The organism is Streptomyces noursei, assembly GCF_001646665.1.
GTDB classification, from domain to species: domain Bacteria; phylum Actinomycetota; class Actinomycetes; order Streptomycetales; family Streptomycetaceae; genus Streptomyces; species Streptomyces lavendulocolor.
Map to the genome: position 1 here is coordinate 23418 of NZ_LWBU01000062.1, position 55249 is coordinate 78666.

Annotated in this window: 58 protein-coding genes and 1 riboswitch (1 of these 59 running past the window's edge); of the genes, 35 read left to right on the forward strand and 23 right to left on the reverse strand. The window is 72.8% G+C overall.

What is annotated here, in order from left to right; translation table 11 throughout:
- Window positions 1-84: 84 nt before the first annotated feature.
- Entirely contained in the window at window positions 85-1287 is a 1203-nt protein-coding gene (gene rocD / locus A4V12_RS05935; RefSeq protein ID WP_064068154.1) for an ornithine--oxo-acid transaminase, read from the reverse strand.
- A 108-nt stretch (window positions 1288-1395) separates the two neighbouring features.
- A riboswitch (ZMP/ZTP riboswitch) is annotated at window positions 1396-1487 on the forward strand.
- A 37-nt stretch (window positions 1488-1524) separates the two neighbouring features.
- On the opposite strand from rocD, the gene glyA reads away from it, so the two are divergent.
- The 3 genes from glyA (at window position 1525) to A4V12_RS05950 (ending at window position 4848) form a co-directional block, all read left to right on the forward strand.
- On the forward strand, window positions 1525-2802 hold the full coding sequence (glyA, locus tag A4V12_RS05940) for a serine hydroxymethyltransferase (protein WP_064068215.1): 1278 nt from the start codon (window positions 1525-1527) through the stop codon (window positions 2800-2802).
- Between the two features lie 235 nt (window positions 2803-3037).
- Entirely contained in the window at window positions 3038-4051 is a 1014-nt protein-coding gene (gene trpS / locus A4V12_RS05945) for a tryptophan--tRNA ligase (protein ID WP_064068155.1), read from the forward strand.
- A 206-nt stretch (window positions 4052-4257) separates the two neighbouring features.
- On the forward strand, window positions 4258-4848 hold the full coding sequence (locus A4V12_RS05950) for a 2'-5' RNA ligase family protein (protein ID WP_064068156.1): 591 nt from the start codon (window positions 4258-4260) through the stop codon (window positions 4846-4848).
- 28 nt (window positions 4849-4876) lie between these two features.
- Here A4V12_RS05950 and A4V12_RS05955 read toward each other — a convergent pair whose 3' ends face one another.
- Complete coding sequence (locus tag A4V12_RS05955) at window positions 4877-5647, reverse strand: decaprenylphospho-beta-D-erythro-pentofuranosid-2-ulose 2-reductase (RefSeq protein WP_064068157.1); 771 nt, start codon at window positions 5645-5647, stop codon at window positions 4877-4879.
- Window positions 5648-5657: 10 nt separating this feature from the next.
- Window positions 5658-7025 carry an FAD-binding oxidoreductase gene (locus A4V12_RS05960; RefSeq protein ID WP_064068158.1) on the reverse strand — a complete coding sequence of 456 codons (1368 nt, stop codon included), beginning with the start codon at window positions 7023-7025 and terminating at the stop codon, window positions 5658-5660.
- A gap of 163 nt (window positions 7026-7188) precedes the next feature.
- Here A4V12_RS05960 and A4V12_RS39890 point away from each other — a divergent pair, with 163 nt between their 5' ends.
- The 4 genes from A4V12_RS39890 to A4V12_RS05980 are packed head-to-tail and all read left to right on the forward strand — an operon-like array spanning window position 7189 to window position 10442.
- Window positions 7189-8226 carry a phosphatase PAP2 family protein gene (locus A4V12_RS39890; protein ID WP_423563607.1) on the forward strand — a complete coding sequence of 346 codons (1038 nt, stop codon included), beginning with the start codon at window positions 7189-7191 and terminating at the stop codon, window positions 8224-8226.
- Window positions 8219-9130: a decaprenyl-phosphate phosphoribosyltransferase gene (locus A4V12_RS05970; protein ID WP_064068216.1), complete on the forward strand. Its 912-nt coding sequence runs from the start codon at window positions 8219-8221 to the stop codon at window positions 9128-9130. Before A4V12_RS39890 ends, A4V12_RS05970 begins: the two co-directional genes overlap by 8 nt.
- Window positions 9091-9534, forward strand: a complete 444-nt coding sequence (locus A4V12_RS05975) for a GtrA family protein (RefSeq protein ID WP_079136845.1) — start codon at window positions 9091-9093, stop codon at window positions 9532-9534. Before A4V12_RS05970 ends, A4V12_RS05975 begins: the two co-directional genes overlap by 40 nt.
- Complete coding sequence (locus A4V12_RS05980) at window positions 9522-10442, forward strand: YihY/virulence factor BrkB family protein (protein WP_064068160.1); 921 nt, start codon at window positions 9522-9524, stop codon at window positions 10440-10442. Before A4V12_RS05975 ends, A4V12_RS05980 begins: the two co-directional genes overlap by 13 nt.
- On the opposite strand, the gene A4V12_RS05985 is transcribed toward A4V12_RS05980, so the two are convergent.
- A complete protein-coding gene (locus tag A4V12_RS05985) occupies window positions 10357-11655 on the reverse strand; it encodes a D-alanyl-D-alanine carboxypeptidase family protein (RefSeq protein WP_350497998.1) in 1299 nt (432 codons plus the stop codon). The two genes, A4V12_RS05980 and A4V12_RS05985, sit on opposite strands and share 86 nt — an antisense overlap.
- Window positions 11656-11740: 85 nt before the next feature.
- Here A4V12_RS05985 and A4V12_RS05990 point away from each other — a divergent pair, with 85 nt between their 5' ends.
- Together A4V12_RS05990 and A4V12_RS05995 are read left to right on the forward strand one after the other, a co-directional pair.
- On the forward strand, window positions 11741-11992 hold the full coding sequence (locus A4V12_RS05990; RefSeq protein ID WP_064068161.1) for an SCO4848 family membrane protein: 252 nt from the start codon (window positions 11741-11743) through the stop codon (window positions 11990-11992).
- A 13-nt stretch (window positions 11993-12005) separates the two neighbouring features.
- Window positions 12006-13385 (forward strand): metallophosphoesterase, encoded by a 1380-nt coding sequence (locus A4V12_RS05995; protein WP_423563611.1) that lies wholly within the window; start codon window positions 12006-12008, stop codon window positions 13383-13385.
- Here A4V12_RS05995 and A4V12_RS06000 read toward each other — a convergent pair.
- The 8 genes from A4V12_RS06000 to A4V12_RS06035 all read right to left on the reverse strand — a co-directional run bounded on the left by A4V12_RS06000 (window position 13351) and on the right by A4V12_RS06035 (window position 19966).
- Complete coding sequence (locus tag A4V12_RS06000; protein ID WP_064068218.1) at window positions 13351-14097, reverse strand: TetR/AcrR family transcriptional regulator; 747 nt, start codon at window positions 14095-14097, stop codon at window positions 13351-13353. The two genes, A4V12_RS05995 and A4V12_RS06000, sit on opposite strands and share 35 nt — an antisense overlap.
- Window positions 14098-14214: 117 nt before the next feature.
- The gene (locus A4V12_RS06005) at window positions 14215-14406 is read right to left on the reverse strand and encodes a ferredoxin (RefSeq protein ID WP_064068219.1); all 192 of its coding nucleotides are present in this window, start codon (window positions 14404-14406) and stop codon (window positions 14215-14217) included.
- 11 nt (window positions 14407-14417) lie between these two features.
- Window positions 14418-15608, reverse strand: coding sequence for a cytochrome P450 (locus A4V12_RS06010; protein WP_064068163.1), 1191 nt, complete (start codon window positions 15606-15608; stop codon window positions 14418-14420).
- Between the two features lie 165 nt (window positions 15609-15773).
- Entirely contained in the window at window positions 15774-16532 is a 759-nt protein-coding gene (locus A4V12_RS06015; RefSeq protein WP_064068164.1) for a succinate dehydrogenase iron-sulfur subunit, read from the reverse strand.
- Window positions 16532-18286 carry a succinate dehydrogenase flavoprotein subunit gene (sdhA, locus tag A4V12_RS06020; RefSeq protein ID WP_064068165.1) on the reverse strand — a complete coding sequence of 585 codons (1755 nt, stop codon included), beginning with the start codon at window positions 18284-18286 and terminating at the stop codon, window positions 16532-16534. Before sdhA ends, A4V12_RS06015 begins: the two co-directional genes overlap by 1 nt.
- A 22-nt stretch (window positions 18287-18308) precedes the next feature.
- The gene (locus tag A4V12_RS06025; protein WP_064068220.1) at window positions 18309-18788 is read right to left on the reverse strand and encodes a succinate dehydrogenase hydrophobic membrane anchor subunit; all 480 of its coding nucleotides are present in this window, start codon (window positions 18786-18788) and stop codon (window positions 18309-18311) included.
- Between the two features lie 8 nt (window positions 18789-18796).
- Complete coding sequence (gene sdhC, locus A4V12_RS06030) at window positions 18797-19177, reverse strand: succinate dehydrogenase, cytochrome b556 subunit (RefSeq protein WP_079136836.1); 381 nt, start codon at window positions 19175-19177, stop codon at window positions 18797-18799.
- Window positions 19178-19312: 135 nt separating this feature from the next.
- Entirely contained in the window at window positions 19313-19966 is a 654-nt protein-coding gene (locus tag A4V12_RS06035; protein ID WP_079136837.1) for a 2-oxo-4-hydroxy-4-carboxy-5-ureidoimidazoline decarboxylase, read from the reverse strand.
- Window positions 19967-20125: 159 nt separating this feature from the next.
- Here A4V12_RS06035 and A4V12_RS06040 point away from each other — a divergent pair, with 159 nt between their 5' ends.
- From A4V12_RS06040 to A4V12_RS06085, 10 genes are all read left to right on the forward strand, one after another.
- On the forward strand, window positions 20126-21772 hold the full coding sequence (locus A4V12_RS06040; protein ID WP_064068167.1) for a beta-N-acetylhexosaminidase: 1647 nt from the start codon (window positions 20126-20128) through the stop codon (window positions 21770-21772).
- A 133-nt stretch (window positions 21773-21905) separates the two neighbouring features.
- Window positions 21906-22448 carry a hypothetical protein gene (locus A4V12_RS06045; RefSeq protein ID WP_064068168.1) on the forward strand — a complete coding sequence of 181 codons (543 nt, stop codon included), beginning with the start codon at window positions 21906-21908 and terminating at the stop codon, window positions 22446-22448.
- A gap of 258 nt (window positions 22449-22706) precedes the next feature.
- Window positions 22707-23747: a hypothetical protein gene (locus A4V12_RS06050; RefSeq protein WP_064068169.1), complete on the forward strand. Its 1041-nt coding sequence runs from the start codon at window positions 22707-22709 to the stop codon at window positions 23745-23747.
- A 64-nt stretch (window positions 23748-23811) separates the two neighbouring features.
- Window positions 23812-24036: a hypothetical protein gene (locus tag A4V12_RS06055; RefSeq protein ID WP_159028821.1), complete on the forward strand. Its 225-nt coding sequence runs from the start codon at window positions 23812-23814 to the stop codon at window positions 24034-24036.
- A gap of 97 nt (window positions 24037-24133) precedes the next feature.
- On the forward strand, window positions 24134-24415 hold the full coding sequence (locus A4V12_RS06060; RefSeq protein ID WP_064068171.1) for a hypothetical protein: 282 nt from the start codon (window positions 24134-24136) through the stop codon (window positions 24413-24415).
- Window positions 24416-24495: 80 nt separating this feature from the next.
- On the forward strand, window positions 24496-25194 hold the full coding sequence (locus tag A4V12_RS06065; protein WP_107415337.1) for a maleylpyruvate isomerase N-terminal domain-containing protein: 699 nt from the start codon (window positions 24496-24498) through the stop codon (window positions 25192-25194).
- A 208-nt stretch (window positions 25195-25402) separates the two neighbouring features.
- Complete coding sequence (locus A4V12_RS06070; RefSeq protein WP_107415338.1) at window positions 25403-25960, forward strand: RNA polymerase sigma factor; 558 nt, start codon at window positions 25403-25405, stop codon at window positions 25958-25960.
- The gene (locus A4V12_RS06075; protein WP_064068173.1) at window positions 25960-26970 is read left to right on the forward strand and encodes a hypothetical protein; all 1011 of its coding nucleotides are present in this window, start codon (window positions 25960-25962) and stop codon (window positions 26968-26970) included. Before A4V12_RS06070 ends, A4V12_RS06075 begins: the two co-directional genes overlap by 1 nt.
- A 263-nt stretch (window positions 26971-27233) precedes the next feature.
- A complete protein-coding gene (locus A4V12_RS06080) occupies window positions 27234-27914 on the forward strand; it encodes an RNA polymerase sigma factor (protein WP_064068174.1) in 681 nt (226 codons plus the stop codon).
- Window positions 27914-29029, forward strand: coding sequence for a hypothetical protein (locus A4V12_RS06085; RefSeq protein ID WP_064068175.1), 1116 nt, complete (start codon window positions 27914-27916; stop codon window positions 29027-29029). Before A4V12_RS06080 ends, A4V12_RS06085 begins: the two co-directional genes overlap by 1 nt.
- Window positions 29030-29249: 220 nt before the next feature.
- Here the strand turns inward: A4V12_RS06085 and A4V12_RS06090 are convergent, their stop codons facing one another.
- Entirely contained in the window at window positions 29250-30110 is an 861-nt protein-coding gene (locus tag A4V12_RS06090; protein WP_064068176.1) for a L,D-transpeptidase family protein, read from the reverse strand.
- 183 nt (window positions 30111-30293) lie between these two features.
- Between A4V12_RS06090 and A4V12_RS06095 the strand changes: the two genes are divergently transcribed.
- The 12 genes from A4V12_RS06095 to A4V12_RS06150 all read left to right on the forward strand — a co-directional run bounded on the left by A4V12_RS06095 (window position 30294) and on the right by A4V12_RS06150 (window position 43351).
- Entirely contained in the window at window positions 30294-31874 is a 1581-nt protein-coding gene (locus A4V12_RS06095) for an acyl-CoA mutase large subunit family protein (RefSeq protein WP_064068177.1), read from the forward strand.
- Between the two features lie 61 nt (window positions 31875-31935).
- Window positions 31936-32595, forward strand: a complete 660-nt coding sequence (gene leuE / locus A4V12_RS06100; protein ID WP_064068178.1) for a leucine efflux protein LeuE — start codon at window positions 31936-31938, stop codon at window positions 32593-32595.
- 54 nt (window positions 32596-32649) lie between these two features.
- Complete coding sequence (locus tag A4V12_RS06105; RefSeq protein ID WP_064068179.1) at window positions 32650-33474, forward strand: MerR family transcriptional regulator; 825 nt, start codon at window positions 32650-32652, stop codon at window positions 33472-33474.
- Window positions 33475-33830: 356 nt separating this feature from the next.
- Window positions 33831-35051 carry a M20 family metallopeptidase gene (locus A4V12_RS06110; protein WP_064068223.1) on the forward strand — a complete coding sequence of 407 codons (1221 nt, stop codon included), beginning with the start codon at window positions 33831-33833 and terminating at the stop codon, window positions 35049-35051.
- A gap of 234 nt (window positions 35052-35285) precedes the next feature.
- A complete protein-coding gene (locus A4V12_RS06115) occupies window positions 35286-36332 on the forward strand; it encodes a BMP family lipoprotein (protein WP_064068180.1) in 1047 nt (348 codons plus the stop codon).
- Between the two features lie 265 nt (window positions 36333-36597).
- On the forward strand, window positions 36598-38133 hold the full coding sequence (locus A4V12_RS06120) for an ABC transporter ATP-binding protein (protein WP_064068181.1): 1536 nt from the start codon (window positions 36598-36600) through the stop codon (window positions 38131-38133).
- Window positions 38130-39236, forward strand: a complete 1107-nt coding sequence (locus A4V12_RS06125) for an ABC transporter permease (RefSeq protein WP_064068182.1) — start codon at window positions 38130-38132, stop codon at window positions 39234-39236. Before A4V12_RS06120 ends, A4V12_RS06125 begins: the two co-directional genes overlap by 4 nt.
- Window positions 39233-40504 carry an ABC transporter permease gene (locus A4V12_RS06130; protein WP_064068183.1) on the forward strand — a complete coding sequence of 424 codons (1272 nt, stop codon included), beginning with the start codon at window positions 39233-39235 and terminating at the stop codon, window positions 40502-40504. Before A4V12_RS06125 ends, A4V12_RS06130 begins: the two co-directional genes overlap by 4 nt.
- Window positions 40501-40890, forward strand: a complete 390-nt coding sequence (locus tag A4V12_RS06135; protein WP_064068184.1) for a cytidine deaminase — start codon at window positions 40501-40503, stop codon at window positions 40888-40890. Before A4V12_RS06130 ends, A4V12_RS06135 begins: the two co-directional genes overlap by 4 nt.
- Window positions 40891-41010: 120 nt before the next feature.
- On the forward strand, window positions 41011-42288 hold the full coding sequence (locus A4V12_RS06140) for a thymidine phosphorylase (RefSeq protein WP_064068185.1): 1278 nt from the start codon (window positions 41011-41013) through the stop codon (window positions 42286-42288).
- Window positions 42289-42376: 88 nt separating this feature from the next.
- Window positions 42377-42964: a Uma2 family endonuclease gene (locus A4V12_RS06145; RefSeq protein ID WP_064068186.1), complete on the forward strand. Its 588-nt coding sequence runs from the start codon at window positions 42377-42379 to the stop codon at window positions 42962-42964.
- A gap of 60 nt (window positions 42965-43024) precedes the next feature.
- On the forward strand, window positions 43025-43351 hold the full coding sequence (locus A4V12_RS06150) for an STAS domain-containing protein (protein ID WP_064068187.1): 327 nt from the start codon (window positions 43025-43027) through the stop codon (window positions 43349-43351).
- Here the strand turns inward: A4V12_RS06150 and A4V12_RS06155 are convergent.
- The 3 genes from A4V12_RS06155 to A4V12_RS06165 all read right to left on the reverse strand — a co-directional run bounded on the left by A4V12_RS06155 (window position 43302) and on the right by A4V12_RS06165 (window position 46357).
- Complete coding sequence (locus A4V12_RS06155; RefSeq protein WP_064068224.1) at window positions 43302-44270, reverse strand: sigma-70 family RNA polymerase sigma factor; 969 nt, start codon at window positions 44268-44270, stop codon at window positions 43302-43304. The two genes, A4V12_RS06150 and A4V12_RS06155, sit on opposite strands and share 50 nt — an antisense overlap.
- A gap of 68 nt (window positions 44271-44338) precedes the next feature.
- Entirely contained in the window at window positions 44339-45007 is a 669-nt protein-coding gene (locus A4V12_RS06160; RefSeq protein WP_064068188.1) for a L,D-transpeptidase family protein, read from the reverse strand.
- A gap of 60 nt (window positions 45008-45067) precedes the next feature.
- Window positions 45068-46357, reverse strand: a complete 1290-nt coding sequence (locus tag A4V12_RS06165; protein ID WP_064068189.1) for an MFS transporter — start codon at window positions 46355-46357, stop codon at window positions 45068-45070.
- 62 nt (window positions 46358-46419) lie between these two features.
- Here A4V12_RS06165 and A4V12_RS06170 point away from each other — a divergent pair, with 62 nt between their 5' ends.
- Window positions 46420-47379: a LysR family transcriptional regulator gene (locus A4V12_RS06170; RefSeq protein ID WP_064068190.1), complete on the forward strand. Its 960-nt coding sequence runs from the start codon at window positions 46420-46422 to the stop codon at window positions 47377-47379.
- A 14-nt stretch (window positions 47380-47393) separates the two neighbouring features.
- Here A4V12_RS06170 and A4V12_RS06175 read toward each other — a convergent pair whose 3' ends face one another.
- Window positions 47394-48164, reverse strand: a complete 771-nt coding sequence (locus A4V12_RS06175) for an alpha/beta hydrolase (RefSeq protein WP_064068191.1) — start codon at window positions 48162-48164, stop codon at window positions 47394-47396.
- Between the two features lie 100 nt (window positions 48165-48264).
- Here A4V12_RS06175 and A4V12_RS06180 point away from each other — a divergent pair, with 100 nt between their 5' ends.
- Window positions 48265-49419: an adenosine deaminase gene (locus A4V12_RS06180; RefSeq protein ID WP_064068192.1), complete on the forward strand. Its 1155-nt coding sequence runs from the start codon at window positions 48265-48267 to the stop codon at window positions 49417-49419.
- Between the two features lie 130 nt (window positions 49420-49549).
- Window positions 49550-49882, forward strand: a complete 333-nt coding sequence (locus A4V12_RS06185; protein WP_064068193.1) for a hypothetical protein — start codon at window positions 49550-49552, stop codon at window positions 49880-49882.
- An 80-nt stretch (window positions 49883-49962) separates the two neighbouring features.
- Here A4V12_RS06185 and A4V12_RS06190 read toward each other — a convergent pair whose 3' ends face one another.
- The 5 genes from A4V12_RS06190 to afsQ1 all read right to left on the reverse strand — a co-directional run bounded on the left by A4V12_RS06190 (window position 49963) and on the right by afsQ1 (window position 53699).
- Complete coding sequence (locus A4V12_RS06190; RefSeq protein WP_064068194.1) at window positions 49963-50163, reverse strand: PspC domain-containing protein; 201 nt, start codon at window positions 50161-50163, stop codon at window positions 49963-49965.
- A 79-nt stretch (window positions 50164-50242) separates the two neighbouring features.
- Window positions 50243-50836 (reverse strand): VanZ family protein, encoded by a 594-nt coding sequence (locus A4V12_RS06195; RefSeq protein ID WP_064068195.1) that lies wholly within the window; start codon window positions 50834-50836, stop codon window positions 50243-50245.
- 88 nt (window positions 50837-50924) lie between these two features.
- The gene (locus A4V12_RS06200; RefSeq protein WP_064068196.1) at window positions 50925-51551 is read right to left on the reverse strand and encodes a hypothetical protein; all 627 of its coding nucleotides are present in this window, start codon (window positions 51549-51551) and stop codon (window positions 50925-50927) included.
- Window positions 51538-53025, reverse strand: a complete 1488-nt coding sequence (locus tag A4V12_RS06205) for a sensor histidine kinase (protein ID WP_064068197.1) — start codon at window positions 53023-53025, stop codon at window positions 51538-51540. The genes A4V12_RS06200 and A4V12_RS06205 overlap by 14 nt, the downstream gene beginning before the upstream one ends.
- Entirely contained in the window at window positions 53022-53699 is a 678-nt protein-coding gene (gene afsQ1, locus A4V12_RS06210; protein WP_179166385.1) for a two-component system response regulator AfsQ1, read from the reverse strand. Before afsQ1 ends, A4V12_RS06205 begins: the two co-directional genes overlap by 4 nt.
- 149 nt (window positions 53700-53848) lie before the next feature.
- On the opposite strand from afsQ1, the gene A4V12_RS06215 reads away from it, so the two are divergent.
- Complete coding sequence (locus A4V12_RS06215) at window positions 53849-54571, forward strand: SigE family RNA polymerase sigma factor (protein ID WP_064068199.1); 723 nt, start codon at window positions 53849-53851, stop codon at window positions 54569-54571.
- Between the two features lie 173 nt (window positions 54572-54744).
- Here the strand turns inward: A4V12_RS06215 and A4V12_RS06220 are convergent, their stop codons facing one another.
- On the reverse strand, window positions 54745-55249 hold the 3' portion of the coding sequence (locus tag A4V12_RS06220; RefSeq protein WP_079136841.1) for a uridine kinase. The gene runs 233 nt beyond the window's last position; only the last 505 of its 738 coding nucleotides appear in the window; its start codon lies off the right edge, out of view; the stop codon is at window positions 54745-54747.

A 55249-nucleotide genomic window follows, 5' to 3' on the forward strand; every position in this document is an offset into this window, starting at 1 on the left:
GCCCCGCCCCCCACGACCCGCCCGGCGACGACCCGCACCGCCCCGGCCCGCCCGGGGGCGGGCCGGAGGAGCGACGGCGAACGGTCAGCGGAGGACCTGGCGCAGCTGCTCCAGCCCCCAGTCGAGGTCCTCCTTGCTGATCACCAGGGGCGGGGCGATCCGGATCGTCGAGCCGTGGGTGTCCTTGACCAGGACCCCGCGGTCCATCAGCTTCTCCGAGATCTCCCGGCCCGTGCCCAGGGCCGGCACGATGTCGACGCCCGCCCACAGGCCACGGCCGCGCACGGCCTCCACCGCCCCGCCGCCGACCATCAGCCCCAGCTCGTGGTGGAGGTGGTCGCCCAGTTCGGCCGCCCGCTGCTGGTACTCGCCGGTGCGCAGCATCGCCAGCACCTCCAGCGCCACCGCGCACGCCAGCGGGTTGCCGCCGAACGTCGAGCCGTGCTCGCCCGGCCGGTGGACACCCAGCACCGCCGCGCTCGACACGACCGCCGACACCGGGACGACCCCGCCGCCGAGCGCCTTGCCCAGCACGTACATGTCCGGGACCACGCCCTCGTGTTCGCACGCGAACGTGCGGCCCGTGCGGCCCAGGCCCGACTGGATCTCGTCCGCGACGAACAGCACGTCCCGCTGCCGGGTCAGCTCCCGGACCGCCGGCAGGTAGCCGTCCGGGGGCACCAGCACCCCGGCCTCGCCCTGGATCGGCTCCAGCAGCACGGCCACGGTGTTGTCGGTCATGGCGAGGTCCAGCGCGGCGAGGTCGCCGTACGGCACGATCTCGAACCCCGGTGTGTAGGGGCCGTAGTCGGCCCGCGCCTCGGGGTCGGTGGAGAAGCTGACGATCGTGGTCGTACGGCCGTGGAAGTTGTCCGCCGCCACGATGATCTTCGCCATGCCGTCCGGCACGCCCTTGACGCGATACCCCCACTTGCGGGCGGTCTTCACGGCGGTCTCCACCGCCTCCGCCCCGGTGTTCATCGGCAGCACCATCTCCATGCCGCAGAACTCGGCGAGCTGCGCGCAGAAGTCGGCGAACCGGTCGTGGTGGAACGCCCGTGACGTCAGCGTCACCCGGTCCAGCTGCGCCTTCGCGGCCTCGATGAGCCGCCGGTTGCCGTGCCCGAAGTTGAGCGCCGAGTAGCCGGCGAGCATGTCGAGGTAACGGCGGCCCTCGACGTCGGTCATCCAGGCACCGTCCGCCGAGGAGACGACGACGGGCAACGGGTGGTAGTTGTGCGCGCTGTGCGCCTCCGCGGAAGCGATCGCCTCTTGTGTGCTCGACACGGGATCTCCGTTCGTCCTGCGGCGTGGGGCGGTGGTGGCGCCCCTTTCTATCGTCGCTCGCCATGCGGACGGGGAAACCTCGCTGGGGCGGTGGCCGCTAGGGTGACGGGTACGCACGGCGACTGGCGTACGGGGAAGCGACCCCGGGGGAGCCGTGCGCGGCAGACCACACGAGGGTGCCGCCCGCCTGGGCACCCGAAGACCTCGTCCGTGCTGCCGGCCCCCTCGGAGGACGCCATGACCAGCCTTCCCCTGCCCGCCCACCACCCGGCCCTCTCCGCCGCCGATCCCGAACTCGCCGCCCTCGTCGGCGCGGAGGAGCGGCTCCAGGCCGACACCCTGCGGCTGATTCCCAGCGAGAACTACGTCTCCCGGGCCGTCCTGGAGGCGTCCGGGACCGTCCTGCAGAACAAGTACAGCGAGGGCTACGCGGGCCGCCGCTACTACGAGGGCCAGCAGAACATCGACCAGGTGGAGCTGCTCGCGGTCCGCCGGGCCAAGGCCCTCTTCGGCGTCGACCACGCCAACGTGCAGCCCTACTCCGGCTCCCCGGCCAACCTCGCCGTGCACCTCGCCTTCGCCCAGCCCGGCGACACCGTGATGGGCATGGCCCTGCCCATGGGCGGCCACCTCACCCACGGCTGGGGCGTCTCCGCGACCGGCACCTGGTTCCGCGGCGTCCAGTACGGCGTACGCCGGGACACCGGGCTCGTCGACTTCGACGAGGTGCGGGAGCTGGCCCTCAAGGAGCGGCCCAAGATCCTGTTCTGCGGCGGCACCGCCCTGCCCCGGACCATCGACTTCGCCGCCTTCGCGGAGATCGCCCGCGAGGCGGGCGCCGTCCTGGTCGCCGACGTCGCGCACATCGCCGGCCTGATCGCGGGCGGTGCGCACCCGTCGCCCGTGCCGCACGCCGACGTCGTCTCCACCACCACCCACAAGACGCTGCGCGGCCCGCGCGGCGCGATGCTGATGTGCCGCGAGGAGCACGCCAGGGCCGTCGACAAGGCGGTCTTCCCCGGCCTCCAGGGCGGCCCGCACAACCAGACCACCGCCGCGATCGCCGTCGCCCTCCGCGAGGCGGCCCAGCCCTCCTTCCGGGACTACGCGCACCAGGTCGTGGCCAACGCCAGGGCCCTCGCGGAGGAACTCCTCGCCCGCGGCTTCGACCTGGTCTCCGGCGGCACGGACAACCACCTGATCCTGATGGACCTCACGCCCAAGGACGTGCCGGGCAAGGTCGCCGCGAAGGCCCTGGACCGGGCCGGGATCGTCGTGAACTACAACACCGTCCCCTACGACCCCCGCAAGCCCTTCGACCCCTCCGGCATCCGCATCGGCACCCCGTCCCTGACCTCCCGGGGCCTCGGTACACAGGCCATGGCGGCCGTCGCCGACTGGATCGACCGGGGTGTCACCGCGGCCCGCACCGGCGACGAGGCCGCGCTGGCCGTCATCCGCGCCGAGGTCGCCGAGCTGATGTCCGCCCACCCGGCCCCCGGCATCCCCACCTGACCCGCTCCCGGCACCCCCGCCCCCCGTGGGGCGGGGGTGCCAGGTCCTCCCGGGCCCGCCCCCGGCCGCCCGCTCCCCGCGCCCGGAACCGCCCCCGACCCCGGGCCCGCACGGGCCCGGGGCGCCCACGCGCCCCGGCCGCCCGGGCCCGCCGCGGGCGGGCGCGACGGGCCTGTGTCGCTCGTCTCATACGACGGTTCCCGACCTGTCGGCGGTAGCTGAGAGAATGAGGGACATGGCCTCTGATCGTCCTCGCGTGCTCTCCGGGATCCAGCCCACCGCCGGCTCGTTCCACCTCGGCAACTACCTCGGCGCGGTCCGCCAGTGGGTCGCGCTCCAGGAGTCCCACGACGCGTTCTACATGGTCGTCGACCTGCACGCGATCACCGTCCCGCAGGACCCGGCGGAGCTGCGGGCCAACACCCGGCTCGCCGCCGCCCAGCTGCTCGCCGCGGGCCTCGACCCCGAGCGCTGCACGCTCTTCGTGCAGAGCCACGTCCCCGAGCACGCCCAGCTCGGCTGGATCATGAACTGCCTCACCGGGTTCGGCGAGGCCTCCCGCATGACGCAGTTCAAGGACAAGTCCGCCAAGCAGGGCGCGGACCGCGCCACGGTCGGGCTGTTCACGTACCCGATCCTCCAGGTCGCGGACATCCTGCTCTACCAGGCCAACGAGGTCCCCGTCGGCGAGGACCAGCGCCAGCACATCGAGCTGACCCGCGACCTCGCCGAGCGATTCAACGCCCGTTTCGGTGAGACGTTCACGGTCCCGGCTCCGTACATCCTGAAGGAGACGGCGAAGATCTACGACCTCCAGGACCCGGCGGTCAAGATGAGCAAGTCCGCCTCCACCCCGAAGGGCCTGATCAACCTCCTGGACGAGCCGAAGGCGACCGCGAAGAAGGTGAAGAGCGCGGTGACCGACACCGACACCGTGATCCGCTTCGACCCCGTCGACAAGCCGGGCGTCAGCAACCTGCTGACGATCATGTCCACCCTCACCGGCACCTCCGTCCCCGACCTGGTGCGGAGCTACGAGGGCAAGATGTACGGCGCGCTGAAGACCGACCTGGCCGAGATCATGGTCGACTTCGTCACCCCCTTCAGGACCCGCACGCAGGAATATCTGGACGACCCCGAGACGCTGGACTCGATCCTGGCCAAGGGCGCGGAGAAGGCCCGCGCGGTCGCCGGGGAGACGCTCGCGCAGACCTACGAGAAGGTGGGCTTCCTGCCCGCCAAGCACTGAGACCGGCGTGAGCGCCGGACGGGACCCGGCGTCCCACCGGCGCTGCTCCGGAGTCCGGCCCGACGGCTCTGGTCACACGACGGGTCCAGCCGCCACACTGGCGGCTGACGGCACGGCGGACGGCCACCGGGTCACCGGCCACCGGCAGAAGACGACAGACGACGAACCGACCGGCGACGACCGAACCGACACTTGAGGAGAACGACGTGGGGACCGTAACGCTCGGCGTTTCGATCGCGGTCCCGGAGCCCTACGGCAGCCTGCTCCAGGAGCAGCGCGCGGGCTTCGGTGATCCCGCCGCGCACGGCATCCCCACGCACGTCACGCTCCTGCCGCCGACCGAGGTCGAAGCGGCGCGGCTGCCGGCGGTCCGGGCGCACCTCGCCGAGGTGGCGGCGGCCTGCCGGTCGTTCCCGATGCGGCTGTCCGGCACCGGGACGTTCCGGCCGCTGTCGCCGGTCGTCTTCGTCCAGGTCGTGGAGGGCGCGGCGGCCTGCTCCTGGCTCCAGCAGCGGGTGCGGGACGCGTCGGGCCCGCTGGAGCGGGAGCTCCAGTTCCCGTACCACCCGCATGTGACCGTGGCGCACGGCATCGCCGAGGACGCGATGGACCGGGCCTACGAGGAGCTGGCCGACTTCGAGGCGGCGTGGACCGTCGGCTCGTTCGCCCTGTACGAGCAGGGCTCCGACGGGGTGTGGCGGAAGCTGTCCGAGTACGAGTTCGGGGCCGGCCGCCCGGCGCCGTCCGTGCCCGCGCAGGGCTCACCCGTGGACGAGCCGGCCGCCACGCGCTCCTGACCGCCGGCGCCCCGCGGCGGCGGTCGGCTCACAGCGGCAGGCGGCGGAAGACCGTGCGGGGGACGTGCCGGAGCGCCGACATCACCAGGCGCATCGCGCCCGGCACCCACACCGTCTCCGAGCGGCGCCACAGGCCCTGCTCGATGGCGTGCGCCACCGCCTCCGGGGTCGTCGCCATCGGTGCCTCCGTCAGCCCGGCCGTCATCCTGGTGCGGACGAAGCCGGGCCGGACCACCATCACGTGGACGCCCGAGCCGTGCAGCGCGTCGCCCAGGCCCTGGGCGAAGGCGTCCAGGCCGGCCTTGCTGGAGCCGTAGATGAAGTTGGCGCGCCGGACGCGTTCACCGGCCACCGACGACAGCACGACCAGCGAGCCGTGGCCCTGGGCGCGCAGCGCGTTGGCGCAGATCAGACCGGCCGAGACGGCGCCGGTGTAGTTGGTCTGGGCGACGCGCACGGCGGCGAGCGGCGCCGCCTCGTCGCGCCCCTGGTCGCCCAGGACGCCGAAGGCGAGCAGCACCATGTCGACGTCGCCCTCCGCGAAGACCTTCCCCAGCGCCTCCTCGTGCGCCGACGGGTCCAGCGCGTCGAAGGGGACCGTGCGGACCGTCACCGCGTCCGTCTCCGGGCGCAGCCCGCGCAGTGCGGCCGCGGCGGCCTCCAGGTCGGGGGAGGGGCGGCCGGCCAGCCAGACGGTCCGGGTGCGCCTCGCGACGAGGCGGCGGGCGGTGGCGAGGCCGATCTCGGACGTGCCGCCGAGGACGAGCAGGGACTGGGGGGCGCCGAAGGCGTCCTTCATGACGTACTCCTTACAGGCCGAGGCGGCGGGCGAGGTCCGAGGTGAACACCGCGCGCGGGTCCAGCTCGGCGCGCAGGTCGAGGAAGTCCGGCAGACGCGGGTACATCACGCGCAGCGCGTCCGGGCGCAGCCGGGAGTCCTTGGCGAGGTAGACGCGCCCGCCCGCGCCCGCCACCTCCTCGTCGAGCTCGTCGAGGAACGCGCCGAGGCCGGTGAGCCCGGCCGGGATGTCCAGCGCCAGCGTCCAGCCGGGCATGGGGAAGGACAGCCAGCCGGGGTCGCCCTCGCCGAACCGCTTCAGGACCGCGAGGAACGACGGGCAGCCCCGGCGCGCGATCCGGCGCACGATGCGGCGCAGGGTGTCCTCCCGCCCGTACCCGACGACGAACTGGTACTGGACGAAGCCGGCGCGCCCGTACACCCGGTTCCAGTGCGGGACCCCGTCCAGGGGGTGGAAGAAGGCGGACAGCCGCTGGAGCTCGCCGGTGCGGTGGCGGGGCGCCCTGCGGTACCAGAGCTCGTTGAACAGGCCGACGGCTGGGCGGCTGAGCAGCCCGTCCGGGACGAACGCCGGGGCGGCCGGCAGCCGGCCGGGGCGGAAGGCGAGGGGGTCGCGCCGGGCCCGCCGGGGGAGCGCGTCGTACGGGGCGTGGTCGCCCCGCGTGAGCACGGCCCGGCCGGTGGCGGCCCCGCGCGCCAGCAGGTCGATCCAGGCGACGGAGTAGCGGTAGCCGTGGTCGTTGGCGGTCAGGCGGGCCATCAGGTCGTCGAGGTCGGTGGCGCGTTCCGTGTCGACCGACATCAGGGACGTCTCGACGGGCAGGAGCTGCACGGTCGCGGAGAGGATCACACCGGTCAGCCCCATGCCGCCGGTGGTCGCGTCGAACAGGTCGGTGCCCGGCAGGACGGTGCGGATGGTGCCGTCGGCGGTGAGCAGGTCGAAGGCGCGTACGTGGCGGCCGAAGGAGCCCGAGACATGGTGGTTCTTGCCGTGGATGTCGGCGCCGATGGCCCCGCCGACGGTGACGTAGCGGGTGCCGGGGGTGACCGGGACGAACCAGCCGAGCGGCAGCAGCACCTCCATCAGGCGGTGCAGGCTGACACCCGCGTCGCACACCACGAGCCCGGCGTCCGCGTCGATGGAGCGGATCCGGGCGAGGCCGGTCATGTCCAGCACGGCACCGCCCGCGTTCTGCGCCGCGTCGCCGTACGCCCGGCCGAGCCCGCGGGCGATGCCCCCGCGCGTGCCGCAGGCGCGGACGGCGGCGGCCGCTTCCTCGTAGCTGCGGGGGCGGACGAGGCGGGCGACGGACGGGGCGGTACGGCCCCAGCCGGTCACCGGCCCGGCCGGTTCGGTGGAGGTCTCGGCGTCGGACATGAACGCGACCGTATCGCCGTACTTGCGTTGTTCGTGCGGTTTGTCGGCTGAGTCGCCCGGCTCGCCGAAATGGGTGATTAAACGAGTGTCATGAAAGATTGCCGCGTCCTGCGGCGTCCGGGGCGCCAGAGTCGTCGGTGGACGACGAAAGGGGTGGCGGAGCATGCGCAAGGCGGGCACCCGGTGGGAGGGCGCCGATCGTCGGCTCCTGGACGTGCTGCACGGCTTCGGCCGCCGCAGGCCGGCGGTGGCGGCGACCGCGCGGACGCTCTCGCTCACGGGCGAGCACGCCGCGCTCTGGCTCGCGGCGGGGCTCGCCGCGGCGGCGGCCGACCGCCCGCGACGCGGCGCGTGGCTGCGCGCCACCGCCCTGACGGCCGCGGCGCACCTGACGGGCTCCGCCCTGAAGCACCTGGTCCGGCGCCCCCGCCCGGTCCCGCCCGCAGCGCCTCCGCACGGCCGGGCCGCCGGGCCGGGGCCCGTGTCCGTGCCCGTGCCTGTGTCCGCCACCGCGCCCGCCGGGCCGGGGTCCCCGGCCGCCGGTTGCTGCGGTGGGCCCGTGCCCGGGGCGTGCGCCGGTGCCGGGCCGAACGCGCGCGGCCGGCGGGCGCCGCTGACGGTGACCGTCACCGGGCCGGTCACGGCGTGCCCGCCCGCTCCCGTTCCCGCATCGGCGGAACCTGCGCCCGACCGCGCGCCCGCAGAGCCCGAGCCCGACCCGGCCCCTGTACCCCTCGCACCCGAGCCCGAGCCCCCGTCCGCCGGACCCGAACCCGGACCCCAGCCCACGCCCCCGTCCGCCACCTCCGGGCACGAGGCCGAGCCTTCCGCCGTCCGGCGCGGGACCGTTGCGCCCCGTCCCGGGTACCCGGCCGCCCCGGGTGGCCGGCCGGGCGGGGCGTTCCGGCCGGTCGTCGGGCGGTACGCGTTTCCCAGCTCGCACGCCGCCTCCGCGGCCGCCGCCGCCGTGGCGTTCGCGGCGGTGCGGCCCGGCGCGCGCTGGGCCGGGGTGCCGGTGGCGGCCGCGATGTGCCTGTCGCGACTGGTGCTGGGCGTCCACCACCCGACCGACGTGCTGGCCGGCGCCCTGCTGGGGGCCGTGACGGCCCGGGTGGGCCACCGGTGGGCGCCGACCCCGGTGCAGGATCGTTTCTCCAGAGGCGGGGCACCCGCCCCGCGGACCGGTGGCCGCCATGGGTGAGCCGACCGTCGCGGGGGCCGTCACGCGCCCGGCGCCCCCCATGGTCCTGCTGCCCCTCGGGCTCGTCCGGGCCGCGCGCCCCCGGCAGTGGGTCAAGAACGTCCTCGTGGCCGCCGCCCCCGCCGCCGCCGGGCAGCTGGTGTCCCGGCACACCGCCCTCCAACTGGGCATCGTCTTCGTGCTGTTCACCGCCGCGGCGGCGGCCGTCTACCTCGTCAACGACGCCCGCGACGCCGAGGCCGACCGCGCCCACCCGGTCAAGTGCCGCCGCCCCGTGGCCGCCGGGGAGGTCCCCGTCCCCGTGGCGTACGGCACCGGCGGCCTCCTCGCGGTCGCCGCGCTCCTCGGCGCCGCCACGCTGTGCAACGCCCTGACGGCCGCGCTGCTGGCCGCGTACCTCGTGATGCAACTCGCCTACTGCCTGCGCCTCAAGCACGTCCTCGTCGTCGACCTCGCCGTCGTCACGACCGGCTTCGTGATGCGCGCCATGATCGGCGGTGTGGCGCTCGGCATCCCGCTCTCGCGCTGGTTCCTCATCACCACCGGCTTCGGCGCCCTCTTCATGGTCGCCGCCAAGCGCTACTCCGAGGCCGTCCAGATGGCCGGGCGGGCGGGGCGGACCCGCGTCCTGCTCACCGAGTACACCACCGGCTACCTCCGCTTCGTCTGGCAGCTCGCCGCCGGTGTCGCCGTGCTCGGCTACTGCCTCTGGGCGCTGGAGCACAGCGGCACCTGGCGCCAGCTGTCCACCGTCGCCTTCATCCTCGGCGTCCTGCGCTACGCGGTCTTCGCCGACCGCGGCACCGCGGGCGCCCCCGAGGACGTCGTCCTGCGCGACCGCCCCCTCGCGGTGATCGGCCTCGCCTGGCTGGCGATGTACGGGATGGCGGTGGCGGACCCGTGAGGCGGGAGGCGCTCGGGTTCCTGCTCGTCGGAGGCGTGGCGTACGCCGCCGACCTGGCGCTCTTCCTCGCGCTCCGGCCGCACTTCGCCCCCCTGCCCGCCAAGGCCCTCGCCTTCCTCGCGGGCTGCACCGTCGCCTACCTCGGCAACGCCCTCGGCACGTACCGCCGCCGCAGCCTCCACCTGCGCCAGTACGGGGCGTTCTTCGGGGTGAACCTCGCCGGCGCCGCCGTGCAGCTCGCGTGCCTCGGCGTGTCGCACTACGGCCTCGGCCTCACCTCACCGCTGGCCGACACCGTCTCCGGGCTGGGCGTGGGCATGGTCCTGGCCACCGGCGTCCGCTTCTGGGGGACCCGCACGCTCGTCTTCGGGCCACGGGGTAGGGACACGTCATGGACTGGCTGACCAAGCTCCCCGTCATCGGCCCGTGGGCCGCGCGTCTGATGCGCACGCACGCCTGGCGCTCGTACGAGACCCTCGACCACGCCCACTGGACCCGCCTGGCCGCCGCCATCACCTTCATCAGCTTCCTGGCGCTCTTCCCGCTGATCACGGTCGCCGCCGCCGTCGGCGCCGCGCTCCTGACCGACGCGCAGCTGCGCGACCTGGAGGAGAGGATCGCCGAACAGGTCCCCGGGATCTCCGACCAGCTGGACCTCGACGCGCTCGTCGCCAACGCCGGCACCGTGGGCCTCGTCGCGGGCGCCCTGCTCCTGTTCACCGGCATCGGCTGGGTGGGCTCCATGCGCGACTGCCTGCGGGCCGTGTGGGGGACCGACGACTGCGACGAGGGCAACCCCGTCGTCCGCAAGGCCAAGGACGCCGTGATCCTGCTCGGCCTGGGCCTGACCGGTCTGGCCTCGTTCGCCGCCTCCGGCCTCGGCTCCACCGCCGTCGGCTGGACCGCCGACCGGCTGGGCATCTCCGGGAGCGGCGCCGGCGGCGTGCTGCTCCAGGCCGCCGCGCTCGCCGCCGCCGTCCTCGCCGACTTCCTGATCCTGCTGTACGTGCTGACGCTGCTGCCCGGCGTCCAGCCGCCGCGCCGCCGTCTGGTGGTGGCGGGGCTGATCGGCGCGGTCGGCTTCGAGGCGCTGAAGCTGCTGCTCGGCGGCTACATGAAGGGCGTGGCGGCGAAGTCGATGTACGGGGCGTTCGGGGTGCCCGTGGCGCTCCTGCTGTGGATCAACTTCACCGCCAAGCTGCTGCTGTTCTGCGCCGCCTGGACCGCTACTCGCTCCCGGACCCGGACCCGGACCCGGACCCGGACTGACGACGACGTCGTACGAGATCGGGAAGCGGCCACCGCCGGTTGACCACGAACCACCCGCCGGCCAGCAGCACCAGCACCCCGCCGGCCACCGTCAGCGCCGTCCCGGCCCCGCTGGCGCCGCCCGCCGCCGCGACCGTCGTCCCGCCGTCACCGTCACCGGCCGCCTGGTCGCCGCCGCCCGGCCCGGTCTGCCCGGCCCCGCCGCTCTCGCCGGTCCCGCTGCCGGTCGCCGCCGACTTCGGCGGCACCAGCTCGCCGACCGGCCGTACCTTGCCGGCCGCCGAGAAGCCCCAGTCCAGCAGGCGGGCCGCCTCCTTGTAGACGGCGTGGCCCTCCTTGGCCGACGGGTTCATGACGGTGACCAGCAGCACCTTGCCGCCCCGCTCGGCCACCCCGGTGAAGGTGGCGCCGGCGTGCGTCGTGCTGCCGTTCTTCACCCCGGCGATGCCCTGGTAGGCGGGGATGCCGAAGTCGCCGGTCAGCAGCCGGTTGGTGTTCTGGATCTCGAAGGTGGAGCGCTTCTTGTTGCCGGGCTTGACCTCGCCGGGGAACTTCGCGCGCGGGGTGGAGCAGTACTCCCGGAAGTCCTTGTTCTGCATGCCGCTGCGCGCGATGAGCGTCAGGTCGTACGCGGACGACACCTGGCCCACCGCGTCGTAGCCGTCCGGCGAGACGACGTGGGTGTCGAGCGCCTGGAGCTCGGCGGCGCGGGCGTTCATGTCCTGGACCGTCCTGGCGATGCCGCCGTTCATCGCCGACAGCACGTGGACGGCGTCGTTGCCGGAGCGGAGGAAGACACCCAGCCACAGGTCGTGGACGGTGTACGCCTGCTTCTCCTTCACGCCGACGAGGCTGGAGCCCGGGCCGACCTTCGCCAGCTCCTCGGGCGCGACCACGTGCGACCGGTTCCGGGGGAGCTTGGGCAGCAGCGTGTCCGCGAACAGCATCTTCAGGGTGGACGCCGGGGGCAGCCGCCAGTGGGCGTTGTGCGAGGCGAGCACGTCACCGCTCTCCGCGTCCGCCACGATCCAGGAGCGGCCCGTGACCTCCTTGGGCAGCACGGGCACCCCGGGGGCGAGGTTCACCTGGGTGCCGGGCCTGCCGAGCTTCGCCCCGCCGACCGTCGACATGACGGCGGGCGGCTTGGGCTGCTCGTCCTTGTCCGGCGCGGGGGCGGCGAGGGCCGGGGCGGCGGCGAGGACGGGCAGCAGCGCGGCGGCGGCGACCGTCGACACGGTCTTCTTCAGAGCTGACACGGTCGAGAACGTACAGGGAGCCCCTGGGGCGGCGGACACCACACCCCGCACGAGCCCCTCGACCGGCGGCGGCGATACTGAACGCATGAAGCTCAGCCGCTCCGCCTCCTGGTTCCTGCTCGCTTTCGGGGTGTGGAGCTGGTTCATCTGGATCACTTTCGTCAAGAATCTCTGGAACGACGGGAGCGGTCTCGCCTTCGACGACGCGGGCGACCCGACTGCCTACTTCTGGGTTCATCTGCTGCTCGCCATCACGTCCTTTGTTCTGGGGACGGTGGTGGGCGTCATCGGGTTGCGTGGTGTCCGCGCTTCGCGCCGCGACACGCGCGTCGAATAGGGGGTAGGGGCTGGTGTTGCTCGTCTCGCTGGTGCTCGTCCTGGTCGTCGGCCTGCTTGGGGTCGTGCACTGGTACGTCTGGCGGCGCCTGGTGCGCGACGTCACCGTCCCGGGAGGGCCGGCACGGCGGCTGGGCACCGTTGCCCTGATTGTGCTGCCGTTGCTGTCGCTCGGCGCGCTGACGGCCGGACGGGCCGGAGTGCCGTTCCCGCTCCAGCAGGCCCTGGCCTGGCCCGGCTTCCTGTGGCTGGCGCTCCTGCTGTACGTGGTGCTCGCGCTGGTGGTGGGCGAGGCGGTCCGGCCCCTGCTCCTGCGGGCCCTCGACCGCCGGGCCGCCGCCACCGCCCCGGGCACGGCCGGCGCGGCGGCGCCCGCGCCCGTGTCGGCCGCGCCCGTGTCGGCCGCGCCCGTGTCGGCCGCGCCCGTGCGGGCGACGGCCGGTGCGCCCGCGCCGTCCGAGGCCAAGGAGGCGCCCGAGGCATCCGGGGCATCCGAGGCCCCGGCGTCCCCCGGGACGGACGGTGCGGACGGGACGGACGGGGCACCCGCCTCGCCCGGGGCGGCCGGACCGTCCCGGCGGCTGTTCGTCTCGCGCGTCGTCGGCGGCGCCGCCGCGGCCGCCGCGCTCGGCACCGTGGGCCACGGGACGTACGGCGTCCTGCGCGGGCCCCGGGTCAAGCGGGTCACCGTGCCGCTCGCGAAGCTGGCCCGCGGCGCGCACGGCTACCGGATAGCCGTGGTCAGCGACATCCACCTCGGCCCCATCCTGGGCCGGGCCCACACCCGGCGCATCGTGGACGCCATCAACGCCACCCAGCCGGATCTCGTCGCCGTCGTCGGCGACATGGTCGACGGCAGTGTCGAGGACCTGGGGCGGGCCGCCGAACCGCTCGCGGAGCTCCGAGCCCGTGACGGCTCCTTCTTCGTGACCGGAAACCACGAGTACTTCTCCGGCGCCGAGGAGTGGGTGGACCACGTCCGCGAGCTGGGCATGCGCCCGCTGCGCAACGAGCGCGTGGAGATCGCCGGCTTCGACCTCGCCGGGGTCAACGACGTCGCGGGCGAGAACTACGGCGACGGCCCGGACTTCGCCGCCGCGCTCGGCGACCGCGACCGGGCGCGCGCCGCGGTGCTCCTCGCCCACCAGCCGGTCGTCATCCACGACGCCGTGGAGCACGGGGTCGACCTGCAGCTGTCCGGCCACACCCACGGCGGTCAGCTCTGGCCCGGCAACTTCCTCGCGGAGCTGGCCAACCCCACCGTCGCCGGGCTCGAACGGTACGGCGACACACAGCTGTACGTGTCGCGCGGCGCGGGCGCCTGGGGGCCGCCGGTCCGCGTCGGCGCCCCGTCCGACATCACGGTCGTGGAGCTGGCGTCGAAGCAGGCGTAGCCGCGCCGGTCACCGTGCGGGGCAGGAACTCCTCCAGCACCTCGTGCAGTTGCCGCACCAGCGGCCGCAGGACCCGGAACCGGGAGAGCGCGATCGTCCGGGCGACGAGGGGAGCGGTGCGGACGACGAGGCGGCGGCTGCGCTCGGTGCCGGGCGACCGGTCGTACACCCAGAACAGCACCAGCCCCATCTGCATCAGCCACATCAGGTGGGGCAGCTGCGCGGCCAGTTCGGGAGCGGTCTTGGTGTCGGAGCCCGACAGCACCCGCTGCTGGATGGCGATGGCCGCCTCGCGGGCGGCGACCGACTCGGGCGAGAAGGGACTGAGCGGACTGTCCGGGTCGGCGGCGTTCTTGAAGAACTGGGTGGCGAACGGGTGGTACGGCTCCGCCACGTCCAGCCACGTCAGCAGCGTGTCGCGGATCCGTACCGCCAGGTCCCGGTCGCCCGCCAGGACGGGCTCGACGGCGGCCGTGTGCTCGGCCTCCAGCCGGTCGTAGAACCCCTGGACCAGGTGTTCCTTGGAGGAGAAGTAGTAGTAGGCGTTGCCGACGGAGACCCCCGCCTCCTGGGCGATGGCCCGCATCGTCGTCCGGTCGTAACCGCGCTCCTGGAACAGCCGGAGCGCGGTCTCGAGGATGAGGGTGCGGGTCTGCTCGGCCTTGGGGGCCTTGGCGGGCCGGGCGGGCTTCGGCGCCGGGGCGTCCGTCACGTCGTTCACGTCCTTCGGGGTGCTCGAGCAGCCTGACTGTAGCCTCCCGGTTTGAACCGGTTCAAGCCGCCCGTGCGCCGAGGTCCGCCACCGCCCGCCGCCCGGGGTGCCCCGCCGTCAGGGCGCCACCTTGATGGCGCTCACCGGGCACGCCCGGGCCGCCTCGCGCACGAGCGGGCTGCCGGCACCGTCCTCCCTCCCGGGCACCAGTTCGCTGAAGCCGTCGTCGTCCTGGGTGAAGACGTCCGGCGCGGTCAGGGCGCACTGCCCCGCACCGATGCAGACGCCCTTGTCGATCAGAATGTCCATGGGGTTCATCCTCACCATGTGACGGGCAGTTCCAGCATCCCCTGGATCGTGTCCCCGGGTTTGAACGGAATCTCCTCCGCCGGCGCGGCCAGCCGCAGCCCCGGCAGCCGCTCGAAGAGCCCGCGCAGCGCGATCTCCATCTCCGCCCGCGCCAGGTTCTGCCCCAGACACTGGTGGATGCCGAAGCCGAACGCGAGGTGGTGGCGGGCGGACCGGTGCCAGTCCAGCGTGTCCGGTTCGGCGTAGGCGGACGTGTCCCGGTTGATGACGGACGTGGAGAAGACGACGCCCTCGTCCGCCCGGATGGTCACGCCCTCGATCTCGATGTCCTCCGTGGCCACCCGGAGCATCCCGTCCGCGATCGACAGGAACCGCAGCAGCTCCTCCACGGCGGCCGGCATCAGCTCCGGGTCCGCCTTCAGCTCCGCCAGCCGTTCCGGGTGCCGGAGCAGGGTGTACGTACCGAGCGAGATCATGTTGGCCGTGGTCTCGTGGCCGGCCACGAGCAGGATGGTGGCGAGCTCGATCAGCTCCTGCTTGTCGAGGCGGCCCCGGGCGAGCTGCTGCTCGACCAGGTCGTCGAGCACGCCCTCCCCGGGCTTGTCGCGCTTGTGCTCGATCAGGTCGCCGAGGTAGCCCTCCAGTCGCAGACGGGCTTCCTCGGTGTCCTGCGCCGACGGGCCGCGCAGCAGCCGGCGCGACTGCTCCTCGAAGAACTCGTGGTCGGCGTAGGGCACTCCCAGCAGGTCGCAGATGACGATGGACGGCACCGGCAGGGCGAAGGCGGACACCAGCTCGGCCGGGGGGCCCTGCTCGACCATGGCGTCGAGCAGCTCGTCCACCGTCCGCCGGATGCGCGGCCGCAGGTCGGCCGTGCGTTTGAGGGTGAACCCGGGGATGAGCATCCGGCGCTGCGCGTTGTGCTCGGGGTCGTCCACGCCCAGCAGGGCGGCGCGGCGCCGGCTGCGTACGGCCGCGAAGCGCTCCGTGGGGATCGGGAAGGCCGCGTTGGTGGAGTCGGTGGACAGCCGCTGGTCGGACAGGAGCCGGCGGGCGGCGGCGTGGCCGGTGACGACCCACACCGAGCGGCCGTCGTAGAGGGTGGCCCGGGTGAGCGGCCGGGCTTCGCGCAGTGGTGCGTAGGCGGCGGGCGGGTGGTAGGGACACGTGCGGTCCTGGGGGAACGCTACGGCTTCCGTCATGGTGGCCTCGCAAGCACGGGATCTCGGACTGCCGATCTCCACTACATGCCTCAGGCATCCATCGGGTCCATACCCAGTTCGGCCAAACCACCGGTACGGGCGACCCACGGCCGAAGGGCCCGCTTCCGTGAGGAAACGGGCCCTTCGGCGCCGGCGCGGGGAAGGTCAGTAGCGGCGCGTGATCAGCGCGCGCTTGACCTCCTGGATCGCCTTGGTGACCTCGATGCCACGCGGGCAGGCGTCCGTGCAGTTGAACGTGGTGCGGCAGCGCCACACGCCGTCCTTGTCGTTGAGGATCTCCAGCCGCTGCTCGCCGGCCTCGTCGCGCGAGTCGAAGATGAAGCGGTGGGCGTTGACGATCGCGGCCGGACCGAAGTACTGGCCGTCGTTCCAGAACACCGGGCAGGACGACGTGCACGCGGCGCACAGGATGCACTTGGTGGTGTCGTCGAACCGCTCGCGGTCCTCGGCGGACTGGAGCCGCTCACGCGTCGGCTCGTTGCCCTTGGTGATGAGGAAGGGCATCACGTCGCGGTACGCCTGGAAGAACGGCTCCATGTCCACGACCAGGTCCTTGAGGACCGTCAGGCCCTTTATGGCCTCGACCGTGATGGGCTTCTCCGGGTTGATGTCCTTGATCAGCGTCTTGCAGGCGAGCCTGTTCTTGCCGTTGATCCGCATCGCGTCGGAGCCGCAGATGCCGTGCGCGCACGACCGCCGGAAGGTGAGCGAGCCGTCGACGTCCCACTTGATCTTGTGGAGACCGTCGAGCACGCGCTCCTTCGGGTCGATCTCGATCTGGAAGTCCTGCCACTGCGCCTCGTCCGAGATCTCCGGGTTGAACCGGCGGATCCGGAAGGTGACCGTGATGTAGGGGGAGGCGGCGGAGTCCGCCTCGACCTTGTCCAGTACGGGGGTAGCCATCAGTACTTACGCTCCATCGGCTGGTAGCGGGTCTGGACGACGGGCTTGTAGTCGAGACGCACGGTCTCGGAGCCGTCGGCGCCGACCTCGCGGTACGCCATGGTGTGGCGCATGAAGTTGACGTCGTCGCGGTTCGGGTAGTCCTCGCGGTAGTGACCGCCGCGGGACTCCTTGCGGGCCAGCGCCGAGACGGCCATGACCTCGGCCAGGTCGAGCAGGTTGCCCAGCTCGATGGCCTCCAGCAGGTCCGTGTTGAACCGCTTGCCCTTGTCCTGGATGGACACGTTCCGGTACCGCTCGCGCAGCTCGGCGATCTTCTCGACCGCCGTCTTGATCGTCTGCTCGGTGCGGAACACCATCACGTTGGCGTCCATCGTCTCCTGGAGCTCCTTGCGCAGCACCGAGACCCGCTCGCTGCCGGTGGAGTTGCGGAGCCGCTCGACCTGCTCCCGCACGAAGGAGGCCGGGTCCTCCGGCAGCTCGACGTAGTCGGCCTTGGCCGAGTACTCGGCGGCGGCGATGCCGGCGCGCTTGCCGAAGACGTTGATGTCGAGCAGCGAGTTGGTGCCCAGGCGGTTGGCGCCGTGCACCGACACGCACGCGACCTCGCCGGCGGCGTACAGGCCCGGCACGACGGTGGTGTTGTCGCTGAGGACCTCGCCCTCGACGTTGGTCGGGATGCCGCCCATGGCGTAGTGCGCGGTCGGCTGGATCGGGATCGGGTCCGTGTAGGGCTCGATGCCGAGGTACGTCCGCGCGAACTCGGTGATGTCGGGCAGCTTGGCGTCCAGCTGCTCCGGCGGCAGGTGGGTGAGGTCCAGGTAGACGTGGTCGCCCTCGGGACCGCAGCCGCGGCCCTCGCGGATCTCCGTGTAGATGGAGCGCGAGACGACGTCACGCGAGGCGAGGTCCTTCATGACGGGCGCGTACTTCTCCATGAAGCGCTCGCCGTCCTTGTTGCGGAGGATGCCGCCCTCACCGCGGGCGCCCTCCGTCAGCAGGATGCCCATGCGCCAGATGCCCGTCGGGTGGAACTGGAAGAACTCCATGTCCTCCAGCGGCAGGCCGCGCCGGTAGCAGGCGGCCTGGCCGTCACCGGTCAGGGTGTGCGCGTTGGACGTCACCTTGAAGAACTTGCCGGTGCCGCCGGACGCGTAGATCACGGCCTTGGCCTGGAAGACGTGGATCTCACCGGTGGCCAGCTCGTAGGCGACCACACCGGCCGACTTCTTGACGCCGTCGACCTCGGTGATCAGCTGGTCCAGGACGTAGAACTCGTTGAAGAACTCCACGCCCTCCTTGACGCAGTTCTGGTACAGCGTCTGGAGGATCATGTGACCGGTGCGGTCCGCGGCGTAGCAGGACCGGCGGACCGGGGCCTCGCCGTGGTTGCGGGAGTGGCCGCCGAAGCGGCGCTGGTCGATGGTGCCGTCCGGGGTCCGGTTGAACGGCAGGCCCATCTTCTCCAGGTCGAGGACGGCGTCGATGGCCTCCTTCGCCAGGATCTCGGCGGCGTCCTGGTCGACCAGGTAGTCACCGCCCTTGACCGTGTCGAAGGTGTGCCACTCCCAGTTGTCCTCCTCCACGTTCGCCAGCGCGGCGGCCATGCCGCCCTGCGCGGCGCCCGTGTGGGAGCGGGTGGGGTAGAGCTTCGTCAGCACGGCGGTACGGCTGCGCTTCGTCGCCTCGATGGCGGCGCGCATGCCCGCGCCGCCGGCGCCGACGATGACGGTGTCGTACTTGTGGATCTTCATGCGGATTTCCTCAGCCCCGTGCCTAGCGGATGTTCGGGTCGAAGGTGAAGATCACCAGCGTGCCCAGAAGGATGGTGAACACCGTGGCGGTGTACAGCAGGCCCTTGAGCCACAGGCGCGTGTTCGGGCGCTCGGCGTAGTCGTTGATCACGGTACGCAGGCCGTTGGCGCCGTGCAGCATCGCCAGCCACAGCATCAGCAGGTCCCAGACCTGCCAGAACGGGGACGCCCAGCGGCCCGCCACGAAGGCGAAGCCGATCTTGGAGACGCCGCCGTCCAGCACGAGCTGGATCAGCAGGTGGCCGATGACGAGGACGACCAGCACGATGCCCGACAGGCGCATGAAGAGCCACGCGGCCATCTCGAAGTTGCCGCGGGTCGACTTCGGGGTCTTGCCCGTCCGCTTGCGGGGCGGCTCGATGTACGGAGCCGGGTTGTCGGTGTCGTACAGGCTCTCGCCCTCGACGGGGCCGACGGCGGACTTGGTGAGGTCAGTGGACATCTCGGACATCAGCTCCCGAACACTTCGCGTACGGCGTGGCCGAGGACGGGGTAGAGAGCGCCCACCATCAGGACGAACCAGATGGCCATCACGGACCAGAGCATCTGCTTCTGGTAGCGCGGGCCCTTGGACCAGAAGTCCACGGCGATCACGCGAAGGCCGTTGAGCGCGTGGAAGAGGATGGCGGCGACGAGGCCGTACTCCAGCAGCGCCACGAGCGGCGTCTTGTAGGTGGCGACGACCTCGTCGTAGGCCTCGGGGGAGACACGGACGAGAGCGGTGTCCAGCACGTGTACGAACAGGAAGAAGAAGATGAGGACGCCGGTGACTCGATGAGCCACCCACGACCACATGCCTTCCCGGCCGCGGTACAGCGTTCCAGCCGGCACGGAAAAACCCTCCGGGAGCGGGGATCAGGGTCGGCCGGCTTCGATGTCGGTCTGACCCGGCCGGGTACGGTCCACCGGCCCCGGTCATCGTAGCGACGACTTGTCGGATCCCTCGCCCGGGGTCCCCAGGTGTGATCAAACAGGCACGGACGGGCTACCCGAGGGGCCGGTTCGTCCGATCAGACGGGACAAACGGGCACGAGCCAGGCGCCGCAGCTCGTCGGCGGCGATCACCCGCTCCTTCTCCGGCGGGTGGCTCATGCGCAGGTGGATGGCCGACAGGGCCTGGTTGAGCTGCTCCTCGGGCCGGTGGCCGTCCAGGCAGATCACGAAGGCGTGGTGGAAGCGGCTCTCGTACCGGGCGTGCGCCGCCTCCCAGGCGGTGTGCGCGGCCGTCGGGGTGCCCGGCGGCAGGCCGGCCGAGGCCTCGTCGGCCAGCGCCTCGTCCAGGTCGGCGCCGGACAGGTCGTAGCTGGCCTCGTCGGCGGCGGCGAGCAGCGCGTCGAGCGTGGGGTACGGGCGGTGGGCGGCGATCAGCCGCGCCCAGCCGCGGCTGCCGCAGCAGGCGAGCAGTGCGGCCTCGGCCGCCGCGGCCGGGGCCGCGTTGAACCGCACCAGCCCTTCGAGGGCGTGCCCGGCGTGGCCCTGGGCAGGTATGGCCCGGGCGCGGGCGGACTCCGACGGGGCGTGTCGCGGGCGGGCGGTGCCGGTGCCCGACCCGGGCGTGGCGGCCCTGGCCGCGAGGGCGGGCGGTCGCTTCGGGGTGCCTGCGGTGGAGTCGCCGGCCATCGTGGGGCTCCTCGAAAAGGGCAGCGGAAGGGACAGCGGGTGATCTGTGAGGAAGGTGTGAGGGAAGGGGCACAACATTACCCAGGGTGAGCGCGGGCGGGAGGGGAGATGCGAGAAGTTCACTCGGAAGGGAGAGTTTCCGTACAGCCATGGACACCCATGGACGGAGGTAGGCGAGTGAACCGGCATTCCACAGGGGGTCTCGTCGCGGCGGTGCTGCTGTCCCTCACCGCCGCGGGCTGCGGGGACGGCGGCGACGGCGACCGGGGGACCGCCGCGCCCGGTACCGCGACCACACCGGCGTCCACCGCGCCGGCCACGGAGGCGGCCCCCGAGGCGTCGCCCACCCCGTCACCCGCACGGACGTATCCGCTCTCCACCGAACCCCGCACCATCCCGTCGGTGCGCGACCACGAACCCGCCCGGGGCCCCGGCTGGCGGCCCGGCGCCGGGAGCGCGGTCGTCGTCGCCAAGGGCAGCGGCGTGCTCGCGGACGAGGCCCGGCTCCTCGCGGGCGAGCTGAGGACGGCCTACCGGGGCGAGGCCCCCGCCCGCCCCGGCGACGTCGAGCTGGCCCTGAACAGCGGGCAGGCCGGCGGCCCCGAGTCGTACACCCTCACCACCCGGGGCGGGCGGGTGCGCATATCCGCGCCCGACCAGGCCGGGGCCTTCTACGGCACCCGCACGGTCAAGCAGGCGCTCCGTTCCGGCGGCGTGGTGCCGGAGGGCGTCGTCCGCGACCGGCCCGGCAAGCCGCAGCGCGGACTGAACCTGGACATCGCCCGCAAGCACTTCAGCGCCGCCTGGATCGAGGACCGGCTGCGCGACATGGCCGACCTCAAGCTCAACCAGCTCGGCCTGCACTTCTCCGACGACCAGGCCTTCCGCATCGAGTCCGCCTCGCACCCCGAGGTCGTCTCCGCCCAGCACCTGACCAAGGCGGAGGTGCGCCGCATCCTGGCCCTCGCCGCCCGGCTGCACATCACCGTCGTCCCCGAGATCGACTCGCCCGGACACCTCGGCGCGGTCCTGCGGGCCCATCCCGACCTCCAGCTGCGCAACGTGCAGGGCACGCCCCGGCAGGGCGCCATCGACATCTCGAAGCCCGCGTCGGCCAGGATCGTCGACGACCTGCTGCGCGAGTACGCCGCGCTCTTCCCCGGCCCGTGGTTCCACCTCGGCGCCGACGAGTACCAGGCGCTGACGGTGCGCGACCCGGCCGCCTCCTACCCGCAGCTCGCGACCGCGGCCCGGCAGAAGTACGGACAGGGCGCCGGTGTCGAGGACCTCGCGACCGGCTGGCTGAACGACCGGGCGGCCGTGGTGAACGCGGCGGACAAGGAGGCCAAGGCCTGGAACGACGGCTTCTTCGCCGGCGGGGCGGTCACCGCGGACAAGGACATCGAGGTCGAGTACTGGACCGGCAAGGAGATCGGCGCCCGCGAACCGGTGGAGTACCTGCGCGAGGGCCGCGCGGTGGTGAACCTCAACGACGAGTACCTCTATTACGTGCTCGGCGAGCCCAACGAGTTCACGTACCCCACCGGGCGCCGCATCTACGAGGAGTGGACGCCGCTGGTGCTGCGCGGCTCGTCGGCGGTGCCCGAGCGGTACGCGGGCCAGATCCTCGGCGGCCGGTTCGCCGTCTGGTGCGACCTGGCCGGCGCCCAGACCCCGGCCCAGGTGGCGAGCGGCATCCGGATGCCGCTGCGGGCGACGGCCCAGAAGCTCTGGGACCCGGCCCGGCCCACGCTGACCTGGGCGGACTTCCGGACGCTCGCCGACCGGCTGGGCGGCGGGGCGTGAGGCGGGAGGCGCGCGGCCGGCGCCGGCGGGGGACCCGTCGTCGCTGAACCGATGGTTTCCCGCCACACGCAGTGACGTAATCCGGCCAAGCGGCGCAGTACAGGGAGAACCGCGTCCGCGACGGGAGACGTCCATGAGTCACAGTGCGCAGGAACCGATCGACCGGATCGACGAGCGGGGGGCGGCGGCCTCCGCGCTGGCCTGCCTCGACCGCTGCCTTCCTCTGCTCGGCTCCCCGCCCGACGGCCTGCCCGACGACCTGCTGCGACCGCTGTGGCACTGCGTGGCCGAGGGCGGGGCGGACTGGACGGACCGGCTGGCCGAGGTCAGGGCCCGCGTGGCGGACGCGGTGGACGCCGGCGCCGGGCAGGGCCCCGCGGCCGCCGGTCCCGCCGGCGCGGTCGTACGCGACATGCTGGCCGCCGCCCCCTCCGGGTGGGAGGGGGCGGCGCTGCGCGCCTGGGCCGGGGTCTGCGCGGCCGCCGCGCTGGACGTGCACGAGCGGCTCGGCGGCGGACCGCTCGCGGACGGCGAGGAACGGCGGCAGGCGCAGATCCTCGACTTCCTCGCGGACGCGCCGGCCGCCGCCGCCGGGCTCCGGCCGGTGCTGGAGGTGTCGGCCGAGGGACGGCGGGTGCTGCGGGCCGTGGTCTCGCGCCGCGGCCGCGGGGCGTGATCCGGACCGGGCCGGTCCCGTCGGGGACACGGGGCACCGCCCCGCTGCCGCTGCCGCTGCCGCGGCTGCGGTCGCGGCCCGAGGCCGGACGGGTCCGCGGGGCCCGACAGGGCAACCATCGGGGGGAGTTGCGAGTCTCCTGAGTGATCACGCCGTGGTCGCACTGACGAGGAGACCATCATCACCGCCATACGCAAGACCCTGACCGCCACCGCAGTCGTCGGCGCCGTTCTGGCGGGTTCGGCCGCCTGCGGCACGGTGCAGCAGCTGTCTGCCGGCAAGAAGCTCGACCAGGCCTTCGAGCGGCTCGGCAAGGAGAAGTCGGTCTCCTTCGAGCTCGACCTGGACACCGACGCCGCGACGCTGAAGGCGCTCGACGCCAAGTCCGACCCGGAGCCCGGGGACGAGATGCCCGACGAGGCCGCCCAGCTGCTCAGCGAGGCGCGGATCAGCTTCACCGTTCAGTCGCGCAAGCCGATCGACGAGTCCGGAGAGAAGGACTACGTCGGCATGGCCATGAAGATCAGCAACAAGGACGGCGACCTCATCGAGTACCGGGTCATCGGCGACTACACCTACCTCCGCACCGACATCGACGCCGTCGGCAAGGTGCTGGGCGCACCCGTACCGGCCGCCGAGGACCTGCCGCCGGAGGCGGCCGGGCTGAAGAAGGCCCTCGAGGGCGAGTGGGTCAAGTTCAACAACAAGGAGCTGGAGAAGGCCGGCACCGACATGGGGGCCGCCGGACCCGGTGCGAAGCCCTCGCCGGAGCCGACCATGGACGCCAAGACGCAGAAGAAGCTGCTGGAGGCCCTGCGCGAGACCGTCGCCCGCGAGGTCGACTTCACGACGTCCGGCGGCAAGGACGGGACCGAGCACATCATCGCGACGGCGCCGTTCCGCACGCTCCTCACGGAGCTGTTCGGGGAGATCCGCCCGCTGGCCAAGGACCTGCCCCCGGGCATGGACCTGCCGACGGACAAGGACCTCCGGGACGCGCCGAACGCCAAGGTGTCCGCCGACTTCACGCTCAAGAACGGCGAGCTGTCCGAGGTGAGCATCGACCTCGCCAAGCTGGCCGAGGACGCCAAGGTGAAGAAGCTCGGGCTGCTGCTGCGCGTGGGCGAGGGCCGCACGACGACCGCCCCGGCCGGCGCCACCGAGCTGGACATGGAGGAGCTGATGGGCGGCTTCGCCGGCGCGATGATGGACGAGGAGGACGTCGACACGTCGGGCCTCGCGGACGAGGGCTTCGAGGACGGCTTCGAGGAGGACCACCCGGTCGAGGACGCGGCGTAGTCGTACGACGGGGACGGGGCGGTGCGCCGGTGTGCGCGCCGCCCCGCGCACCACGGGGGTACGCATGGGAATGCTGTTGTCGCTGGGCCTGTTGGCGCTGCTCCGGTGGACCCTGGGCCACGCGCAGACGGTGTGCGGGGTCCTGCTGGTCGTGGCCCTCGCCCTGTTCCTGGTCCGCCGCCACGCGGCGGCGCGCGTGACGGCGTACGCGCTGGGTGGCATCGGGATGTCCGGGCTGTGCCTGACGACCGCCGTCCTGTGGACGGGACAGGAGCTCGGGGTGTTCTGACCCGGCCGGACGGGGGACTCGTCGGTCGCGGGGGCGGAGGCCGCGGTGACGGCCCGGTGCGGCGGGAGGTCGGTCGGTGATGGCGCAGGGGCGGCGAGTGGACCCGGTGCAGATCCTCATCCGGGTCGGCGACACGGACCCGGACGCGGGCGGCAACGAAGAGGCCTACCAGGAGTGGGTCTACCTGGCCCGGGAGGCCGGCTGGGACGTGGTCGAGAGCTCCGGCTTCCGGGAGCCGGGGGGCGGCGGCACGGAGTGCGGGCTCGTCGAGATCGAGGGGCTCGCCTACCGGATCCACTACGGCCCCCGGGCCCGCGCGGACCTCGCGGACGGCGAGACGGTGCTCACGTACGCCGCCTGGGCCGAACCCGTACAGTGAGCCGTCGTACGGCGCGCGGGGCGCCCCGCCCGGCGACCCGCGAGCGCAGGAGACCCGACGCGGGGCGGACCAGGAGCGCCATGACAAGCCACGAACCGGCCCGGTCCTCCGTCGTCACCGGTGCGACGGCGAACGGCCGTTGCGCCGTCACCGCGCAGGACGTCCTGTCCGCCGTCCGCCTCGCGGTGGACGTGCTCGGACGGGCGGACGGCGGCGCCGACTGGGACGCCAGGGCCGGAAGCCTGGAGTGGACCTGCTGGGAGACCGTCGAGCACCTGGCCGACGACCTGTTCGCGTACGCCGCCCAGCTCGGGCCCGAGCGCCCTTCCCCGGACGGTGAGGTGCCCTTCCTGTGGGAGGCGCGGCGCCCCGGCGGGCCCGCCAACGTCACGTACGCCGACCGGCGGGCCGGGCCGGCCGGGCTGCTCCAGATGCTGGAGGCCTGCGGGGCGATGCTCGCCGCGATGGTGCGGGTCACGCCCCCGCACGTGCGGGCGCACCACGTGTTCGGCGCGTCCGACGCGGAGGGCTTCGCGGCGATGGGCGTCGTCGAGACCCTCGTCCACACGTATGACGTCACCCAGGGGCTCGGCCTGCCGTGGGACCCGCCCGCGCGGCTCTGCGACCGTGTCCTGCCGCGGCTCTTCCCCCACGCGCCGACCGACACGCCCGCCTGGCCAACCCTGCTGTGGGCCACCGGCCGCGGGGAGCTCCCGGGGCGGGAGCGCCTGACGTCCTGGCGCTGGTACGGAGCCGTCGGGGACGGCCCGGCGATGTGAGGGGCCGGCGGATCCGTCGGCGCCGCGCCACGACGGGCGACCCGTTCCGGTTCGCGTGAGGGACCGGGCCGGCGCGTGTCGCCGGGTCGGGCGCCGGGGCCGGCGAGATGCCCGCGACGCCCGCCGGATGGTGCCGCTGTGACATTTTCGGGCTCCCGGACGCAGATAGGGGGTGGGGGAATGTGACGGGCGGCGCGAAGAGGGCAGTGTGGGGGCGTACGACACGGAACTCGGCGCCGCCGTGGAGCGCGCTCAGCAGGGCGACGAGGACGGGTTCGCGCGGGCGTACCGGCTGGTCCACCCCGGGCTGCTCGGATACGTGCGGGGGCTCGTCGGCGACGACGCGGAGGACGTGGCCGCCGAGGCGTGGCTGGAGATCGCCCGGGACCTCGGGCGGTTCCAGGGCGACGGCGCGGGTTTCCGCGGGTGGACGGCCACCATCGCCCGGCACCGGGCGCTGGACCACCTGCGCAAGCAGCGGCGGAGCCCGCGCACCGCGCTGATCGAGCAGGACGTGCTGGAACTGCCGGGCGGCCAGGACACCGCCGCCGCGGCGCTGGAGAGCCTGTCGACGGAGCAGGCGCTCGCGCTGATCCGCGGGCTGCCGCGCGAGCAGGCGGAGGCGGTGCTGCTCCGGGTGGTCGTGGGGCTGGACGGCCCGGCGACGGCGAGGGTGCTGGGCAAGCGGCCGGGAGCGGTGCGCACCGCCGCGTACCGAGGACTGAGGAAACTCGCCGGGCGACTGGCGCAGGGCGGAGCTGGGTGATGAGCAGGGACAGGAAGCCGCGGGACGGTGACACCTGGGCGGTCGGCCGGACCGGTGCCGGGGCGGACGACGTCCGGGCGGACGGCGCTTCGGCGGGGCCGGCCGAGCTGCTGGCGGCCGCCGTACTGGGCGGTGCGGTCGATCCGGCGGGCGAGGAGCGGGCGGTGGCGGCGTTCCGCGCGGCCCGGGACGGCGGCGAGCACGCCGGGCGCAGGACCCGGCGGCGCGACGACTGGCGGCCGGAACGGGAGCGGCGGCGCCTGCGCTCGCTGCGGGCCTCGGCGATGGGGCTGGCGGCGACGGTCCTGCTCGGCGGGGTCGCGGTGGCGGCCCAGACCGGCGCGCTCGGCTCGCCGTTCGGCGGGGGCGGCGGCGGTGCCGCTCCGGAACGCCGCCCGTCGACGGTGTCGCCGCACGACAGTGACGTGTCCGCCACGCCGCTCGCCGAGCAGGAGGGCCCGGCGCACGCTCCGGCCCGGACACCTGGCACGGTCGTGGTGCCGGGCGTGAGCCCGTCGCCGGCGGCAAGTGGGCGCCCCGGCGGCCCGAGTGCGCCGGAGTCCGGTGCCGGTGCCGGGCCGAAGGCGGAGCGGAAGGGCAAGAGCAAGCCGGGCGCGGGCGCGGACACCCGTAAGGGCGCCGAGCCGGGCCCGGAGCCGACCTCGAGGACCGGACGCACGCCGGGCGCACCGGGCGGGGGCAAGGCCGGGGACGAGGCGGGGAGCAAGCCGCACACCAGGCCCCACGGGAAGCCGGGCGGCAAGGGCGGCGCGAAGCCGGAAGCCAAGCCGCACGGCAAGGGCGGCGGGAAGCCGCACGGCAAGGGTGGCGGGAAGTCCGGCGCCGAGCCGCACGGGAAGCCGCAGGCGAAGCAGAAGACCGGGCAGGGCGGGAGCGGGGAAAAGCCCCGGACCGGCCGGGACGGCGGGAGCGGTGGCGGTGGGCCGGCCGCGAGGACGGGCGCCGAGGCGGCGGCGGGCGGCGCCCTGGGCCCGCACGGCAGGCCGTGACCCGTACGCGTGTGCACGGCGGAGGACGACCGGGGCCGCCACCCCCCACAGGAGAGGCCCCGGTCGCCGTCCACGGGTCCGCGGTACGGCCCCGTACTCCTATCAGCGCCATGGGTGCGTTTTCTGTCACACCGCTCTCGGTCAGCGGGATGTTGCAGGTTGTACAAGACATGGACGTGACGCGGTACGACCACGTAGCGTGCTGCTGCGCGCCGGGCGTAGCGACGGCGGTGACCAGCCGCGATGACGAACAGGTAGAGGGAGTGCTGGGGGACGACGCGGAGCTGACCACCGCAGTGCTCGCGGCGCAGGACGGGGACGAAGAGGCCTTCCGTGCTGTGTACCGCGCCGTGCATCCGCGGTTGCTCGGCTACATACGCACGCTGGTCGGCGACGCCGACGCGGAGGATGTCGCGTCCGAGTCCTGGCTCCAGATATCCCGCGACCTCGACCGGTTCAGCGGGGACGCCGACCGCTTCCGGGGCTGGGCGGCCCGGATCGCCCGCAACCGCGCCCTGGACCACCTGCGCATGCGCGGCAGGCGCCCCGCCGTGGGCGGCGACGAGACGGAGCTGACCGACAAGCCGGCCGAGTCCGACACCGCCGACGAGGCGATGGAGGCCCTGTCCACCGGCCGCACCATGCACCTGATCGCCCAGCTTCCGCAGGACCAGGCGGAGGCCGTCATCCTGCGCGTCGTCGTCGGTCTGGACGCCAAGAGCGCCGCCGAGACCCTGGGCAAACGGCCCGGCGCCGTGCGCACCGCCGCCCACCGCGGGCTGAAGCGACTGGCCGAACTGCTGGACGCGGACGGGCGCGGCGAGCCGGCCGGGGCGGCGCCCGGCGCGCTGAGCGCCGTACCGCCACAACCCGGGCGCCGGGCCGGTTCCGGGGTGCGTGCCGGTGTGACGCATTGGCGCTCGCGGACGCAGAAGGACATGTGATGGCCGACGAGCGGGATGAATGGCTCGACCAGGACGCGGTGGAGAACCTGCTGCGAGGTGAACCGGTCCGCCCCGCCGACGATCACGCGCGGGAGGCGGCCGGCCGGGTCGAGCGGGCGCTGGACGCCCTGCGTGCCGCCGCCGGCCCCGCCGCGGGCGAGCTGCCGGGCGAGGAGGCCGCGCTGGCGGCGTTCCGCGCCGCGCGGGCGGAGAAGGCCGCCGGGGCGCGCACCGCGCTGGGTGCCGCCGGTGTCCCCGAGGCAGCCGAACTCGGCACGGTACGCGTCCGGCCCGGGCCCCGCAGGCGGATGCGCTGGGCGCGGCCGGTGCGCTGGGGCCTGGCCGCGTCGGTGGCCGGCCTCGCCGTGGGCGGCGTGGCCGTCGGCGCCGGCACGGGTGTCCTGCCGGTGCTGGGCGGCGACGCCGGCGAGCCGCTGCCCGCCGCGTCGGTGTCCGACGCTTCCCCCGACACGCCCCAGGACGGCGCGCCCACCGGCGGGTCCGGCGCGGCGACGCCCGGGGCGGCCGGTGAGCCCGGCGGCGCGCGGCCCTCGGCGTCGGCGACGCCCGGCGAGGGGCGCGAGCGCGTACCGGGCCGGCCGGACCCGGAGGGGAGCGGCCGCACCGGGGAGGGCGACGACGCCACGGGCGGGTGGCCCGGCGGCGACACGGCCGACGTGGCGGGTGCAGGATCCGGTGGCGCGGTCGCCGGCCCCGGCACGGGCGACCACTGGTTCGCGCGGACCGTCCAGGACTGCCGCGACTACCGGGACGGCCGCCTCGACCGGGACCGCCGGGAGAGGCTGGAGGCCGCCGCGGACGGGGCGGCCAAGCTGAAGGCCCTCTGCGACAAGGTGCTGGCCGGCGAGGCCGGGTCCCAGGACGGCTCCACCGGTACCGGCTCCGGCGGCTCGGGATCGGGCTCCGGCGGTCCGGGCACGGGCGGCTCCGGTTCCGGGGGCACGGGCCACGGGCCCGGCCCGGGGAAGTGGAGCGGCGGCTGGGGCGGCGAGGACGCCGGCCGCGACGACGACCCGGAGGCGGCGCGCCCGTCGGCGTCCTGGCGGCCGGTGGCGCCGTCACTCGTCGTACGGCACTCCGGACTGGTCTTCTGAGCCCCTTCGAACGGCTCTGACCTGCGGTTTCAAAATTTCTTCGGTGAGGGTGTGACGTTTTTCCGCCCCGCGGCGCAGTAATGAGTGAGCCGACTGGTCATCGGCAGCGCGAAGAGCCGGGGTTCCCCCCGTACCTACGGCTCAGCGCACATGGCGCGGGCGGGACACGTTCCCCCGGTCCCGCTCGCGCCCTCTCTCTCCTCCCGGCCGGAGCCGGCCGTCACCAGTGGACGACGACCTTGTCGCCGACCTTCACCTGGCCGAAGACCGACGAGAGCCGGTCCATGTCCCGCACGTTCACACAGCCGTGCGAGCCGCCGTTGTAGCCGCGGGCCTTGAAGTCCGCCGAGTAGTGCACGGCCTGGCCGCCGCTGAAGAACATCGAGTACGGCATCGACGTGTGGTAGAGCGTCGACTTCCACTCGCGCTCCTTGCGGTCGACCTTGAAGGTGCCCTCGCGGGTCGGCGTGTTCTCCGAGCCGAAGCGCACGTCCATCGCCGAGACCACCTTGCCGTCGATCATCCAGGCGAGGGTCCGGCTCTCCTTGCTGATGCAGAGCACCCGGCCCGTCATGCAGCGGGCGTCGGGCTTGTCCAGCTCGTTGGTGGTCGGCGGGCGCAGCTCGCCGGCGGTGGGCGTGCGCGACGCGGCCGTCAGGCTCTCCCAGGTGGCGCCGTCGACCTCGCCGGTGGCGGTCAGGCCCTGCTTCTCCTGGAACGCCGAGACGGCCTTGGCGGTCATCGAGCCGTAGAAGGCGGTGGGGCTGCGGTGGAAGTGCCCGAGCTGGCGCAGCCGGGCCTGGAGCTCGCGCACCTGCTCCGTCTCCGTGCCCTCCGCCATCAGCACCTCGCCGGAGGCCGCCGGGGCCGGGGCGGAGCCGGTCGGGCCGGCGCCACCGGCGGCGGAGGCGCCGGACGACGGCGAGGCGGTGGCCGCCGGCGACGACGGCGACGCGGACGACGGGCCGCCGGCCGCGGAGTCCCCGGCCGCCCCCACGGCCTGGGCGGTGCAGCCGGTGGCGGCCAGGGCGACGGCCGCCGCGGCCAGGACGGATCTGCGTATGACGGATGTGCGGTGCATGTGAGCCCCCCGAGTTGATGACCTGTACCTAATGGATGCTTCGCGGGGGTGCTTGGTTGCGCGGCGCGGAGCATGCTGTGAGGAAGGTCCCAGCGTGCGGCTCTCCACCCGCCGCACGCCCGCCGCTACAGTCCGTCGCGAGGGTCGGTACCAGCGAGTAGGTCTAATCGGAAGGCACAGCACATGGCGCGCGAGTCGGAGTCGGGTCTGCCCATCGAGCCGGTGTACGGGCCGGACGCCCTGAGCGGGTGGGACGCCGACGAGAAACTGGGCGAACCGGGCTCGTACCCCTTCACGCGCGGTGTCTACCCGACCATGTACACCGGCCGCCCCTGGACGATGCGGCAGTACGCCGGCTTCGGCACCGCCGTCGAGTCCAACGCCCGCTACAAGCAGCTGATCGCCAACGGCACCATGGGCCTGTCGGTGGCGTTCGACCTGCCGACGCAGATGGGCCACGACAGCGACGCGCCGATCGCGCACGGCGAGGTCGGCAAGGTCGGCGTGGCGATCGACTCCATCGACGACATGCGGGTGCTGTTCGGCGGGATCCCGCTCGACAAGGTCTCCACGTCGATGACGATCAACGCCCCCGCCGCCCTCCTGCTGCTCCTCTACCAACTGGTCGGCGAGGAGCAGGGCGTCCCGGCGGACAAGCTGACGGGCACCATCCAGAACGACGTGCTCAAGGAGTACATCGCCCGCGGCACGTACATCTTTCCGCCGAAGCCGTCGCTGCGGCTGATCGCCGACATCTTCAAGTACTGCAAGACCGAGATCCCGAAGTGGAACACGATCTCGATCTCCGGCTACCACATGGCGGAGGCCGGGGCCTCGCCCGCGCAGGAGATCGCGTTCACCCTCGCGGACGGCATCGAGTACGTCCGTACCGCCGTCGCCGCGGGCATGGACGTCGACGACTTCGCGCCCCGCCTGTCGTTCTTCTTCGTCGCCCGCACCACCATCCTGGAGGAGGTGGCGAAGTTCCGCGCCGCCCGCCGGATCTGGGCGCGGGTGATGCGCGACGAGTTCGGCGCCAAGAACCCCAAGTCGCTGATGCTGCGCTTCCACACCCAGACGGCGGGCGTGCAGCTCACCGCCCAGCAGCCCGAGGTGAACCTGGTGCGCGTGGCCGTGCAGGGCCTCGCCGCCGTCCTCGGCGGTACGCAGTCGCTGCACACCAACTCCTTCGACGAGGCCATCGCGCTGCCGACCGACAAGAGCGCCCGCCTGGCGCTGCGCACGCAGCAGGTCCTCGCCTACGAGACGGACGTCACCGCCACCGTCGACCCGTTCGCCGGGTCGTACGTCATCGAGAAGATGACGGACGACGTGGAGGCCGCCGCCCTGGAGCTGATGACGAAGGTCGAGGACCTCGGCGGCGCCGTCAACGCCATCGAGCGGGGTTTCCAGAAGAACGAGATCGAGCGGTCCGCCTACCGCATCGCCCAGGAGACCGACTCCGGCGAGCGCGTCGTCGTCGGCGTCAACCGCTACACCCTGGAGGAGGAGGAGCCCTACGAGCCGCTGCGGGTCGACCCGGCGATCGAGGCCCAGCAGGCCGAGCGCCTCGCCAAGCTGCGGGCCGAGCGGGACCAGGCGGCGGTCGACGCGGCGCTCGCGGAGCTGAAGAAGGCCGCCGAGGGCACCGACAACGTCCTCTACCCGATGAAGGACGCCCTGCGGGCGCGGGCCACGGTCGGCGAGGTCTGCAACGCGCTGCGGGAGGTCTGGGGGACGTACGTCCCGACGGACGCGTTCTGACGCGTCCCGTGTGACGAAACACCGAGGCGGAGTGTCGTACCCACGTGCGACACTCCGCCCCATGCTGGGTGTCACCGATCTGCCGACCTATCTCGCGGGCCTCGTCCTGATCATTCTCCTGCCGGGGCCGAACTCGCTGTACGTGCTCTCCGTCGCCGCCCGGCGCGGGGTGCGCACCGGGTACGTCGCCGCCTCCGGCGTGTGGTGCGGCGACACGGTCCTGATGACGCTGTCGGCGGCCGGCGTGGCCTCCCTGCTCCAGGCCAACGCGCTGCTCTTCGGCATCGTGAAGTTCGCGGGCGCCGGCTACCTGACCTGGCTGGCGGTCGGGATGCTCCGGGCGGCCTGGTCGATGTGGCGGACCCGCCGGGAGCGGGTGGCGGCGGAACCGGAGGCGGCGGCCCCCGCGCCGGCCGCCGAGCGGCCGTTCCGCCGGGCCTTCGTCATCAGCCTGCTGAACCCGAAGGCGATCCTGTTCTTCATCGCCTTCTTCGTCCAGTTCGTCGACCCGGCCTACCAGTACCCGGCGCTGTCCTTCGTGGTGCTCGGCACGCTCGCCCAGGCCGCCAGCGTCCTCTACCTCACCCTGCTGATCTTCACCGGCACCCACCTGGCCGCCGCGTTCCGCCGCCGCAAGCGCCTGTCGGCCACCGCCACCTCGGCGGCCGGGGCGCTGTTCCTCGGCTTCGCGGTGAAGCTGTCGCTCAGCAGCGCGGCGTGAGCACCGGACCGACTTGACCCTGACACCGTGTGAGGCCGTGTCGTGGGAGGCGTCATGTTCACCATCGGAGACTTCGCCAGACACGGCCGGGTGTCGGTCCGGATGCTGCGCCACTACGACGCCGTCGGACTGCTGCGCCCCGCCCGTGTCGACCCGTACAGCGGCTACCGCTACTACGAGGCCGGCCAGCTCGCCCGGCTCAACCGCGTCATCGCGCTGAAGGACCTCGGCTTCACCCTCGACCAGGTGCGCTCGATCCTCGACGAACGGGTCGGGCCCGAGGAACTGCGCGGGATGCTGCGGCTGCGGCAGGCCGAGCTGGAGTCGGCCGTGAGCGAGGCGGCCGCGCGGCTGGCGCGGGTCGGGGCGAGGCTCCGGGCCATCGAGAGCGAGGGACACATGTCCACCCAGGAAGTCGTCGTCAAGAGCGTTCCGGGCGTCCGGCTCGCCGAGCTGACCGGCATCGCCGCGGGCTTCGGACCGGGCGAGATCGGCCCGGTCATCGCGCCCCTGTACCGGGAGCTGTGCGCCCGTCTGGAGGCCGCCGGGGTCACCGGCTTCGGACCGGGTATCGCCCACTACGAGGACGCGCCGGCGGGCGACGGCTCGATCGTCGTCCACGCGGGGATGACGATCCCGGCCGGCGTCACGGTCCCGGACGTGGCCGTCGTCGACCTGCCCGGCATCGAGCGGGCGGCGACGGTCGTCCACCGCGGCGCGATGGACGACCTGCTGCCCACCGTCCAGACCCTCGCCGCCTGGATCGACTCCAACGGCTACCGCTCGGCGGGCTACTCCCGCGAGCTGTACCTGGAGTGCCCGGAGGATCCCGCGCAGTGGGTCACGGAGATCCAGGAGCCGGTCGTCAGGGCGTCCTGAGCACCGCCCGCCCACGCGCCGGGCACGCCGGGGGCCGGCCGGCGGACCCGGCGCGTGGGCGGGGGACCGGGACGCAGCCGTGACCGAGCCGGCACGGACGGCGGCGCGGACGGCGCACGGTCTGTCGCTCACCGGAGCGTGAGATCCGCACGACCGGGCACGATCACTTGAGCGAACACCCGACCGGAACGGGATCGGGAGCGATCGACACACGCGGAAAAAGCGTGAGCTTACCCACTTGACCTGGCGCTCAAGCCCGCCGTCCAGGCTTTCTTTCCCCTAACGGGCTGAAGTTTTGTAGATCACACGTTAGTTGAGGGCGAAACGCGCCTACCCTGTCATGGGTGAACAAGGTGATGTCCCGCGACCCCGAAACAGACGTTCCCGGCGATACGCCCCTCCTCGGCGCGCTGCCAGAGAGCCTGCGCGCCGAGTTGATCGCGTTCCGCCGGGATGTGCACATGCACCCCGAGCTGGGCTTCCAGGAGTTCCGCACCACCGCGGCGATCAAGACGCGCCTCGAAGCGGCCGGGCTCAGCCCCCGGGTCCTGCCCGGCGGCACGGGGCTCACGTGCGACATCGGTTCGTGGGACGGCGTCCGCCCCATGCTGGCGATCCGCGCCGACATCGACGCGCTGCCCATCCCGGACACCAAGACCGACGTCCCGTACCGCTCCACCGTGCCGGACCGGGCCCACGCCTGCGGTCACGACGTGCACACCACGGTCGTCCTCGGGGCCGGCCTGGTCCTGGCCGACCTGGCCCGGGAGGGCCGGCTGCCCTGCGCCGTGCGGCTGATCTTCCAGCCCGCCGAGGAGGTCATGCCCGGCGGCGCGATCAGCGCCATCGACGCGGGGGTGCTCGACGGCGTCGGCCGGATCATCGCCGTCCACTGCGACCCGCGCGTCGACGTCGGCCGCATCGGGCTGCGCACCGGGCCGATCACCTCGGCCTGCGACCGCCTGGAGGTCACCCTGGACGGGCCCGGCGGCCACACCGCGCGCCCGCACCTCACCACCGACATGGTCACCGCGGCGGCCCGCGTCGCGGTCGACGCGCCCGCCGTGCTCTCGCGCCGGATCGACACCCGGTCCGGGCTGGTCCTGACCTGGGGCCGCATCGAGGCGGGGCATGCGCCCAACGTCATCCCGCAGCGCGCCGAACTGGGCGGCACGGTCCGCTGCCTGGACCTGGAGGCCTGGCGGCACGCCCCGGACCAGGTGTACGCGGCCATCGACGAGGTGGCCACGCTGCACGGCGCCAAGTGCCAGATCGAGTACGTGCGGGGCGTCCCGCCGGTCGTCAACGACGCGGCGGTGGCCCAGCTGCTGCACGACGCGATGGCGGCGCGCCTCGGGACGTACGCGATCGAGGACACCGAGCAGAGCCTCGGCGGCGAGGACTTCTCCTGGTACATGGAGCACGTGCCCGGTGCGATGGCCCGGCTGGGTGTCCGCCGACCGGGTGATACGTCCCGGCTCGACCTCCACCGGGGCAACTTCGACGTCGACGAGCGGGCCATCCAGGTGGGCGTCGAACTGTTCACCGCCGCCGCCCTCCTCGACGGCGGCCTCTGACCGCCTCCGCACGGACACGGCCCGCCCGTTCGGGGCGGGCCGACCCGTCAGTTTCCGGTCACCAACGGGCAGGGCCCCATTACGCCTCGTGGCGGTACGGCGAACGTCATCGGCTGTTCGCGTCGATCTGGTAACGGCTAACGAACAGGCCTTTACCTGACATCTACGCGCGTTACGATCGCCGCGAAACCAGCGCCGAGAAGAGGCGCTTAGGTCAGGTTGAAGGAGCCTCCCTTGCGCCGGATCACCAGGATCGCAACCGTGGGCGTCGCGTCCGCGGCACTCGCACTCAGCGCCACCGCGTGTGGCGGAAAGTCGTCGTCCAGTGGTGGCGACGACCAGGACCCCAAGGCGGCCATCGCGTACGACATCGGCGGCCGCGGCGACCAGTCCTTCAACGACGCCGCCTACGCCGGTCTGGCGAAGGCCGAGAAGGACCTCGGCGTCGAGGGCACCGAGGCGGAGCCCAGCGAGGGCGAGGGCGACCCGGACAAGGTCCAGCGCCTGACCGAGCTGGCCCGCGCCGGCAACAACCCCGTCATCGGTGTCGGCTTCGCCTACGCGCCCGCCATCGCCGAGGTCGCGCCGAAGTTCCCGAAGACCACCTTCGGTCTGATCGACGACACCTCGAAGACCGGCAAGAACATCGCCAACCTGGTCTTCAACGAGGAGCAGGGCTCCTACCTGGCCGGTGTCGCCGCCGCCAAGGTGACCAAGACCAACACCGTCGGCTTCATCGGCGGTGTCGAGACCCCGCTGATCAAGAAGTTCGAGGCGGGCTACGTCCAGGGCGTCAAGGACACCAACAAGAACGTCAACGTCAAGGTCCAGTACCTGACGCAGCCGCCGGACTTCGGTGGCTTCTCCAAGCCGGACCTCGGCAAGGCCGCCGCCGAGGGGCAGCTCGACGCGGGCGCCGACGTGATCTACGCCGCCGCCGGTCTCGCCGGCTCGGGCTCGATCGAGGCCGCCGCCAAGGCCAAGAAGTGGGCCATCGGCGTCGACTCCGACCAGTACAACCAGAAGGGCCTCGCGGCCTACAAGGAGTACATCCTCACCTCGGTGACCAAGGATGTCGCCGACTCCGTCTACAACCTGATCAAGTCGGTCAAGGACGGCAAGCCGCAGTCCGGCGAGGTCCGCTACGGCCTCGACAAGGGCGGCGTGGGTCTGGCCACCTCCAACCCGGCCTACACCAAGCTCACCGACGTGACCGCCGCGGTCGAGAAGGCCAAGGCCGACATCATCGCCGGCAAGATCAAGGTCAAGACCGCTCCGTAACCACGCGGACGCGACCGGGTCCGCGGGTCCGGAGGGGCGGTACGAGCCGCCCCTCCGGACCCGGACCATGTTCCGCCCCGCCGGGACCCGAACCGGGGGTCGCCCCCCGGTTTCTTCCCTTCGCCGTCGCTACGCGCGTAGAGCCCTCCGCGGCGCGATAACTTCGGCACCTGCCCCCCTGCTCCCGCTCCTGAAGCTCCTTTCCCGCCAAGGAGAGTGCGTCATCAACGCGTCCAGTCCGTCATCGCCGCCGGCTGCTCCCGCCGTGGAACTGCGCGGCATCACCAAGCGCTTCCCCGGCGTCGTCGCCAACCACGACATCGACATCACCATCCGCAAGGGCACCGTGCACGCCCTGGTCGGTGAGAACGGTGCCGGAAAGTCGACCCTGATGAAGATCCTCTACGGCATGCAGAAGCCGGACGAGGGCACCATCACGATCGATGGCAAGCAGGTCTCCTTCTCCAGCCCCGCCGACGCCATCGCCACCGGCATCGGCATGGTGCACCAGCACTTCATGCTGGCCGACAATCTCACCGTCCTCGAGAACGTGGTCCTCGGCGGCGAGAAGCTGTACGGCATCGGCGCCAGGGCCCGCAAGAAGATCATGGAGATCTCGGACGCGTACGGGCTGAACGTCCGCCCGGACGCCCTGGTCGAGCAGCTCGGTGTCGCCGACCGCCAGCGCGTGGAGATCCTCAAGGTCCTCTACCGCGGCGCCCGCACCCTGATCCTCGACGAGCCGACCGCCGTGCTCGTCCCGCAGGAGGTCGACGCACTCTTCGCCAACCTGCGCGAGCTCAAGGCCGAGGGCCTCACGGTCATCTTCATCTCGCACAAGCTGGGCGAGGTCCTCGCGGTCGCCGACGACATCACCGTCATCCGCCGCGGCACCACGGTCGGTACCGCCGACCCCCGGACCACCACCACCAAGCAGCTCGCCGAACTGATGGTCGGCACCGAGCTGCCGTCGCCGGAGACGCGGGAGTCGACGGTGACGGACGTCCCGATGCTCTCCGTCCAGGGCCTGCGGCTGACCGCCACCGACCCCGACGGCGTCGTCCGCGAGGTCCTCGACGGCATCGACTTCACCATCCACAAGGGTGAGGTCGTCGGCATCGCCGGTGTCGAGGGCAACGGCCAGACGGAGCTGATCGAGGCCCTCATGGGCCTGCGCACCCCGGACGGCGGTGTGATCAGCCTCGACGGGGCCGACATCTCGCACGCCCCGACCCGCAAGCGCCGCGAGGGCGGCATCGGCTACATCCCCGAGGACCGCCACCGCCACGGCCTGCTGCTGGAGTCCCCGCTCTGGGAGAACCGCATCCTCGGCCACGTCACCGAGGCGCCCAACAGCAAGCGCGGCATCCTCGACCCCAAGGCCGCCCGCAAGGACACCGAGCGGATCGTGCGCGAGTACGACGTGCGCACCCCCGGCATCGACGTCACCGCCGCCTCCCTCTCCGGCGGCAACCAGCAGAAGCTGATCGTCGGCCGCGAGATGAGCCACAACCCCAAGTTCCTGATCGCCGCCCACCCCACCCGCGGTGTGGACGTCGGCGCGCAGGCGCAGATCTGGGACCAGATCCGCGAGGCCCGCCGCGAGGGCCTGGCGGTGCTGCTGATCTCCGCCGACCTGGACGAGCTCATCGGGCTCTCCGACACCCTGCGGGTGATGTACCGCGGCCGGCTGGTCGCGGACGCGGACCCCGCCACGATCACCCCGGAGGAGCTGGGCTCGGCCATGACCGGCGCTGCCACCGGCCACCTTGAGCACAACGAGAACGGTGAGGGCCGATGAGGAAATTCGACAAGGACCGGCTGCTCCTGGGGCTCGCCGGCCCGGCGCTCGCCCTGGTCGTGGCCTTCCTGCTCACGTCCGTGGTGCTGCTCCTCTCGGACCGCAATCCGTTCGAGCCGTACCGGATCATGGTGGAGAACGCCGAGTTCACCGACGTCCAGGTCCTCATCCTCAACCAGACCGGCACGTACTACCTCGCCGCGCTGGCGGTCGCCATCGGCTTCCGGATGAACCTGTTCAACATCGGTGTGGACGGGCAGTACCGCCTCGCGGCGATGCTCGCCGCGGTCGTCGGCGCCTCCGTCGAGCTGCCCGGACCGCTGCACGTCCTGCTGATCGTGTTCGTCGCCATGTTCGTCGGCGCCTTCTGGGCCGGTATCGCGGGCATCCTCAAGACCACCCGCGGCGTCAGCGAGGTCGTTTCGACGATCATGCTCAACGCCATCGCGACCAGCCTCATCGCCTGGATGATCCTGCCCGCCAACCTCGGTGTGCAGGCGGAGGGCTCCAACGACCTCACCACCGGTGAGATCGCCGAGTCCGGCTGGATCCCGGGCCTGGACGTCGACGGCGGCACCATCTACGGCTTCACCTTCGTGGCCTTCGCGCTCGGCATCGTCTACTGGTTCGTCCTCAACCGCACCCGCTTCGGCTTCGACCTGCGCGCCACCGGCGCCAGCGACTCGGCCGCCCAGGCGAGCGGCGTCGACGCCAAGAAGATGGTCCTCACCGCCATGCTGATCTCCGGCGCCGTCGCCGGTCTGACCGGCCTGCCGCTGCTTCTCGGCCAGACCCACACGTACAGCTTCAGCTTCCCGGCGGGCATCGGCTTCACCGGCATCACCATCGCCCTGCTCGGCCGCAACAGCCCCATCGGCATCTTCTTCGCCGCGCTGCTGGTCGCCTTCCTCGACAAGGCCTCCGCCTCGCTGGACCAGTACGGCTACGAGAAGGAAATCGCCACGATCATGCAGGGTCTGATCGTGATCTCGGTGGTCGTCTCCTACGAGCTCGTCCGCCAGTACGGGCTGCGCCGGCAGCAGCAGAAGGTCGGCGAAGAACTTGCCGCCCAGGCCAAGAAGAAGGAGGCCGTGTCCTCATGAGTGAGTCCACGAGCACGGTTTCGGCCGCGGCGACCGCGCCGAAGAAGGGCGGCGGACGCCGCAAGCTGTCCCTGCCGGTCATCCTGCTGATCATCGCGGGCGGACTGCTTCTGTTCTCGCTGGTCCGGGTGATCAGCGGCGCCAACGACCTCACCTCGGTGGGCCAGGTCGCGGGCGCCCTCCAGCTGGCCGTACCGATCGGTCTGGCCGGTCTCGGCGGTCTGTGGTCCGAGCGGGCCGGCGTGGTCAACATCGGCCTCGAGGGCATGATGATCCTCGGCACCTTCTTCGGTGCCTGGGCCGGCTACCAGTGGGGCCCGTGGACCGGCGTCGTGCTGGGCATCGTGGGCGGTGCGCTCGGCGGCCTGCTGCACGCGGTCATCACGGTCACCTTCAACGTCAACCACATCGTCTCCGGTGTGGCGATCACGATCCTGGCCACCGGCCTCACCCGCTACCTGGCCAACTTCACCTTCGCCGAGGCCGAGGGCGGCTCCTCCAAGCAGTCCCCGCGCATCGACGCGATCGACCGGATCACCATCCCCGGTCTGTCGGACTGGCTGGCCGACCTCCAGGCCAAGCACTGGTTCTTCATCTCCGACCTCGCCGGCCTCCTCGGCGGCCTGGTCACCGGCCTGTCGCTGCTGACCGTCCTCGCGCTGCTGCTGATCCCCGGCACCTGGTGGATCCTGTGGCGGACCTCGTTCGGCCTGCGCCTGCGGTCCTGCGGCGAGAACCCGATCGCCGCCGAGTCCCTCGGCGTCAACGTCTACAAGTACAAGTACATCGCGGTGATCGTCTCCGGCGCCCTCGCGGGCCTCGGCGGCGCCTTCCTGGCCATCGTCTCCACCGGCATCTACCAGGAGGGCCAGACCGGCGGCCGCGGTTACATCGGCCTCGCCGCGATGATCTTCGGCAACTGGATGCCGGGCGGCATGGCCCTCGGCGCCGGGCTCTTCGGCTTCACCGACAGCCTCAAGCTGCGCGGCGGTGCCGAGAACGTCCACGCGATGCTGCTGCTGCTGGCGATCCTGCTGGTGGCGATGATGATCTGGCAGCTCTACAAGAAGAAGTACGTGAGCGCGGCCGTCGCCACGGTCGTCGCGGCGGGCCTCTTCGTCTGGTACGCCTTCACCGAGGCGCTGCCCAGCCAGTTCGTGGACGCCGCGCCCTACGTCACCACGCTGCTGGTGCTGGCGCTGTCCGCGCAGCGGCTCAGGATGCCCAAGGCGGACGGCATGCCGTACAAGAAGGGCCAGGGCAAGTGACACCCGACGCCTGGGAGTCGCTCCGCGAGGCCGCCCGGGAGGCCATGGCCCGGGCGTACGCGCCCTACTCCGGCTATCCGGTGGGCGCGGCGGCACTCGTCGACGACGGGCGCACGGTCACCGGGTGCAACGTGGAGAACGCCTCCTACGGCATCGGGCTGTGCGCCGAGTGCGGGCTGGTCTCCCAGCTCCAGGCCACGGGCGGCGGCCGGCTGACGCACTTCGTGTGCGTCGACGGCCGCGGCCGGGTCCTGGTGCCCTGCGGCCGCTGCCGCCAGCTGCTGTACGAGTTCGGCGGCGACGAGCTGCTGCTCGACACCCCCGCGGGCGTGCTGACGCTCGCCGAGATGCTGCCGCAGGCCTTCGGACCGCAGCACCTCCGCTGAGACGGGACGACCCCTCCGCGCTGTCCGCGGCGGGGTCGTCCTTCTCCCTCCCTCACCTCTATGCGCGTAGAGTCGCGCGCAGAGGACTGTCCCACCCCGCTGGAAGGAACCCTTCAGACCATGGACGCGATTTCCGTCATCCGCACCAAGCGGGACCGGGGCGAGCTGAGCCCCGAGCAGATCGACTGGGTCATCGACGCCTACACCCGCGGTGAGGTGGCCGACGAGCAGATGTCGGCGCTGGCGATGGCGATCCTGCTGAACGGCATGAACCGTACGGAGATCGCGCGCTGGACCGCCGCGATGATCGCCAGCGGTGAGCGGATGGACTTCTCGTCCCTGTCCCGCCCCACCGCCGACAAGCACTCCACCGGCGGCGTCGGCGACAAGATCACCCTGCCGCTCGCCCCGCTGGTCGCCGCGTGCGGCGCCGCCGTGCCGCAGCTGTCGGGCCGGGGCCTCGGCCACACCGGCGGCACGCTCGACAAGCTGGAGTCCATCCCCGGCTGGCGCGCCCTCCTCTCCAACGAGGAGATGCTGAACGTCCTCGACACCACCGGCGCGGTCATCTGCGCGGCCGGCGACGGCCTCGCCCCCGCCGACAAGAAGCTGTACGCGCTGCGCGACGTCACCGGCACGGTCGAGGCGATCCCGCTGATCGCGTCCTCGATCATGTCGAAGAAGATCGCCGAGGGCACCGGCTCGCTGGTCCTGGACGTCAAGGTCGGCTCCGGCGCGTTCATGAAGAACATCGCCGACGCCCGCGAGCTGGCGTCCACCATGGTGGGCCTCGGTACCGACCACGGAGTGAAGACGGTCGCCCTCCTCACCGACATGTCGACCCCGCTCGGCCTGACCGCGGGCAACGCCCTGGAGGTCCGCGAGTCCGTCGAGGTCCTCGCCGGCGGCGGCCCCGCGGACGTCGTGGAGCTCACCGTCGCGCTCGCCCGCGAGATGCTCGACGCGGCCGGGATCAAGGACGCCGACCCGGCGAAGGCCCTCGCCGACGGCTCCGCGATGGACGTCTGGCGCCGCATGATCGCCGCGCAGGGCGGCGACCCGGACGCCACCCTCCCGGTCGCCCGCGAGCAGCACGTCGTCACCGCCCCCTCCTCGGGCGTCCTCACCCGGCTCGACGCGTACGGCGTCGGCGTCGCCGCCTGGCGCCTCGGCGCGGGCCGCGCCCGCAAGGAGGACCCGGTGCAGGCGGGCGCGGGCGTCGAGCTCCACGCCAAGCCGGGCGACACGGTCACGGCGGGCCAGCCCCTGCTGACCCTCCACACGGACACCCCGGAGAAGTTCGACTACGCCCTGAAGTCCCTGGCCGGCGCCTACGACATCGCCGCCGAGGGCACGGCGTACGAGCCGACCCCGGTCGTGCTGGAACGCATCGCCTGACACTCGTACGGACGAACGGGACCGATGGACCTCCGTCGGTCCCGTTCGGCATGCTGGGATCGGTGACGCACCGACAGAGGAGACCGCCATGAGCGCACTCACCGTCGACCACTCTGCCAGTGGCCACGAGTGGGACGATGTCGTCCGGATCTGGGAGGAGACGGACGCACCCGAGGGCTGCAAGGTGGAGATCATCGAGGGGATCGTCACCGTGTCACCTGGCCCTGCCAACCACCACAACAGCATCGCCGACATGGTTCAACGGCAGTTGTACACAGCAATTCCGGATGACTGGGGGATCTACCAGACCCTCTCCGTCGCCATCCCCTCCCGCATGGGCATGTTCATCCCGGACCTCGTCGTGGCCCCGAGGGCGGCTCTGGACGAACCCGGCCACGCCATCCCCGCCGCAGCCGCGGAGCTGGCCGTCGAGATCACCTCGAAGTCGAACGCCAACCACGACCGGGTGGAGAAGCTGCACGGGTACGCGACCGGGGGCGTGCCGCTCTACCTGCTGCTCGACAGCTGGCACACGGGCCGCCCTACGGCGACGCTGTACGGGGAGCCCAGGAATGCCCTCTATCGTGTGCTCGACACGGTGAAGTACGGCGAGGGCATCCACCTCCCGGCACCCTTCGACGTCACCCTCGACACCAGCGCCTTCCCCGTCGGCTGATCCGCCCGCGGCCACGGCGGCCATCGATGAGTTCCGCCCCCGGCGCGGGTCCTTCTCCCTGTGGACACCACGGATCCGAAAGTCTTCCGCGTCGTCGGCGTGATCGAGCCCGCCGACGTCCCCCGCCTCTGCGAGGAACTGACCGCCCTGCTCGGCGGACGCGACGGCCCCGACGTCATCTGCGACGTCGGCGGCGTCACCCGGCCGGACCTCGCCACCGTCGAGGCGCTGGCCCGGCTGCGCCTGACCGTTCAGCGGCTGGGCCGCCGGATGACCGTGCGCAACGCGCAGCCCGCCCTCCGGGCGCTGCTGGAGCTCGTCGGGCTCGACGGCCTCCTCACGCCTCCAGCCGCTCCGGGAGATCGAACAGCGGGAACCAGCGCTTGACGTCCAGGAACGACGTGATGCCCGAGACCTTCCCGTCCACGATCTCGACGACCATGAGCGCCCACGGGCTGAAGCCGCCCTCCGGGTCCGGGTGGTAGTGCGCGAACGCCGGCGTCCCGTTGGCCACCACCGGCACCAGCCGCGAGCCCCGGCACACCTCGCCGACGCCCAGCATCCAGCCGACGATGTCGTCGTGGCCCCGGAGCCACAGGTCGTAGGGCGGCATGGACAGCGTGGCGTCCTCGTGGAGCAGCGCGGTGAGGGCCGCCATGTCGTACCCCTCGAAGGCCGCCACGTACCGGTCGAGGAGCTTCTTCTGCTCCTCGTCGAGCGGGTCGGCCGTGTCCGTCCTCGCCGGCCCGGACTCCGCGAGCGTCGCCCGCGCCCGCTGCAGCGCGCTGTTGACCGACGCGACGGAGGTGCCCAGCAGCTCCGCGACCTCGGCGGCCTTCCAGGCGAGGACCTCGCGCAGGATGAGCACCGCGCGCTGCTTGGGCGGCAGGTGCTGGAGCGCGGCCACGAACGCCAGCCGCACGGTCTCCTTGGCCACCGCCGTCTCCGCCGGGTCGGCCGCCGACGGCAGCACCCGCCCGTCCGGCACCGGCTCCAGCCAGGTGACCTCCGGACGGGAGGTGAGCTGCGCCTGCGCCACCGGCGTGGCCGCGGTCAGGTCCATCGGCCGCGCCCGCCGGTTGCCCGCGTTCAGCGCGTCCAGGCACACGTTCGTCGCGATGCGGTACAGCCAGGACCGCACCGAGGACCGGCCCTCGAACTTCCCGAAGCTCCGCCACGCCCGGACCATGGTGTCCTGGACGGCGTCCTCCGCCTCGAAGGCCGACCCCAGCATGCGGTAGCAGTACCCGGTCAGCTCGGTCCGGTACTGCTCCAGGCTCGCCACGTCGCCCGTCACGTCCGCCATCGCGTCCACCCCTGTCGCGCTTCCCTTGCCTCACGACGGAAGCTACAGGAGGGGACTGACAACGCGGCTCAGGTTCCGGGCTTGCGCCCGTACACGAACACGTCGTCGCCGTTCTTCAGCATCTTCCAGTACGCCTTGGCGTCGCCGTCGCGCATGTTCACGCAGCCGCGCGAGCCGGGCGGGTTGTACATGGACTTGCCGACGGAGTGGAACGCCTGCCCGCCGTCGAAGAACTGCGCGTACGGCATCCGCACCTTGTACAGCGTCGACCAGTGGTCGATGCTGCGGTGGTAGATCTTCCGCGCGCCTGTGCGGGTCTCGTCGCCGTCCCGCCCGGTGCGGACCGGCACCGGCCCGTACGCCAGCTTGGCGCCGTCCTGGATCCAGCTCAGCTGCCGGGTCAGGTCCACGCACGCGATGCGCCCCTTGTTCGTGGGGCACTTCCCCGCGGCGTTCGGCGTCTTCCCGGCCGCCCGCTGCTGGAGGATCGTGTTCATCGTCCGCCAGGTGACCTCACCCGCGTACCCGATGGACGGGGTGATCCCGTGCCAGCGCTGGAACGTCTGGGTCGCCTTGCAGTCGGCCGGTGACTGCTTCCCGTCCACCGGCCGGCCCATGAACTTCTCGACCTGCCTCTGGTACGGCCCGGTCGACGTCGTGCAGGACGCCGCCTGCGCCGGCGACGCGCCCAGCGCCACCGTCAGCGGTACGACCAGTCCCGTGAGCCCGAGTGCCACCCCGGCCCTTTTCCGTGTCCCACCCACGTACACCACTCCCCCTGGAGCCCCTCGCGGTAGTTATGCCCTTAGGACGCTCGGGGAGGCGGCGCGGTTGTACGTCTCGCGGGATTTACGGTTCTCCACGCGCGCGGCGTGCGTCCCGTACAGGGTCAGCGACACCACACCGAGGACGGCGACCAGCCCCAGCAGGACCGTGCCGGCCCAGCCGCCGGCGTGGTAGGCGACCGCGCCGAGCGTGCCGCCCGCGCTGCTGCCCAGGTAGTACGCCGACTGGTACAGCGCCGACGCCTGCGCCCGGCCCGTCGTCGCCGTACGGCTCACCGACGACGAGGCGACCGCGTGCCCGGCGAAGAACCCGGCCGTGATCAGCACCAGGCCGGCCAGCACCGCCGCCAGGCCGTCCGCCAGCGACAGCAGCAGGCCCGCGGCCGTCGTGGTCACCGCCAGGTACAGCGCCCCGCGCCGCCCCATGCGGCCCACCAGCCGCCCGGCCGCGGCCGACGAGGCCGTACCGACCAGGTAGACCAGGAAGACCGAGCCGACCACGCCCTGCGGAAGGGAGAACGGCGCCTCGACCAGCCGGTAGCCGATCACCGTGTAGACGGCGCCGAACACCGTCATGAACAGCGCGCCGATGGCGTAGAGCCGCATCAGCAGCGGGTCGGACAGGTGCGTGCGGACCGTCCTCGCCAGCGCCCGCGGGTCGAGCGGTCCGGGGGAGAAGTGCCGGGCCCTCGGGACCATCAGCCGGAACACCACCGCGCACACCACGGCCATCAGCCCCACCGCGGCGAGCGCGGCACGCCAGCCCCACGCCTGGGCGACCCAGCCGGTGACGATCCGGCCGCTCATGCCGCCGATGCTGTTGCCGGCCACGAACAGGCCGATCGCCGCGACCAGGGCCCGGGGCCGCACCTCCTCCGCGAGGTACGCCATCGCCGACGCGGGCACCCCCGCGAGCGCGGCGCCCTGCACCGCGCGCAGCGCCACCAGCCACTCCAGGCTCGGCGCGAACGGCACGAGCAGGCCCAGCGCGACGGCGACCGCGAGGGAGCCGGTCATCAGGGTGCGGCGGCCGAACCGCTCGGACAGGGCGCTCAGCGGCAGCACGCACAGCGCGAGCGCGCCGGTGGCCGCCGACACGGTCCAGCTGGCGGCCGAGGCGCTCACGCCGAAGTCGGCGGAGACGGCCGGGAGCAGGGCCTGGGTCGAGTACAGGAGGGCGAAGGTGGCGACCCCCGCGGCGAAGAGCGCGAAGCTCATCCGGCGGTAGCCGGGGCGGCCGGGGGAAAGGCGGATGTCGGCGACCGCGTCCGTGGCGGCCGCCTTGGTACTGGCGGAAGGCATGTCTCGACCGTAGGCACAGGCGTTTCATGCGTCCAATGCATGGAACCGCTTTAATCGTTCCCATGGCGCATAACCACAGCTCACGGGAGTGGCTGTCACCGAACAGTAACGAAGAAGACATCGGGCTGCTGCTCGCCCCGCGGCTCGCCTACTTCGCGGCGGTCGCCCGCCACGAGCACGTGACCCGCGCCGCGCACGACCTCGGGGTGCCGCAGTCGACGCTGTCGCGGGCCATGGTCCGCCTCGAACGGGACCTCGGCGTCTCCCTGTTCGCCCGCAAGGGCCGCACGCTCTCGCTCACCCCGGCCGGGCGCACGTTCCTGGCCTCCGCCGAGCGGGCGCTGGGCGAGGTGGAGCGCGCCACCGACGCGGTACGGGCCGACGCCGACCCCTCGGCGGGGCGCGTCGCCTTCGGGTTCCTGCACACCATGGGCTCGGAGACCGTGCCGGGGCTGATCCGCGCCTTCCGGGCGGACCACCCCAAGGTCCGCTTCACGCTCGTGCAGAACTACGGCGAGGCCATGATCGAGCGGCTGCGCGCCGGCGACCTGGACCTGTGCCTGACCTCCCCGGTGCCGGACGCCCCCGACCTGGTCGCCCGCCGCCTCGACGAGCAGCGGCTGCGGCTCGTCGTCCCGGACGACCACCGGCTGGCGGGGCGCAAGCGCGTGCGCCTCGCGGAGGCCGCCGACGAAACGTTCGTCACCCTGGAGCCCGGCTACGGGCTGCGCCGCATCACCGACGCGCTGTGCGCCGAGGCGGGCTTCGCGCCCCGGATCGCCTTCGAGGGCGAGGAGGCCGAGACGCTGCGCGGCCTGGTCGCCGCGGGCCTCGGGGTCGCGCTGCTCCCGCCCCCCGCCGTCGCCCGGCCCGGCGTGGTGGAGCTGACGGTCACGGCACCGCGCGCCGCCCGCGAGATCGGCGTCGCCTGGCTGGACGGGCACCCCGACACCCCGCCGGTGGCGGCCTTCAAACGGTTCCTGCTCTCGCGCCGGGGCCGGCTGCTGAACGAGCCCGAGTAGGAGCAGGCCGCCGCCTACCGCCGCAGCGCCTTGCCGAAGCCGGAGGCCAGCGGCATCCGCAGGCCCAGCGGCGGGGGCGCGGCGAACGCGTCGGCGACCGGGCGGGAGAAGGGGTGGCCGAACAGCGCGCCCAGCACGAAGTCGGCGGCGAGCGCCGTGACTTCGGCGTGGTGCTCGCGGAGCGTGTGGCCGTCCGAGTGGACCTCGAACCGGCAGGTGTCCCGGTTGGCCTTCTTCGCGCGTTCCGCCAGCCGGTAGGACAGCTCCGGGTCCGTGCGCGCGTCGTTGGTGCCGTGGGCGATCAGTACGTGGCGCCCGGCGAGCTGTTTCACCGGTTCGGGTGCCGCCGCCACGTCGTCCTCCGGCAGCCAGGGGGCGAGCGCCAGCACCGCGTTGACGGCGGTGTGGCCCGCCGCTCGCAGCGCCGCCCGGCCGCCCATGCCCCGCCCGGCGAGGCAGACGGGGACGTCGCCGTACCGGCGGACGACCTCCGAGACCGCCCACCGCGCGTCCGCCGCGAGCCGTGCGTCCGTACCGTTCCAGCCACGCCCCCGGTACCGCAGCACGTGCGCCACCAGCCCCTCCGCCCGCCCCGCCCGGGCCAGCGGGCGCGCCAGGGCCAGGGCCGCGGCGTGGGCGAGGGGCGACGGGCCGCGCCCCGACTCCGGCTCCCCGTCCGGCAGGAGCAGCACCACGCCGCCCACCGCCGTGACGGCCGATCCCACCGGCCGGCCCAGCCTGGGCGCCCGCGCGCCTGCCGTACCTACGAGTGCGTGGTGTGCCATGGCAGAACAGTCTCAGAAGTCGACGTGTACGCGATCCGTACGCGCGGTCACTGTTACGTATCGACGCGCCCTCTACGCGCGTAGGGGCTAGAGTTCGCAAATGACGAGCCAGACACCCCAGATCCCCACCGCGGACCAGATCCGCCGAGCCCCCAAGGTGCTGCTCCACGACCACCTCGACGGCGGTCTGCGTCCCGGCACCATCATCGACCTCGCCGACGCCACCGGTTACACCGCGCTGCCCGAGCGGGAGCCGGACAAGCTGGGCCTGTGGTTCCGCGAGGCCGCCGACTCCGGTTCGCTGGAGCGCTACCTGGAGACCTTCGCGCACACCTGCGCCGTCATGCAGACCCGCGAGGCCCTCGTCCGCGTGGCCGCCGAGTGCGCCGAGGACCTCGCCGAGGACGGGGTGCTGTACGCCGAGGTGCGGTACGCGCCCGAGCAGCACCTGGAGAAGGGCCTCACCCTCGAAGAGGTCGTCGAGGCCGTCAACGAGGGGTTCCGGCTCGGTGAGCGGCGCGCCCGGGAGAACGGCCACCGGATCCGGGTGGGCGCCCTGCTCACCGCCATGCGGCACGCCGCCCGGGCGCTGGAGATCGCCGAACTCGCCAACCGCTACCGCGACCTGGGCGTCGTCGGCTTCGACATCGCGGGCGCGGAGGCCGGGTTCCCGCCCACCCGCCACCTCGACGCCTTCGAGTACCTCAAGCGGGAGAACAACCACTTCACCATCCACGCGGGCGAGGCCTTCGGCCTGCCGTCCATCTGGCAGGCGCTCCAGTGGTGCGGCGCCGACCGCCTCGGCCACGGTGTGCGCATCATCGACGACATCCAGGTCGCCGAGGACGGCACGGTCGTGCTCGGCCGGCTCGCCGCGTACGTGCGCGACAAGCGCATCCCGCTGGAGCTGTGCCCCACCTCCAACCTCCAGACCGGCGCCGCCGCCTCGTACGCCGAGCACCCCATCGGCCTGCTGCGCCGCCTGCACTTCCGGGCCACGGTCAACACCGACAACCGCCTGATGTCGGGCACGAGCATGAGCCGTGAATTCGAGCTGTTGACCGAGACGTTCGGTTACACGCTCGACGACATGCAGTGGTTCACCGTCAATGCGATGAAATCAGCATTCATTCCTTTCGATGAACGGTTGGCGATGATCAATGACGTGATCAAGCCCGGGTACGCCGAGCTGAAGTCCGAATGGCTGTTCCGGCAGACCGCCGCGACCAGCGACTCCACGCCGAAGACGCCCTGACGCCGACCCCTCGTGAACGGCCGGGGAATTCCATGACCTGGCCGTTTCGGGTGTTTGCGGGGCTTGCGGAACGATGACTAAGTTGCAGAGCCGCTCATCTTTCCCCGAGTTCCCCCAAGGACGAAATTCGATGAAGCAGTCCGCCGCCAAGACCCTCGGTGTCGCCGCTCTGGGCGCCGCGTTCGCCGCCACCGCCGCCGGCACCGCCTCCGCGGCCACCTCGACGCCCACGAGCGCCGCGCTGGGCGCCGCCACCGCCACCGCGGTGCCGGTCCTCCAGTCGGCCGTGGAGCAGGCTCCGAACAACGCCACCGAGCTGGTCGCCACCGGTCAGGAGCTGACCGGCGCCGCCACCAAGAACGCGTCCCTCCAGGGCCTGCCCATCGACCCGGCCGCCGCCACCGGCCTCCTCGGCGGCCTGCCCATCGGCGGCGCCCTCCCGGTCGCCGGCCTCGGGGCCTGAGGCGCCGGCGGCAGCCGCGCACACGCGCGAAGGGGCGCCCACCGGTGAGGTGGGCGCCCCTTCCGCGTCTCGCGGGCCGGCTACCAGGCCGGCTTGGCGGCGTCCTCGGACGGCAGCAGCATCCACAGCGCCACGTACAGCAGGAACTGCGGTCCGGGCAGCAGGCACGACGCCACGAAGATCACGCGCATCGTCGTGGCGGAGGTACCGAAGCGCCGCGCCAGCGCTGCGCACACTCCGCCGATCATCTTTCCGTCACGGGGGCGGACAAGTGCGGCCATGGTGGGCTCCTTCGCGGGAGGGAGTCGGTTCGTCCGACGCACTCCAGTCTCGCCCGGAACCCCTGGACAAAACGTCGGACTACGGGGCGATACCGACCCTGGGAATCCTCGGGGTGGCACCCTGAGAGACGTCGTCCCGCAGCATCCCCAGCCCTCGGCCCCGGCTCCCGCCCCCGGCCGGCCGCGGTCCCCGCCCCGTGCCCGGACCCTGCTTCCTGCGCCGCAGCCGCCCGCGCCAGGCGGGCACCACCGCGAGGTGCGCCAGCGCCACGCCCACGGTGTTCAGCAGCACCGCGTCCACGTCCACGACCCGGCCCGGCACCACCGTCTGCGCCAGCTCGATGCCCAGCGACACCAGCGCGCCCGCCATGACCGTACGGAACAGCGACGCCCACGGGGACACCGCCAGCCGGCCACCCGCCATGGGCAGCAGCACCCCGAGCGGAGCCAGCAGGAGCAGGCCCTCACCGATCCGTCTCGCCGCCTCCAGCGGCCCCAGCGCCAGATCGGCCCTGATGCCGGCCAGCGGCTGAAGATTGGCCGCCGTCACCCACATCACGTCCCGCGGACGGAGCGTCAGCCACGCCACGAGCACCAGATGGGCGAGAAGGAGGATGAGCCCCGCCGCGCGGAGGCGGATGACGGCGCTGCCGTCCGAACCATGACGCTGCACGCCCCCCAAGACGCGCCGACCGGGACGATCGGTTCCGCCCGCCGCCCCACCGCTCGGCGAGAGGCCCCCGGCCGGCCCCGCCGCCCGGTCAGGACGCCGGACGCGTCGGCACCGCCGAGTCCGGGCGCTCCCGCAACTGCTCGGTGCAGGCGTAGCGCCGCACCGGATAGGGGCCGGGCCCGCCGAGCAGGACCGTCCCGCCGTCGGCCGTGGTGCCGTTCTCCGCGTACGTGCACACGATCTGCGACAGCGCCGCCGCGGGCAGGTCCTCCGGCTGGCGGCTCAGCCGCAGCGCCCCCTCCGGATCACCGTCCCGGCCCGCCGACACGGCCAGCGGCCCCTGCACGGAGGTGGTGAACCCCGCCTCGCGCTCCGTCTCCGTCGGCTCCGCGACCAGCCGGATCAGCAGCGCCCGCGCCACCGCCAGACGACCGTCCGCCGGGTTCTTGTCCGCCGTCTGCGGCACCGTGCGGTCCACCGCCTCCAGCCCGGACGCGCACACCAGGTAGACCCGCACCGGCACCGGCTGCTGCTGCGCCCGCGTCGCGATGCCCGGCCCGGAGGCCGAGCCCGACACGCTGCACGGCAGCCGCGACGGCGCCGCACCCGCGTCGACCGGCACGGACGTCGTACGGATCCCGCACCCGGAGGCCACGGCGGCGACCACGGCGATCCCCGCGAGCGCGACCAGGCCCCGTCCCTCACGCACGCCCATCACCCTCCTGCCGCTCCGCCCGCTCCGGGTCCGTCCGCGACGCGTCGCGCGGCAGCCGCAGCACGAACACCGCCCCGTCACCGTCCGGCGAGTTCGCCGCCGTGATGCCACCGCCGTGGATCAGGGCGTTCTCCATCGCGATCGACAGCCCCAGACCCGAGCCCTCGGACCGCGGCCGCGACGCGCTCGCCTTGTAGAACCGGTCGAAGACGTGCGGCAGCACGTCCTCGGGGATGCCCGGCCCGTGGTCGCGCACCTCGATGAACAGGTCGTCCCCCGCCGTGCGCACCGCGACCCGCACCGGCGACCCGCCGTGCTTGAGCGCGTTGCCGATCAGGTTCGCCAGGATCACGTCGAGACGGCGCGGATCGAGCCGCGCCATCAGCCCGCGCTCGGCGTCCAGCTCGACCGCGTCCAGCCAAGCACGCGCGTCGATGCAGGCGGTCACCTGGTCGGCGACGTCGACGTCGTCCAGCACGAGCCGCGCCGTACCCGCGTCGAAACGGGTCACCTCCATCAAGTTCTCCACCAGGGTGTTCAGCCGCCGCGTCTCGCTGACCACCAGCTTGACGGCCGGGGCGATCATCGGGTCGAGGCCGTCCTCCTCCTCCTCGAGCACCTCCGTCACGGCGGTCAGCGCGGTCAGCGGCGTCCGCAGCTCGTGCGACATGTCCGCGACGAACCGCCGGCTCGACTCCTCCCGCGCGCTCATGTCCGCGACCCGCTTCTGCAGGCTCTCCGCCGCGCTGTTGAACGTCCGTGACAGATCGGCCAGTTCGTCCGTGCCCGACACCCGCAGCCGGGTGTCCAGCTCGCCCTCGCCCAGCCGCCGCGCCGCCTCCCCGAGCCGGTGCACCGGCTTCAGCACGGTCGTCGCCGCGGCCTGCGCCAGGAGCGCCGACACGACCAGCGCCAGCGCGGACGCGATCCCCAGCGACCACGCCAGCGAGTTCAGGTCCTGCCGCTCCGGGTCCAGCGACTTGAACATGTAGCCGGTCGGCCCGCCGCCCACGATCCGCGTCCCGCCCACCAGGTACGGCGTGCCGTCCCGCGTCGTGCGCTGCCAGTAGAGGTGGTACGGGTACTCGTTGCCGTCCGCCACCTCCTGCCGCTCGTTCACCGCCGTACGCAGCTCCTGCGGCACGTCGTCCATGGTGAACCGGTCCGGGTCGGACACCCCGACTATCGGCTTGCCCTTCGCCCGCTCGCCCAGCAGCACCACGCCGTAGCCGACACCGCCGGACGACATCTCCTCGGCGGTCCGCCGCAGCTCCTCCTCCGTCGGCCGCAGCGGCAGCGTCGCGGCACGCCGCTGCATCTCCTGGCGGAAGTCGTTCAGCGCCGAGTCCTGCGTACGCTGCAGCACCGCCTCGCGGTTGAGCCAGTACGCGATCCCCGACGCGGACGCCGCGGCGGTCAGCGCGACGAGGGCGAAGACGACGACGAGGCGCAGCCGCAGACTCGTCCTCCTCACGCAGGCACGTCCAGCCGGTAGCCCACGCCGCGGACCGTGCGGATCAGGGTCGGGGAGGACGGCACGTCCTCCACCTTCGCCCGCAGCCGCTGGACGCACGCGTCCACCAGGCGCGAGTCGCCCAGGTAGTCGTGCTCCCACACCAGGCGCAGCAACTGCTGACGGGACAGCGCCTGACCGGGACGGCGCGACAGCTCCAGCAGCAGCCGCAGCTCCGTCGGCGTGAGCTGGAGGTCCTCGCCGTTCTTCGTGACGGTCATCGCCGACCGGTCGATCACCAGCGACCCGAACGTCGCCGAGTCCGTCGACTCGCGCTCCCCGCGCCGCAGCACCGCGCGGATCCGCGCGTCCAGCACCCGGCCCTGCACCGGCTTGACGACGTAGTCGTCCGCACCGGACTCCAGACCCACCACAACATCGATGTCATCGCTGCGCGCGGTCAGCAGGATGATCGGCAGCTGGTCGGTGCGCCGGATGCGGCGGCACACCTCGAACCCGTCGATGCCGGGCAGCATCACGTCCAGCACGATCAGGTCCGGCCGCTGCTCCCGCAGCAGTTTCAGGCCGTCCTCGCCCGTCGCCGCGGTGGCCACTTTGTGGCCCTGGCGGGAGAGCGAGAGTTCGAGGGCCGTGCGGATGGAATCGTCGTCCTCGATCAGCAACAGGAAAGGCACGGCGTCATTCTGTCCCATGGGGGCCGGACAGATCGACCGCCGGGGCCTGTGACAGGTCTGTGACAGTCGGCGGACACCGCTATGAAGTGCCCCGGGCAAGCTCATTGGCACACGGACCGGAACGGACTCCAACCGACGGGGGGCGCGAGATGAACGCACTGCACAGCACCACCTCAAGCGCAGTTGTCACGCGTCTCCACGACGTCACGCGGAGCACCGAGAAGTCCGGCGGGGTGAACTCGCGGGGGTGCGTTCGCAACGCCGGGCGTCAGCACAAGGCGCCCTACATGGTCGCCGTGCCTGACGGGGGAGCGGCGTACGGGGAGGAATCGGGGGAGCGGACGAACCTCACGGAGGCGGAATTCACCGCCTACGTGCGGGAGCGCCGCGCCTCCCTGTACGCCACCGCCTACCACCTCACCGGTGACCGGTTCGAGGCCGAGGACCTGCTGCAGAGCGCGCTGTTCTCGACGTACCGCGCCTGGGAGCGCATCAGCGACAAGGCGGCGGTCGGCGGCTACCTGCGCCGCACCATGACGAACCTGCACATCAGCGCCTGGCGGCGGCGGAAGATCGACGAGTACCCGACCGAGGAACTCCCCGAGTCCGCCGGCGACACCGACGCGATGCGCGGCACCGAACTGCGCGCCGTGCTCTGGCAGGCGCTCGCCCGGCTGCCCGAACTGCAGCGCACCATGCTGGTGCTGCGCTACTACGAGGGCCGTACGGATCCGGAGATCGCGGAGATCCTGGACATCAGCGTCGGCACGGTGAAGTCGAGCATCTGGCGCTCCCTGCGCCGGCTGCGCGAGGACGAGGTCCTCAGCTTCGGCCGTGACGAAGAGGAGTCCTTCGGCCAGCTCGTGGCCTGAGGGCCGGGGGGCGGTCGCGGTCTCGGGGGAGACGGCGGCCGTGCACGGGGGGAACGGGGAAACGGGGGACAGCGGGGGGAACGGGGTACGGGGGGCAAGGCGGGGCCGGACAGAACGGGGGGTTCTGTCCGGCCCTTCGTCGTGTCCGGCCGGCGCCCGGCGCCCTGCCGGGGCTACGCCGGTTCCGGGGCCCGGGTCGCCGCGGGCGCCGGGGCCGCCAGGGCCGTCGGGGCGCGGTGCCGGCCGGCCGCCGCCGCGGCGAGGCGCCCCAGGGCCTCCGCCTTGTCGCAGGGGTGGGCGCCCAGGGCGGTCTGCCGGGTGACGATCGACCGCTCGGCGCGCATCAGGCGCCAGCCGCGCCGCAGCAGGACGGGCACCGACTTGCGGCCCTCGCGCAGGTCGCGCAGGAGCCGGCGGCGGAACGTGGTGGAGGGGCGGCCGCGCAGGCACAGCGCGTCCGCGAGGACGTCGAGCTCCTGGCACCGCGCCACGATGTCCGCCGCGAAGATGCCCTCGGCCACGAAGAGCGGGGTGCGCTCGATGTCGAGGACCTCCCGGTCGACACGGGAGCTGGAGGCGATGTCGTACACCGGCACGGTGGTGCGTCCGGTGGCGCACAGCTCCACGATGGCGGCGACGGCGGCGTCGGCGTCCCAGGACAGCGGCGAGTCCCAGTCG

Coding starts and splice junctions, on each gene's coding strand:
- A4V12_RS06155 (WP_064068224.1), bottom strand. CDS start 44,270: ATGGCGGACGTGACGGGCGACGTGGCGAGCCTGGAGCAGTACCGGACC.
- A4V12_RS06190 (WP_064068194.1), bottom strand. CDS start 50,163: ATGGCCGCACTTGTCCGCCCCCGTGACGGAAAGATGATCGGCGGAGTG.
- A4V12_RS06055 (WP_159028821.1), top strand. CDS start 23,812: ATGGGAATGCTGTTGTCGCTGGGCCTGTTGGCGCTGCTCCGGTGGACC.
- A4V12_RS06215 (WP_064068199.1), top strand. CDS start 53,849: ATGAACGCACTGCACAGCACCACCTCAAGCGCAGTTGTCACGCGTCTC.
- leuE (WP_064068178.1), top strand. CDS start 31,936: ATGCTGGGTGTCACCGATCTGCCGACCTATCTCGCGGGCCTCGTCCTG.
- trpS (WP_064068155.1), top strand. CDS start 3,038: ATGGCCTCTGATCGTCCTCGCGTGCTCTCCGGGATCCAGCCCACCGCC.
- A4V12_RS06045 (WP_064068168.1), top strand. CDS start 21,906: ATGAGTCACAGTGCGCAGGAACCGATCGACCGGATCGACGAGCGGGGG.
- A4V12_RS05980 (WP_064068160.1), top strand. CDS start 9,522: ATGGACTGGCTGACCAAGCTCCCCGTCATCGGCCCGTGGGCCGCGCGT.
- A4V12_RS06175 (WP_064068191.1), bottom strand. CDS start 48,164: ATGGCACACCACGCACTCGTAGGTACGGCAGGCGCGCGGGCGCCCAGG.
- A4V12_RS06165 (WP_064068189.1), bottom strand. CDS start 46,357: ATGCCTTCCGCCAGTACCAAGGCGGCCGCCACGGACGCGGTCGCCGAC.
- A4V12_RS06110 (WP_064068223.1), top strand. CDS start 33,831: ATGTCCCGCGACCCCGAAACAGACGTTCCCGGCGATACGCCCCTCCTC.
- A4V12_RS06065 (WP_107415337.1), top strand. CDS start 24,496: ATGACAAGCCACGAACCGGCCCGGTCCTCCGTCGTCACCGGTGCGACG.
- sdhA (WP_064068165.1), bottom strand. CDS start 18,286: ATGAAGATCCACAAGTACGACACCGTCATCGTCGGCGCCGGCGGCGCG.
- A4V12_RS06180 (WP_064068192.1), top strand. CDS start 48,265: ATGACGAGCCAGACACCCCAGATCCCCACCGCGGACCAGATCCGCCGA.
- A4V12_RS06035 (WP_079136837.1), bottom strand. CDS start 19,966: ATGGCCGGCGACTCCACCGCAGGCACCCCGAAGCGACCGCCCGCCCTC.
- A4V12_RS06125 (WP_064068182.1), top strand. CDS start 38,130: ATGAGGAAATTCGACAAGGACCGGCTGCTCCTGGGGCTCGCCGGCCCG.
- A4V12_RS06130 (WP_064068183.1), top strand. CDS start 39,233: ATGAGTGAGTCCACGAGCACGGTTTCGGCCGCGGCGACCGCGCCGAAG.
- A4V12_RS06145 (WP_064068186.1), top strand. CDS start 42,377: ATGAGCGCACTCACCGTCGACCACTCTGCCAGTGGCCACGAGTGGGAC.
- A4V12_RS06005 (WP_064068219.1), bottom strand. CDS start 14,406: ATGGACATTCTGATCGACAAGGGCGTCTGCATCGGTGCGGGGCAGTGC.
- A4V12_RS06185 (WP_064068193.1), top strand. CDS start 49,550: ATGAAGCAGTCCGCCGCCAAGACCCTCGGTGTCGCCGCTCTGGGCGCC.
- A4V12_RS06075 (WP_064068173.1), top strand. CDS start 25,960: ATGAGCAGGGACAGGAAGCCGCGGGACGGTGACACCTGGGCGGTCGGC.
- A4V12_RS39890 (WP_423563607.1), top strand. CDS start 7,189: ATGCGCAAGGCGGGCACCCGGTGGGAGGGCGCCGATCGTCGGCTCCTG.
- A4V12_RS06085 (WP_064068175.1), top strand. CDS start 27,914: ATGGCCGACGAGCGGGATGAATGGCTCGACCAGGACGCGGTGGAGAAC.
- A4V12_RS05960 (WP_064068158.1), bottom strand. CDS start 7,025: ATGTCCGACGCCGAGACCTCCACCGAACCGGCCGGGCCGGTGACCGGC.
- A4V12_RS06040 (WP_064068167.1), top strand. CDS start 20,126: ATGGACGGAGGTAGGCGAGTGAACCGGCATTCCACAGGGGGTCTCGTC.
- A4V12_RS06015 (WP_064068164.1), bottom strand. CDS start 16,532: ATGGCTACCCCCGTACTGGACAAGGTCGAGGCGGACTCCGCCGCCTCC.
- A4V12_RS06095 (WP_064068177.1), top strand. CDS start 30,294: ATGGCGCGCGAGTCGGAGTCGGGTCTGCCCATCGAGCCGGTGTACGGG.
- A4V12_RS06200 (WP_064068196.1), bottom strand. CDS start 51,551: ATGGGCGTGCGTGAGGGACGGGGCCTGGTCGCGCTCGCGGGGATCGCC.
- A4V12_RS06090 (WP_064068176.1), bottom strand. CDS start 30,110: ATGCACCGCACATCCGTCATACGCAGATCCGTCCTGGCCGCGGCGGCC.
- A4V12_RS06010 (WP_064068163.1), bottom strand. CDS start 15,608: ATGACGGAAGCCGTAGCGTTCCCCCAGGACCGCACGTGTCCCTACCAC.
- A4V12_RS05990 (WP_064068161.1), top strand. CDS start 11,741: ATGAAGCTCAGCCGCTCCGCCTCCTGGTTCCTGCTCGCTTTCGGGGTG.
- A4V12_RS05955 (WP_064068157.1), bottom strand. CDS start 5,647: ATGAAGGACGCCTTCGGCGCCCCCCAGTCCCTGCTCGTCCTCGGCGGC.
- A4V12_RS06170 (WP_064068190.1), top strand. CDS start 46,420: ATGGCGCATAACCACAGCTCACGGGAGTGGCTGTCACCGAACAGTAAC.
- A4V12_RS05970 (WP_064068216.1), top strand. CDS start 8,219: ATGGGTGAGCCGACCGTCGCGGGGGCCGTCACGCGCCCGGCGCCCCCC.
- A4V12_RS06140 (WP_064068185.1), top strand. CDS start 41,011: ATGGACGCGATTTCCGTCATCCGCACCAAGCGGGACCGGGGCGAGCTG.
- A4V12_RS06105 (WP_064068179.1), top strand. CDS start 32,650: ATGTTCACCATCGGAGACTTCGCCAGACACGGCCGGGTGTCGGTCCGG.
- glyA (WP_064068215.1), top strand. CDS start 1,525: ATGACCAGCCTTCCCCTGCCCGCCCACCACCCGGCCCTCTCCGCCGCC.
- A4V12_RS06025 (WP_064068220.1), bottom strand. CDS start 18,788: ATGTCCACTGACCTCACCAAGTCCGCCGTCGGCCCCGTCGAGGGCGAG.